The sequence below is a fragment of the Herbaspirillum sp. WKF16 genome (genome assembly GCF_028993615.1).
In the GTDB taxonomy this organism is placed as follows: Bacteria; Pseudomonadota; Gammaproteobacteria; order Burkholderiales; family Burkholderiaceae_D; genus Herbaspirillum.
Genome location: NZ_CP118632.1, coordinates 4,593,538 through 4,648,916, shown reverse-complemented (window position 1 = coordinate 4,648,916; position 55,379 = coordinate 4,593,538). Strand labels below are relative to the sequence as shown.

The window sequence follows — 55,379 nt, the reverse complement described above, 5'->3', positions numbered from 1 at the left end:
GGCGCCCGGGCCATTGCGCAGCGCCGAGCCGGGGCCGGAGGCCTGGGCCAGCACGCGGCGGTCGGGGCGGGCCAGCCGCACCAGGGTCTTGGTGCCGCCGCCGTCCACGCCGATCAGGTAGTCGATGGATGCCATATGCGTGTGCGATCCGGTTGCGTTCAGTGCCGCCGCGACGATTGCAGGTTGCCCGGCTTCAGGCGGGGCAGCGCCTGGCCGTCGGCGGCGAACACGTGGAAGGCGTGGCTGTCGGCCGAGAGCGCCAGGCGCTGGCCGATCTCCACGTTGCGGTTGCCGTCGCCGCGCACCACGATGTCTTGCCCGCCGTCCAGCGTCAGGTAGATGAAGTTGGCCTCGCCCAGGTGCTCGACCAGGTTCACCGTGCCGCCCAGGCGCTCCGGGCCGTCGCCGTTCTCGCGGATCTGCTCGGCGCGCAGGCCCAGCGTCACCTGGTCGCCGGCGCGCGTGGCGCCGGGCGCCACCTCGGCCCGCAGGCGCGCGCCGCCGGCGATCTCCAGCAACAATCCGTCGGCCGATGCTTCGGCCACGGTGGCCGGCAGGAAGTTCATTTTCGGCGAGCCGATGAAGCCGGCCACGAACAGGTTCTGCGGCTGCTGGTACAGCTCCAGCGGCGTGCCGGCCTGCTGGATGCGGCCCTCGTGCATCACCACGATCTTGTCGCCCAGCGTCATCGCCTCGACCTGGTCGTGGGTGACGTAGACGATGGTGGCCCCCAGCTGCTTGTGCAGCTTGGCGATCTCCAGCCGGGTCTGCACGCGCAGCGCGGCGTCGAGGTTGGAGAGAGGCTCGTCGAACAGGAACAGGCGCGGCTTGCGCACGATGGCGCGGCCGATCGCCACGCGCTGGCGCTGGCCGCCGGAGAGTTCGCGCGGCAGCCGCTGCAGCAGGTGGTCGATCTTCAGGATGCCGGCGGCGTGGCGGATGCGCTCGTCGATCTCGCTCTTGCTGCTGCCGGCCACCTTCAGGCCGAAGGCCATGTTCTTGTACACCGTCATGTGCGGATACAGCGCATAGCTCTGGAACACCATGGCGATGCCGCGTTCGGCCGGCGGCAAGTGGTTGACCACCTTGCCGCCGATGGCCAGCTGGCCGCCGCTGATGTCTTCCAGGCCGCACAGCATGCGCAGCAGCGTCGACTTGCCGCAGCCCGAGGGCCCGACCAGCACGCAGAATTCGCCGTCGCGGATGTCGAGGTTCAGTCCGGCCAGGACATCGGCGCGGCCGTCGTAGGTCTTGCGCAGGTTTTCTATGCTTACGTTTGCCATATCGGTTCCAATGGTTTTACTTCACGGCGCCGGACGTCAGGCCGCGGATCAGCTGGCGCGAGAACGCCACGTACAGCAGCAGGATCGGGATCACCGCCATCGACAGCGCGGCCAGCACCGAATTCCAGTCGGTGGCGTACTGGCCGATGAACTGTTGCACGCCCAGGGTGACGGTGCGGGTGTCTTCGCCGGGCGCCAGGATCAGCGGGAACCACAGGTCGTTCCACGCCGGGATCATGGTGAACACCGCCACGGTGGCGATGGCCGGGCGGATCAGCGGCAGGATCACCTGGAAGAAGATGGCGATCTCGCCCACGCCGTCGCAGCGCGCGGCGTCCTTCAGCTCGGTCGGGATCTGGCGGATGAATTCGGACAGGATCATCACCGCCAGCGGCAGGCCCTGGGCGGTGTAGACCAGGATCAGCGCGGTCCGCGTGTTGATCAGGTCCAGCGCCACGATCAACTGCAGGATGGAAACCGTGCCCAGCCGGATCGGGATCATGATGCCGATGGCCAGGAAGAAGTTGAGCACGCGGTTACCGGGGAATTTATATTCCGACAGCGCCCATCCGGCCATCGCGCCGAACAGCACGATGAGTACCAGCGAACCCAGCGTGACCACCAGGCTGTTGCCGAAGTAGAGCAGGAAGTGGGTGCCCGAGAGCACTTTCTGGAAGCCCACCAGGGTCAGGGTCTCGGCGGTGGGCAGCGCCATCGGGCCGTCGAAGATGGCGCTGCGGGTCTTGACCGAGTTGATCAGGATCAGCGCGATCGGGAACAGCGCGATCACCGCGTAGATGCACAGCACGAAGTGCACCCAGAGGTGGCCGGCCGCGCCGAAGCTGCGCTGCGCCAGCGTCGGCGGCGCGGCCGGCGAGGCTTGTCCGGTGTAGGGTGTGGAAGAAGTAGGCATCGGTTCGTCCTTGCGCTTATAGCGCGTAGCGGGTCAGGCGCCGCTGCACCATGACGAAGTAGGCGCCCACGCCGGCCAGGATCACCAGGAACATCAGCGTTGCCACGGCCGCGCCCATGGTCGGGCTGCCGATCTGCGCCTGGTAGCCGAAGAAGGTGCGGTAGAAGTAGGTGCCCAGCAGGTCGGCCGAATAGTTGGGGCCGGCCAGCGCGCCCTTGACCGAGTAGATCAGGTCGAAGGCGTTGAAGTTGGCCACGAAGGTCAGGATGGTCACCAGCCCCAGCGTCGGGTAGATCAGCGGCAGCTTGATCTGCCAGAAGATGCGCAGGCCGCTCGCGCCTTCGGCGTGCGCCGCCTCCAGCACCTCATCTGGCACCGCCAGCAGCGCCGCGTAGATCAGCATCATCGGGATGCCGATGTATTGCCACACCGAGATCAGCGACAGCGTCAGGAGCGCGGTCGATTCCTGTCCCAGCCAGGGGCCGAACCAGTCGGCCAGGCCGACCAGTCCCATCAGTTTCTCGCCCACGCCCCACAGCGGCGAGAGGATCAGCTGCCAGATGAAGCCGATGATCACCACCGACAGCAAGGTCGGCAGGAAGATCAGCGTGCGGTAGGTGCGCGCGCCGCGCAGGCCCTTGAGGCTGAACAGCGTCGCCAGCAGCAGGCCGATCGGGTTTTGCAGCGCCATGTGGATGCAGAAGAACTTGATGTTGTTCCACATCGCGTTCCAGAAGGCGGCCGACCAGTCGGGATCGAACAGGATGGTGCGGTAGTTGTCGAGGCCGACGAAGCTGCGCACACCGGCGTCGTTGCTGGTGTAGAAGCCCAGGCGCAGCGTATCGGCCAGGGGCAGGGCGCTGAACATGGAGTAGATGATGACGGCAGGCGCGAGAAATACCAGCAGCTGCCATGCGCGGACTTTTTTCACTGCGTCTCCTGAGGGTGCGGCGAGGGAAAAAAGGCCGGCGTCTTGGCGCGCCGTTGCCCGGTCTCCTCTTGTTATCCGACTGCGGCGCCCCGCCGATGGCGAGGCGCCGCGCCGCTTATGTTGTTACTGTTGCGGCTTGTACCACTTGGCGAATCCGGCCTGGATCTTGGCGGCCGCATCCTTGGGAGTGAGCTTGCCGTTCAGGACCTGGGCGTTGACGTTCCACATCTCGTTTTCCATGCTCGGGGTGCCGCGGTTGAGGATCTGCGAGTTCACGCGGATGGTCGAGGCGCAACCCTTGCGCCAGCCGATCATCTGCTTGGCGATCGGATCCTTCACCGAGATCAGGTGGTTGGACAGCGAGAAGAAGCCGGTGACCTTGTTGGTGTAGAGGTCGGCGAACTCCTGCGAACCCAGCCAGGCCAGGAACTTGTAGGCGTCTTCCTTGTTCTTGGATTTCTTGTTCACGCCCATGCCGATGTCGTTGTGGTCCGAGATGTAGCAGGCGTCGCCGGCCTTGGGCACCGGCGGCGGGAAGGCGCCCATGTCCAGCTTGCCGTTGAAGTAGGCGATGTCCCAGGAGCCGGCCGGGTAGACCGCGCCGCGGCCCAGCGCGAACATGTTCTGGCTGTCGCTGTAGGTCTGCGCCGAGGCGCCCTTGGGCAGGTACTGCGCCAGCTTGGCTTCATATTCCCAGGCCGCCACGAATTGCGGATCGGTGAACTTGGCCTTGCCCGAGATCAGCGCCTTGCGGCCTTCCTCGCCCTTCCAGTAGTTGGGGCCGATGCCGGTGAACAGCACCTGGTGCGATTCCCATTGCTCGGAGGTGCCCATCACCAGCGGCGTGTACTTGCCGTTGGCCTTGACGGCGTCGAGCAGCTTGAAGAATTCCGCCTCGGTCTTGGGCGGCTCCAGGTTCAGTTCCTTGAAGATCTTGGTGTTGTAGAAGAAGCCATGGATCACGGAGGCGATCGGCATGCAGAAGGTGTCCTTGCCGTCGTCGCTCTGCCAGGCGGTCTTGGCTGCCGGCGCGAAGAATTCCATGCCGGACTTGCCGTCCAGCTTTTCCAGGTGGCCCTTGTTGTACAGCGACAGCGAGACGTCGAACGGGCGGCAGGCCACCAGGTCGCCGGCGGTGCCGCCGGCCAGGCGCGCGGCCAGGCTGGAGTCGTATTCGGTGGGCGCGGTGGGCGAGAACTTCACGGTGATGCCGGGGTTCTTTTTCTGGAATGCCGGGATCAGCACGTCCTGCCACAGCTGCAGGTCGTCCACCCGCCAGCTTTCGATGGTCAGGTTGCCGGCTTGGGCATGGCCGCCGGCCATCGCCATGGCCAGCGCGCCGGCGCAGGTGGCCGAGGCCATCAGTTTTTTCACGAACGGGAACCCGCCCGCCTTCTTGGTGTTGTGCATCAAGGTCTCCTTGCTTATCGTTGGTATGCCTGCTTGATGGTTGCTGCAGCAGCCGCGGGTGCTCGGACAATGGGCAACTGCAGAGACAGCGGGCTGACGTTAGCACCGGGGGACGTGTGATGCGAGCATTGGCGGGGCGTCGCCGCGCAATGTCTAACTGTTTGATTTGAAAGGATTAAAATCCTGAGGGCGCGGGCGCGGGATTACATATCCTTACATGGGCCGCAACATGCGCCGCGGCCGGGACGGCCTGCAAGCCGCGTGCGCCGCCGCACAGGCGCGCCGCGCCGAAACAAGATAAGAAAAAACAAGATTACATTTCTTTACATGGCCTGAAGCGACTTAATGCTTCTTCAGGCGTCCAAGCGCACTGAAGAGCTTATATCTGAAATTGCGCAATGGCAGGCGCCCGGCTATAGTCTGTTCCGGTTTGGAGACACACATCATAATGATAAAAAGGAAACGGTCCGTCGTCGCGCGCATCGGTCCGGCCCTCTCGCGAGGCGCCGCCGCATGCCTGCTCGCGGCGCTTGCAGCGCTGCCGATGCAGGGGCGGGCGCTGGCGCAGACCGTGGCGGCGCCGCCGGCGCCGGCCCCCGCTCCGGCGCGTTCGCTGCAGGTGCTGCACTGGTGGACCTCGGCCGGGGAACGGCGCGCGCTCGATGTGGTCATGAACCAGTTGGCCAGGCAGGATATCCAATGGCGCGACATCTCCATTCCCGGCGGCGCCGGCATGGGCGCCGGCAAGGTACTGAAGAGCATGGTGCTGGCCAACCGCGCGCCCGAGGTCACGCAATTGAACGGCGTGATCTTCGGCGAATGGGCCGACCTCGGCCTGCTGCTGGAGCTGGACAATGTCGCCGTGCAGGGCAACTGGGAAAAGCAGATGTTTCCCACCGTGTGGCAGCTGCTTAACAACCGCGGCCATGTGGTGGCCGCGCCGCTGGGCATCCACCGCATCAATACGCTGTTCTACAACGTGGCGATCTTCAACCGGCTGGGGCTGACCCCGCCCCGGACCTGGGACGATTTCAACCGCGTGGCGCAGGCGCTGCGCAATGCCGGCATCACGCCGCTGGCGCAGAGCGCCGAGGCCTGGCAGGTCGCCACGCTGTTCGAGAACCTGGCGCTGGCCGAGAGCGGGCCGGGCTATTACCGCCAGCTGTTCGTCGAGATGCGGCCCAGCGCCTACGCCGACTCGCGCATGCTGCATATCCTCAGGCAGCTGCGCAAGCTGGGCGACGCCATGGCGCAGCCGGTGCGCGAGCGTCCCTGGACCGAGGTGGCGCGCAGCATGGTCAGCGGCGAGGCGGCGATGTTCATCATGGGCGACTGGGCCAAGGGCGAGTTCAGCGCCTGGGGCCTGACGGTGGACCAGCAGTTCGGCTGCGTCCCGGTGCCCGGCACCGGCGAGTACCATTTGTACAGCACCGACACGCTGGCCATGTTCGCCGGGAATTACGCGAACCAGTCCATGCAGGAGACGCTGGCGCAGATCGTGGGTTCGCCCGCGGTGCAGTCGGAATACAATAAATTCAAGGGATCCATCCCGGTCTGGCGCGCGCCGGACCCGCACATGGACCGCTGCGCGCGCGACTCGTGGCGCGCCTTCAGCCGCGGCCCGGCCTACCAGGCGCCCAGCCTGGTGCACCGCATGGCCACCGACGAGACGACCAAGGACGCCATCATCGCCGAGGTGCAGCGATTCTTCCTGGACCGCGGCGTGACGGAAGAACAGGCGCAGAAGCGACTGGCGGCGATCGCGCGAACGCTCTCGCGCCATCGCAACGACTGACAAGAATCAAGAACCGACATTGGATTTGGAGATGGAGCGGCAGCCATGACACGCAAGATATTGATTGTCGACGACGACCAGAAGACCCGCACGCTGCTGAAGGCCTATCTGGAAAAGAACCAGTACGAGGTGCGTCTGGCGCACGACGGCGCGGCCTTCCTGGCCGAGTTCACGCGCTTTGCCGATGAGCTCTCGCTGGTGATCCTGGACGTGATGTTGCCCGACACCGACGGCTTCGCGCTGTGCAAGACGGTACGGCGCAAGTCGAACGTGCCCATCATCATGCTCACCGCCAGCTCAGACGAGACCGACCGCGTGGTCGGCCTGGAGCTGGGCGCCGACGACTACATCGCCAAGCCCTACAGCCCGCGTGAACTGCTGGCGCGCATCAAGGCGATCCACCGCCGCATCGGCATCGACAGCGCCAACGCGCCGCGCTACTACCGCTTCGTCGGCTTCACGCTCGACACGGTCGAGCGCACCCTGCTCGACAGCGCCGGCGGCGTGGTGTCGCTGACCGGCATGGATTACCAGCTGCTGAAATACTTCGTCGAGCATCCCGGCGACGTGCTGGACCGCAATGTGCTGTGCGAGGAGACCCGCGGACGCGACGCCGGCCCGCTGGACCGCTCGCTGGACGTGCAGATCAGCAAGCTGCGCCTGCGCCTGAACGACGGCGGCCGCCAGCCGCACCTGATCAAGACCGTGCGCGGGGCCGGCTACGTGTTCTCGGCCGACGTCAGCGCCGCGGCCGCCTGAGCGCCCTCCCATCATGAACGACGCCACCCCGGCGGCAGCGGCCGAGCCCGTTGCCGCCTTCCCCGCATCGGCGCGGCCGGCCACGCTGCGCGGCCGGCTGGGCGCATTGCTGGACTGGATGTTGCCCAACTCGTTGCTGGGCCGCCTGTCGGTGGTGATGATCTTCGGCGTGTTGGTGACCCAGGTGGCCGGCGGCCTGATCTGGGCCGCGCAGCTGCGCAGCAAGTCCGAGGCCGAAACCCGGGTCGCGGCGCAGCACCTGGCGCACAGCGCCTCGGTGGCGATCCGCTACTTCCTGAGCCTGCCCGCCAACTACCGGCCGCTGATGATCCAGCAACTGCGCGAGATGGGCGGCACGCGCTTCTTCATCAACGCCAACAGTTCGGTGGTGCCGGTCACGCCCATCGGCGACAACCCGCTGGCGGCGGTAGCCATCGACGTCGCCGCCCAGACCTTGCGCGACGATCTCCCCTTCATGCCCGAGGCCAGGCTGGACTTCGCCTGGCCCGACAACCTGCAGGTCTCCAGCGACGGCCTCAAGGTCGGCGACCTGCCCGACAACTGGGTGCAGCACATCCTGCTGACCAAGCCCAATTCGGCGCCGGTGCTGGTGATCCAGATGCAGGTGGAGAACGGGCGCTGGCTGTACCTGGCCGCGTTGATGCCCAATCCCTACTTCCTCGACAGCGGCAACCCGCTGTGGCTGGACCGGCTGGTGCTGCAAGGCCTGTCGCTGGCGGCGATCCTGTTGCTGACCATCCTGGTGGTGCGCTGGACCACGCGTCCGCTGGCCGCGCTGGCCGACGCCGCCGAAGCCTTCGGCAAGGGCGAGACCGTGCCCCAGCTGCCCGGCACCGGCAGCCGCGAATACGTCAAGACGGCGCGCGCCTTCTCCGGCATGCGCGAGCGCATAAAGCGCTACCTGGAAGACCGCGAGCGGCTGTTCGTCTCGATCTCGCACGACCTGCGCACGCCCATCACGCGTCTGAAGCTGCGCACCGAGCTGATGGACGACGACGACATGCGCACCGAATTCCACGACGACCTCGACGAGCTCGACATGATGGTCAAGGGCGCGCTGCAATCGGTGAAGGACAGCGACATCCACGAAAACCGCACCGAGGTGCGGCTGGACGCGCTGGTGACGCGCATGATCCGCGACGCCAAGATGGCCGGCCACGAGATCGCGTTCACCCCTTCCGGCGTGAACGTGCACGCCAAGCCGCTGGCCCTGAAGCGCGCCATCGGCAACCTGTTCGATAACGCGTTGTTCTATGGCCAGAAGGTCGAGATCGCGATCCGGCCTTCGCAAGGCATCGGCGGGGAGCTGGTCGAGATCGAGATCCGCGACCACGGCCCGGGCGTGCCGGAAGACGCCATGGGCACCCTGTTCCAGCCCTATGTGCGGCTGGAGCACGGGCGCGCCCGCAACAGCGGCGGCATGGGCCTGGGCCTGGGCATCTCGCGCAACATCGTGCAGGCGCACGGCGGCGAACTGCTGCTGCGCAATCATCCGGAGGGTGGCCTGGTGGCCACCATCGTGCTGCCGGCGCGCTGAAGGGGCAATGATCGGGATCCATCTGCCGGACAGATCAATCGCATCGTTATATTCAATTTAAAAAACAAGAAATGACGGCGTAGACTTTGCCGGGCTTTCCCCTCCGATGGCGCGCCATCGCTTCCTACAAGAACCTTGAGCAATACAAGCAAAGGACACTCATGACCTATATCGCCGATCCGTCCCGCTACGATGGCCAGATGCCGTACCGCCGCACCGGCAGGAGCGGTCTGCTGCTGCCGGCCGTCTCGCTGGGACTGTGGCAGAACTTCGGCGGCGTCGACAATTTCGAGACCGGCCGCGCCGTGCTGCGCCGCGCCTTCGATCGCGGCGTCACCCACTTCGACCTGGCCAACAACTACGGTCCGCCGGCCGGCTCGGCCGAAGAGAATTTCGGCCGCTGGCTGGCCAAGGATTTTGCCCCGTATCGCGACGAGCTGGTGATCTCCAGCAAGGCCGGCTGGCAGATGTGGCCGGGGCCCTACGGCGGCCCCAGCGGCGCGCGCAAGCACCTGATCGCCAGCTGCGAGCAGAGCCTGCGTCGCATGGGCCTGGACTACGTCGACATCTTCTACTCGCACCGCGTCGACGCCGACACGCCGCTGGAAGAGACCATGGGCGCGCTGGCCCACCTGCACCGCCAGGGCAAGGCGCTGTATGTCGGCATCTCGTCCTACTCGCCGGAGCTCACCCGCCGCGCCGCGGCCATCCTCAAGAGCGAAGGCGTGCCGCTGCTGATCCACCAGCCCAACTACTCGATGCTCAACCGCAGCATCGAAGGAGGCCTGCTGCCGGCGCTGGAAGAACTGGGCGTGGGCTGCATCGGCTTCTCGCCGCTGGCGCAGGGGCTGCTGACCTCGAAGTACCTGGACGGCGTTCCCGAAGGCGCGCGCGTGACCCGCGCGCCTTCGCTGCCGCAGCGCATGCTGTCGCCGGAAAACCTGGCGCGCATCCGCGCCTTGAACGAAGTGGCAAACAAGCGCGGCCAGACCCTGGCCCAGATGGCGATCGCCTGGGTGCTGCGCGATGCGCGCGTGACCTCGGCGCTGATCGGCGCGCGCACCATCGAGCAGCTGGACGATTCGCTGGACGCGCTCAAGAAGCTGGACTTTACCGCCGAAGAGTTGAAGCAGATCGACAGCCACGCCACCGATGGCGACGTCGATTTGTGGAAGGTGTCGTCGTCAATCACCTGATGCGGAGGATGTAGAGAGATGAACGGGCCCGCGCCGTGTTGACGGCGCGGGCCTTTTTCATTGCGGGTGCAGCATGACGGACGACGCTGGGTCCTCACTTCAGCGTCAAGCCATCTCTCATCGCTTTCTTTAATCCGTCGTCCCCGCGAAAGCGGGGACCCAGTGACGTTTGTCATGCCTCGACGACCATAGAACGACGCTGGGTTCCTGCTTTCGCAGGAACGACTAAGGAAGAACTTGAACATGAGGAGGTGCTATCCATCTCCTCCCTGTCGTCCCGGTGTCGTCAAGCCGAGGTTGAGGCAAAAGAGAAGGCTTACTTCTCAGCGCCTTCTCCGGGTTTGCTGTCCTCCACCCGATCCGGCCGCGACCACATCCACGCCGCGCCGGCGGCCATGCCCAGCGCGGCCAGTACGATCACCCAGCGGTGCCGGACGGTGAACAGCATGATTACCAGGCACAGGCTCATCATCAGTGAGGCGCTGATCTTGGCGCGTCGCGCCACCACGCGGCCGTTGCGCCAGTTGTGGATCATCGGGCCGAACATCGGGTGGGCTTCCAGCCAGCGCTGCAGGCGGGGCGAGCCGCGGCCGGCGGCCCAGGCCGAGAGCAGGATGAATTCGGTGGTCGGGATGCCGGGGATGAAGATGGCGACGATGCCCATGCCCAGGCTGGCGTAGGCCAGCGCCAGCCACAGCCAGCGGGTGCGCGCCGGCGCCAGCCGCGCCCGGACTGGCGGCTCGGCCTTGGGAGGCTCGCCTGGAACGCGGGTATCCATGACGCGTGCTGCAGGCCTGCTCAATCCAGCGCGAAATGCCGCTTGAGCAAGTCGCCGAAGCGCCCGAAGGCGGCCGCCGCGCCGGCCAGCACGGCATCGTGTTCGGCCGGCGCCAGCGCGGGGCGGTCGAGGAAACCGACGAAGCGGCGCCAGACCAGGGCGCGCCCTTCCGGATAGGCCGCCAGGTTGCGCGCGCCGAAGGTCTCCGTCAGGCCCAGCTTGTCCTTGGCCTCCTTGAGCAGGAAGGCCGCGCCCAGCGTCGAACCTTCCGATACATACAGCCACCCAAGCGCCGCCGGCATGGCCACGCCTCGGCTGGCGAGCGCTTCCTCGCCGGGCGCCGCCCCCAGGTCCGCCAGGTCGGCCAGCGCCGCGGCCTCGCGCCCGCGCACCTGGAGGTCGGGCACGGCGGCCTGGATGGCGGGATCGTCGAACAGGTGTTCGACGTCGCGCTGGAAGTGGTACTGCGCGGCCACGAAGCGCGCGTAGTGCGCGCGATCGGCGAAGGGCCGCGCGCGCTCCATGAGCGCGTGCATCTGTTCATGCAGCGTCGCGGTCTCGTGCTTGAGGCGCGCGGAAAGCAGGGCGGGGCGTTCGATAACGGTATTCATCGCAATGGAATGGAGCAGCGTGGTTCGGTTGGCGGCAAGGCCGCTGCTGGCGCGCCGGGCTCGCCAGGACATGACCTCGTCATGGGATCCGCGGCCGCGCGCATGGTTCAAGCATAAGCCGGATCGGGCCTGGCTGCATTGGGCGGGGGCGGAAAGACGAGGGCGGCTGGCAGGCCCGTCGGGTACATGGCGCGCGAGCGCGGGAAGCTCGGGCCTTGGCGCGGGTGTCTGGCTGACTGATGGCGGGATTCTACCTCATCGGCCGCATGACGCATGCGGGTGAACCCTTGTGCAGGATTTCGCATCCCGCCGGGAAAGATTTCACCCTTGTAACACGTAAGTAAAAATTGCCACGTATAGTCCGCTGCGTGCTGAAACTGACAAATGGCTGACAAGCAGTCGACTGAACGATGACGCACACCCGGCACGCGCGCACCAGCATGCGCGGCCGTTTCAACGGACCAGAGAGTCCTGTACGCAACGCGGCGCGGGGATGACGGCGCCGCCAACAAAAACGCCATCGGATTCCGGCTTTGATGAATGCGCGATCCAGCGCAGGGGCGATCTCGTCCCCTCATTTCTGCCGGAGGTGCAGGGTCCTCGGAAAAGGGCCCGGGGTCGACTCGACCTTTTATTTCAAACTTTCAGGGATATTCATGAAAAAGACAGCATTTGCATTGGCCGCTCTCGGGCTGATCGCCTCGACCGCCGCGCAAGCGCAAAGCAGCGTCACCATCTACGGTCTCATCGACACCGGCGTGACCTACATGTCCAACGTCAAAAAGGCCGGCGTGAACGAAAACGGATCGCGCTTCGGCGTCGATTCGGGCACCGCGTCGAGCTCGCGCATCGGCTTTCGCGGCACGGAAGACCTGGGCGGCGGCCTGAAGGCGATCTTCGTGCTGGAGAACGGCTTCAACGGCGACAACGGCGGCATGAACTCGGCCGGCGTGATCTTCGACCGCAAGTCGGTGGTCGGCCTGTCCGGTTCCTTCGGCACCGTGACCGTCGGCCGCCAGGCGGACTACCTGGATGACATCGGCTCCAAGTACACCTCGGCGCAGACCTTCGGCTCCAACGGCCAGAAGGGCGCGCACGCCAACAACATCGACCGCACCTCCACCGGCCGCAACGACAACTCGGTGCGCTTCGACACCGCCAACCTGAGCGGCTTCACCGGTAGCCTGTACTACGCGTTCGGCGAAGTCGCCGGCCAGACCTCCGCCGGCCAGGGCTTCGGCATCGGCGGCAACTATGCCAACGGCCCGTTCGGCATCGGCGCGGCGTATTTCCAGACCAAGCTGTCTGCGGCGCAGACCACGCCGCCGGCCGCCGCCGGCGACACCAACCTGAAGACCTTCACCATCGGCTCCAGCTATCAGTTCGGCCCGGCCAAGCTGTACGGCGCATGGTCGCAAGGCAAGCGCCCGACCGCCGCCAACCAGGCAACCCGCCTGTCGTCGGTGGGCGCCGCGCGCAAGGCCAACATCTTCGACATCGGCGTGGACTATACGCTGAACCAGAACCTGCACCTGCTGGGCAGCGTGATCCACAGCCGCATGGACTTCAACCGCGCCGCCAACAGCACCTTCTCCGGCAAGGGCAAGACCACCCAGTTCAACCTGGGCGTGGATTACTTCCTGTCCAAGCGCACCGACGTGTACGCGATGTGGAGCAACCTGCGCGCGCAGGACGTGGTCAACCCGGGCGTGATCAACAACGCCGCCGATTTCGGCGCGTATGACGATTCGACCCAGAACGTGTTGCGCGTGGGCCTGCGTCACAAGTTCTGAGCGTGATGCCTGAATAGTCTTGAGATGAGCAGTATTTGATACGGTGTTGCCTTCACGGGTAACACCGTTTTTTTACGGTGACGGGCGTGTTGCGCGCGCCGATGCTGCAACGGAAGAAGTGGCGGATGGAGAGCGATCCGATTCAAACAAAAGAGGCCTTGCAACGCAAGGCCTCTTGTCGTTCCTGTCGACGCCGTATCGGAGCGGCGCCGTCCGGCATGTGTCGGTCAGAACTTGTGACGGATACCCAGAGCCACGACAGTCTGGCTGGCATCGCTGCCGGTGGTGTCGCCGAGCACGCCCGCGTTGGCCATGCTCGTGGCACGCATGTTCGCCAGCAGCGCGTACAGGTCGGTACGCTTGGACAGCCAGTAGTCGGCACCCAGGCTGATCTGCGTCAACTTGCCCTTGGACGAGCTGTTGAAATCGGCACGGGTTTGGGTGACTGCGCCCAGCAGCTTCAGGCTGGGAGTGATCGAGTAGGCGGTGCCGATCTCGTACACATCTGCCTTGCGGGCCGTCGCCAGAGTCGCGGCGGCCAGGGTCGCCGGAGTGCCGATGTTCAGGTCTTGCTTGACGCGCGAGTAGTTGGCGTATACGCGGGCCGGGCCGAACTGGTAGCTGCCGACCACGTTCAGAACCTTGGCCGCGCTCTTGCCGGCGGCAGTGGTGTCGCCCAAGCCGGTGGAGCCCACCAGCAGCGAGGTGTCGGACGGGGTCGAACCCTGTTTGGACTGATAGTAGTTGATGCCCAGGCCCAGCGGACCGTTTTCATACTTCGCGCCCGCGCCGAAGGCCTGGCCGGCGGAGGTCTGGCCGGCTTGTTCGCCGAAACCGTAGATCAGGTTGCCGGTGAAGCCGTTCAGGTTGTTGGTGGTATAGGAAATGGAATTGTTGGAACGGGTGCCTTCCAGGCGATCCAGGTTGTGGCCTACGGCGCCGGTGAAACCGCTGAAGTCGGCCACGGAAGTCATGGAAGAGATGGTGTCTGCGAAGTCGGTTTGGCGGCCCAGCAGCACGGTGCCGAAGCCACCGGCCAAGCCGACCACCGACTTGCGGCGGAACAGGGTGTTGCTGGTCTTGGAATCATCCAGCGCGCCGGTGTCGTTCTTGAAGCCGGTCTCCAGGTTGAACACCGCACTCAGGCCGCCGCCCAGGTCTTCCACGCCCTTGAAGCCGATGCGGGAACCCTGGATCACGCCGGAGTTTATGCTGAACTTGCTGCCGGTGCCGGTTGCGTTGACGGCCTTGCTGGTGTAGACGACGCCAGTGTCGATGATGCCATAGATGATGACGGAGCTTTGCGCTTGGGCAGTGCCGGCGAATGCGCCGAGGACGGTCAGTGTGAGCACAGATTTTTTCATGTGACTTCCTTCTAAAATTGGTCTTTGAGATCCGCTTGAGACGGATTGCTGAACCTTACGTGTTCCTTTTCTTCGTGACTTGACGTTTGTAAATAAAAGAAAAACTTTCGGTGTCGACGGGTAAATGAGCTGAAGTTCTGTTGTATTTGGCCGCCTTCAGGATGTTGAATTCCGGCTGTTAAGCGGTGGGTTCGACATCCGCTTGCAGCGGCTGGGAAAGTGCGCAGGCCAGCGCCGTCAGGACCGTGTTCAGGCGATACTGGCGCTGGCGGTAGTTGCCCTCCGGTCCCTGGAAACCGGCGTCAATGTCGCTGAAAAGGCGCGAAATGAGATCCAGCACGCGGCGTTGTTCGCATGTCTGGATCAGGATGAGGCGTCGCCTGCTCCGGGCATGGTATTTGCCGATGTCGACCGCCATGCAGTGGCCGTGGTCTGCCTCCCTGACATCCACAAGCAGGGCTTCGGCGCGCGTCAGGCCGAAGGCGGCAGCAAGGTCCAGCCGTGTGCACAGAAACGGATGCGCATTGCGTAATTTCGATGAAAGCGCCGCGCAGATCGGCGCAGCCCAAGTCAGGCTTGCGTCCGGTGCGGAAAAGCCGAGAATTGCCTCCTGCGCCGCCGGCAATCCCTGGTCGGCCGCCCTCTTCCACCAGTAGAGAGCACGTACGTCATGCCGGGAGCCTTCCCGCCTGTTGCGCCAGATGTGTTTGGCATTCTGGAATTGCGCGATGGCCAATCCCATTTCTGCGCTGCGTTCGAGGCAGAGGCGTGAGGCCGCAAGGTCGCGTTGAGAGAATTCGGCCTTGGAGTGGACGACGGAGAGCGCGTACCACGCCGCCGCGAGACCGCCTTCGGCGGCAGCCGACAGCCATGGGACGGCGGCAATGTAGTTGGCCAGCCCGTATCCGGGGAAAGCGCGTTCACCCTGTTCATCCAGGCGGGCATGAAGCAGTCCGAGCCGGTACCGGGCCTGCTGGTCGCCGGCTGCGGCCGCCGGTTCCAGCAATCTCTGGGCATGGACGATATCCGGCTCGGCATCGCGCAGGAGGAGTTCCGCGTATCGCGCAAGCAGGCGGGCATCCCGTAGCGCCAGCGGGGATTCGGCGCCGGTTGCCGAAGGGGCGCGGCCGGTACGGGTTTTTCGTGCGCAATCGTCCAATATCCGCTGCGCCAGCGGTGCGGCCGTCGCGCGGAACGCGGCAAAGTCGGACGCGGCCCAGTTTCCCTCCAGCATGGCATGGCTCGCTTCCGCGATGCCGGCCTGCGCCGCTTGGGAAATCCAGTACTGCCTGGATCCGGCCAGCGCATCATCGATGCCGGCAGGCGGCTGTCCGTTAGATGCGCCTGCTCTTTCAATCGCAGCCATGTGTTGCGCCAGGAGCCATTGCGCGTCGTGATCGTCGTGGTCGGCGAGTTGTTTGAGGATCGCCAGCGCCCGCTTCTTTTCGTCGCACCCGGGATGGCCGGGATGCTCCATCACCAGGCGCGCAAATATCCGGCCCGCCTCGGCTACGCCAGATTCATATGCGTATTCGTACCAGCCTGCCGCGTCGCGGGGATGCGGCAGCGTGCAGATCAGATCGTAGGAAATGCTTTTTCCTATCATTTCCCACGCATCCTTCAGTCCTTGCCTGGCCGCCCGTTCGAGCCAGTAAAGCGCCGTCTCCTGGCTGCGTGGCAGGCTGCCGTTGCCCAGGCAATAGCGGATGCCGAGCGCCAGCTGTGCTTGGGCGTCACCGGCGCGGGCGGCCTTGAGTACGGCCAGGTCTTTGCGCGCAGCCATGTCAGCAGCCGGTACGGTCGGCGGCCGTGAGGGAAAGGGGAATGAGGTTCGAAGCAAGCATCGTGGCTCTCCGTGCAGGACGATAGGGAAGGCGGGCGGAGAGGCGTTCTTGCGGATTGGCGACGGCGATTGCGGGGATGAATGCCGACCTGGGCCAGGGGCGGATCAAGCGCTCTCAGGCCACTGATCGATGCGCATGGTAGTGATGGCGATGCCTGATGAACATCGAACAAGAACTAGATTTGTTGACTAAATTTTGTTGGGGCCTGGCGGTACGGGTGGCCTATTTTTTCGCATGCGCCGCATGCATGTGAACGGTGGAAAATCTCGTTTGAGCGGCCGGCGCGCCGATGCTCCAATGCGTATGTCAACTTACGCCAGGAGAAGGCCATGTCGTCATCCGCAATAGTCCGCGCCCCGCGTCACGCGGCCGCCGGCGTCACCGCCGCATTGAGCTACCTCGCCGCCGACGCGCGCGAACCCGTCAGCTACGCTTTCCAGCCGCCGCCGGGACAACCCTGGGAAAGCGCGGCCTACGAGTCGCGCGCCTGCTTCATCGCCGATGCGCGCGGGACAAGCGGCCACTCGCTGGATGGCAACGGTTTCCTGCTGGTCGATGCGCCGACGGCGGTGCGCGACTTTGGCGACGAAGAGGAGATCGTCTCGACCTACTACGAGGAGGCCATCGCGCTGGCCCTGCAGGCCACCGGCGGCACGCACGCCTATGTGTTCGACCACCTGGTGCGGCGACGCGAGGCCGGCCGCACGCCGCTCGGCTTCGGCCGCAAGGAGCCGGGCGGCCCGCCGGCGGCCAACGGCCGCATCCACAACGACTACACCGAGCAGTCGGGACGGCGCCGGCTGGCGCTTGTGTTGAGCGCGTCCGACCTGATGCCGTTCGTGCAGCATTTCTCCATCATCAACATCTGGCGCTCCATCAAGGGGCCGGTGCAGGATACGCCGCTGGCCGTGTGCGACGCGCGCAGCGTGCGCCGCGAGGAACTGGTGCGCGGCGAGGTGCGCTATCCCCGGCGCACCGGCGAGATCTACCAGCTGCATCACGGGGCGCATCACCGGTGGTCGTATTTTTCGTGGATGGACCGACACGAGGCCCTGCTGTTCAAGCAGTACGATTCACGCACCGAGGGGGTGGCGCGCTTCACCCCGCATGCCGCTTTCGACCTGCCTGAGATTCCGGCCGGGGCGCCGCTGCGCGAGAGCATCGAACTGCGCTGCCTGGTGGTGCACGCATGAGTGCGCCGGTCATCGAGTTCTGGTTCGACTTCGGCAGCAGCTACAGCTACCTCAGCGCGATGCGCATCGAGGAAGCCGCCGCCGGGGCGGGCGTGGCCGTGCAGTGGAAGCCCTTCCTGCTGGGGCCGGTGTTCCAGGCGCTGGGCTGGAGCACGTCGCCGTTCGTGCTGCAAAAGGAGAAGGGCGACTACGCCTGGATCGACCTGCGCCGCCAGTGCCGCAAATACGGCCTGCCCTGGCGCCAGCCCAGCGTCTTCCCGCGCGCGGCGGTGCCGCCCACGCGGGTGGCGCTGGCCAATGCGCAGCTGCCGTGGGTGGGGGAGTTCTGTCGCCGCGTGATGCAGAGGAATTTCGTCGATGACCGCGATATCGCCACGCCAGAGGTTACGCTCGCCGTGCTGCGCGAGATGGGCCTGCCTGCGCACGCGCTGTGGGCCGAGGCCCAGTCCGAGGAATGGCGCGCCAGGTTGCGCGCGCAGACGGCGGCGGCGCGCTGGCGCGGCATCTTCGGGGCGCCGACCTTCTTCGTCGGGCGCGAGATGTTCTGGGGTGACGACCGCCTGGACGACGCGCTGGCGCATTGCCGCGCCTTGCGTTAGCCGCCGGCGGCCGCCTCGCCGCAGATCCATTCGGCCACCTGCAGCACCTCGCGTCGCGGTTCGGCCTCGGCCTGGATCAGCCAGTAGGCATGGCCGTCCGGCGCCTGCGCGCGCGGCTCGGTCAGCACGACCAACTGGCCGCTTTCCAGCAGGGGCCGGATCAGTTCGATGCGCCCCAGCGCCACGCCCTGGCCGGCCAGCGCCGCGCGGATCACCATGTCGTACTGGTTGAAGCGCAGCATGCCGCGCTTGCCGCCGCCGTCCCCCGGATGCGCTTGCTGCGACTGCCATGGTTCCCATTGCTCCCATTTCAGCCAGGGGCTGGGATGGTCGAACTCCAGCAGCGGCGCGTCCGCCGGCAGGGTGCGCGCGCCGTCCAGCAGCAGGGGATGCGCCACCGGCGCCACCGATTCGCCGAACAGCCGGCGCGCCCCGGCCGGCACGCCGGCGGGCGTGGTGTAGCGGATCGCCAGGTCGATGCCCTCATGGCGCAGGTCGGCCACGCTGTCGCTGGCCGCCACCCGGACATCGATGCCGGGCAGGCGCTGCCGCAGGCCGGACAGGCGCGGCAGCAGCCATAGTCCGGTCACGCCGATGCTGGCGGTGACCGTGACCGGTCGCGCGGCCTGGGTGGCGCGCAACTCCCCCAGCACATCCTGCAACTGTTGCAGCACCGCGTCGGCGCTGCGAAACAGCCGCTCGCCCTCGGGTGTGAAGGAGATCGCGCGGTGGCCGCGCACCAGCAGGCGCAGGCCGATGAATTCCTCCAGCGCATGGATTTGTCGGCTCACTGCGGATTGCGTCAGGCACAGGTCCTGCGCCGCCAGGGTAATGCTCATGCGGCGTCCGGCGGCGACGAAGCCGCGCAGCAGGTCCAGGGAGGGGAGTTTGAGCAGGGGGAGTGACATTCCGTCGGCGCATGCGTTGGTAGAGCTGTCATTGAAACACAGGCGGCGCTTCAAGGCATTGGCATGCTGGCAATGTCAATCGAAGTAAAGGTAAAAATGCCCTCTTTTCCCACGGGCCGGGCGAGACGATACGGTTCACAATAGACCCTCTCGCTGGTCAGGCCTTCAGACCGGCCCCTCGCCTTTTCGGGAAAACAAGATGATCAGCGCAATCACGCAAACCGGGCAGCCTTCCTATTCCGGCGGCGCCGGCACCGCGGCCAACGGCTCGCTCTCGGTGTTCCAGCAGATCCTGCAGAACGCCTCGCAAACCTCGGCCGCCGCCGCAGGCGTCAGCGACACGCTGGCCGCCGACCTCAATGCCGCGTTGCAGGCGGCCGGCATCTCGGCGCCGCCGGCCATGCGCATCGTGGCCGGGACCAACGGCCCGCAACTGGCCGACGATCCGCGCGACGCCACCTTCCAGGCGGTGATGGCGGCCAACCCGACGTTGTCGGCGCGCATCGGCGCCCGCCTGTCGGCCGCCGAGATCGAGCGCAAGGCGGCGCTGGGCAGCGCCGTGACGCAATTCGCCGGCGACCATCCGACCAATGCGATGGCCGACTTCCTGCTGCAGTTCGCGCAGCAGAGCAAGCCGCAGGCCTACAGCATCAGCTTCAACGGCAGCGGGATGGAGGTGCAGGAGCTGGGCGCGCAGGGATGGACGCCGCTCAAGAACGGCGACGACATCAACAAGGATCTGCTGGCCGCCTACACCGGCTACATGGTGACCCACGCGGTGACCGTGGAAAAGCGCAAGGACGGCGACGACCAGCCGGCGGTCGATTTCAAGGTCAAGCTGGCGCGCGTGCTGGACGGCCTGCAGGGCGCCTGAGCAAGTCGGGCGCCTCGCTTCACGGCAGACTTTACAGCAGCACTTCGATCACGCCCGGAAAGGCGATCCGCACCAGCAGCCCGCCACCCTCGCGCGGGCGGTCCAACGTGACGGCGGCATGGTGCAGGGCGGCGATCTCGCGCACGATGGCCAGGCCCAGTCCGGTGCCGGAGGGATTGGCCAGTTGCGCCGCCCCGGCCCGGTAAAACGGTTCGAACACCCGCTCGCGCTCGGCCTCGGCGATGCCGGGGCCGTTGTCCTCCACTTCCAGCAAGGCTCCCGTCGCCTGTCCCGGCCCGCTGGCCGTGCGCACCCGCAGCGTGATGCGCCCGCCCGCGGGCGTGTAGCGGATGGCGTTGTCCAACAGGTTGACCATCAGCTCGTGCAGCAGCAGCGCGTTGCCGTTGATGCGGATCTGGGTCTCGCCCTCGAAGGCCAGTTCGATGCCGCGCGCCACCGCCTGCTGCGACAGTTCGAGCGCCACCTGGCGCACCGCCTCGGTCAGCGACACCGGCGCCGTGCCTCCTTCGGCCGCGCCATGCTCGGCGCGCGCCAGCGTGAGCAGGCGGTTGGCCAGGTGCACCGTGGAGTCGGTGGTGCGGGCCATGCCCGTCACCAGCTCCCTGAGCTCGGCCGCGTCGAGATGCTCGCGCCGCAGCTCGCGCAGCGTCAGCTCGGCCTGGGTCTTCAGCACCGTCAGCGGCGTGCGCAGCTGGTGCGAGGCGTCGGCGATGAAGCGGCGCTGGCCGCTGATCAGGGCCTGCAGCCGGTCCATGTAGCCGTTCATGGCCAGCACCAGCGGCCGCATCTCCTTGTGCACCAGCGCCGGGTCGAATCCGGAGAGGTCGGTCGGCGCGCGCGACTCGACTTCGCCGCGCAGCTGCATCACCGGACGCAGCACGAAGCGCACCGCAAACCACACCAGCAGCGCCGCCACCGACACCAGCGTGCCCTGGCGCCACAGCGTATCGAACAGGATCTTGCGCGTCATGCCGTTGCGCGTGTCCATGGTCTCGCCGACCTGGATCAGCGCGATGCCGCGCATGCTGTCGTCGTACACCGGCTGCAGCAGCGCGGCGATGCGGATCGGCTGGTCGTGGTAGTCGGCCTGGTAGAAGCGCACCAGCGCCGGATAGGCCTCCGAGCGCTGCACCTCGGGCGGCACCGGCGGCAGGTCGCCGTAGCCCGAGACCAGTTCGCCCTGCAGCCCGGTGACCTTGTAGTAGATGCGGCCCAGGGTATCGGTCTCGAAGCTGTCCAGCGCCACATAGGGGACGTCGGCCGTGACATGGCCGTCGCTGATGGAGACCCGCTCGGCCAGCGCGCGGGTGGAGGCCAGCAGCGAGCGGTCGTAGGCCAGGTCGGCCACTTCCAGCGCGTTGTAGTAGACCGAGACCGCATCCACCGCGACCAGCAGCATCAGCGGGATCAGCAGCCAGCGCACCAGCTGGCTGCGCAGGCTGCCCAGCCTGGCGGGCGGCGCCATCAGGCCGCCTGCAGCAGGTAGCCCAGGCCGCGCAGGGTGGTGATGGAGACGCGGCCGTCGCCGGCGTGCTCGAGCTTCTTGCGCAGGCGGTGGATGTAGATCTCGATGGCGTCGACGCTGGCGTTGTCGTCCAGCGAGAACACCTGGCGGAACAATTTCTCCTTCGGCACCGTGTGGCCGTGGCGCGTGAGCAGCGCCTCCAGCACCGCATGCTCGCGCGGCGTCAGCGCCAGCAATTCGCCGCCGTAGCTGAAGGTGCGCGAGACCGTGTCGAAGGATAGCGCGCCGCAGCTCACCGTGACCGCCTCGTTGTTCTGCGTGCGCCGCAGCAGCGCCTTCACGCGCGCCTCCAGCTCTTCCAGTTCGAAGGGCTTGGCCAGGTAGTCGTCGGCGCCCAGGTTGAGGCCGTTGACGCGGTCGGCCAGGCCGCCGCGCGCCGTCAGGATCAGCACCGGCGTGCGGCTGCCGCGCGCGCGCATGCGCTTGAGGACGTCCAGCCCATCCATCCTGGGCAGCGTCAGGTCGAGGATCACCAGCGCATATTCCTGCGTCAGCAGAAGGCTGTCGGCGTCGGCGCCGTTGGCCGCGCATTCCACGGTGAGATGGGAATCCTGCAGGGCCTTGGACAGCCAGCGGGAAAGTTCTACATGGTCTTCAACCAGCAAGATGCGCATGATGCCGCCTTGTTCGAATAGTGTTGATGCCTGGCCGGCGCGCGTTGCGCGTGCGGCTTGTCTCCAGCGCGGATGCTAACAGATGGGCTGCGCGCTTTGGAATGCCCGGATGGCAATTGCGGAAACTGCGTATGCCGAAAATGTGAAGAGGGCAGCGTCACTGAAAGCCGGCTGAAAGACTTTTCTTGTAGCATGCGCCAACATTAAAAAAGAACACGCAGGAGACCAGACCATGACGCACCGCCTTTCCCCCGCATTCCATTTCCGTCGCGCCTGACCGGCCCGCCATGAGGGCCGTGACGCTGCGCGCGATGTTGGCCGCGTGCCTGTTGGCATGCGCGGCGCCGTGCGCGATCGCGGTGGAGTGCATCGTGCCGGCCAAGCCGGGCGGCGGCATGGACGCCGCCTGCAAGATGCTGCGCCGGGTGCTCAAGGAGGAGGGCTCGCAGGCGCCGGTCAAGCTGAGCTACCTGCCCGGCGGCATCGGCGCGGTGGCCTGGAGTTCGGTGGTGTCGCAGCGCCGCGGCGGCCCCGACACGCTGGTGACCTTCTCCGGCGGTTCGCTGCTCAACCTGGCGCAGGGCAAGTACGGCAAGGCCGCCGTGGGCGATGTGCGCTGGGTGGCCGGCGTGGGCATCGACTACGGCATGGTGGCGGTGCGCGCCGATGCCCCCTGGCGCAACCTGCGCGAGCTGCTGCAGGCGATCCGCAAGGATCCCGCCGGGACCACGGTCGGCCTGTCGGGCACCGTGGGCAGCCAGGACTGGTTGAAGATGGCGATGCTGGCCGGGCGCGCCGGCATCGAGCCGCGCCGGGTCCGCTTCGTGGCGCTGGAAGGTGGCGGCGATTCCGTCGCCGCGCTGCAGGCCGGCCACGTGCAGGTGATCTCGGGCGACGCCTCGGAAGCGGCGCACTTCATCGCCGAAGGCAAGATCAGGATCCTCGCGGTGCTGTCCGAGCAGCGCCTGCCGGGTCGGCTGCACGCGGTGCCGACCGCGCGCGAGCAGGGCTATGACGTGGTGTGGCCCATCATCCGCGGCTTCTACATGAGCCCGCATGCGCCGGAGGCGGACTACCGGCGCTGGGTGGAGATCTTCGACAAGGCGATGGCCGATCCCGCCTTCGATCGACAGCGCAGCGCCGGCGGCCTGTATCCCTTCGCCATGACGGGGCAGGCGCTGACCGATTACATCGCGCAGACGGTTGCGCAATACCGCAAGCAGTCCCAGGAGCTAGGCCTGGTGCGCTGACGGATCGACGATGACGCCGTCAGGCGTTGCCTTCGGAGATCCGGGCGCCGGCCGCATTTCATCATCAAGGAGAACCCATGTTGCACAAACGTCGTCTGAGCGTCGCGCTCGGTCTCGCCCTCGCTTTGCCTGTCGCTTTCATCAACCCGGCCGCGGCGCAGGCGCCGGCCGGCTATCCGAGCGATTATGCCCGGGTGGTCGACGGCGCCAAGAAGGAAGGCAAGGTCGTGATCTACAGCACCACCGACTCCAAGGCCGCCGAATCGCTGATCAGGGATTTCAGCGCGCTCTATCCGGGCGTGAAGGTCGAGTACAACGACATGAATTCCACCGAGGTCTACAACCGCTTCATCTCCGAGGCCGCGGCCGGCGGCGCCACCGCCGACGTGATGTGGTCGTCCTCGATGGACCTGCAGGTCAAGCTGGCCTCCGAAGGCTACGGCCTGGCCTACCGCTCGCCGGAAGCGGGCGCCCTGCCGGGCTGGGCCAACTGGAAGGACACCGCCTACGGCACCACCTTCGAGCCGGCCGCGATCGTCTACAACAAGCGCCTGGTGCCCGAGGCCGAGGTGCCTTCCACCCACGCCGAATTCACCAGGCTGCTGACGGCCAAGGCCGACAAGTACAGGAACAAGGTCACCACCTACGACATCGAGAAATCCGGTGTCGGCTTCTCGCTGATCACCTACGACCTCAAGCTCAACCCGCAATTCTGGGACTTCGCCCGCGCCATGGGCGGCGTCGCGGCGCGCGTGCAGTCGTCCACAGGCACCATGCTGGAACGCATCTCCTCGGGCGAGAACCTGATCGGCTACAACATCCTCGGCCCCTACGCGCTGGTGCGCGCCAAGAAGGATCCCTCCATCGGCGTGGCCTTCACCAAGGACTACAACCTGGTGCTCTCGCGCGTGATCTTCATCAACAAGTCGGCCAGGAACACCAACGCCGCCAAGCTGTGGCTGGACTACATCCTCTCCAGGCGCGGCCAGACCATCATCGCCAATGACGCCCAGCTGTTCGCCATCCGCGACGACGTCAGCGGCGCCACCACCTCGGCCGAACTGACCCGGCAGCTGGGCGCGGCCCTGAAACCGATGCCGGTCTCCGCAGAACTGCTGGAATACCTGGACCAGAAGAAGCGCCTGGACTTCCTCAAGCAATGGAAGGACGCCACCAGGAAGTAAGGCGCCATTCCCGTCCGGCCGCGCAGGTCCTGCGCGGCCATCCTCAATCAAGGAACTCGCATGGAGCGCGGCTGGCCGCGTCTCCGCAGCCGCCGCTTTGCCCATCGCAGGGCGGATGGCGCGGGTTCCGGTTTCACGAGCGCAACCATGCAAACATCCACATCGCTGCCGCGCGGCGACGCAACCCCGGCCAGGCGGCGCCTGCGCCTGAACTGGCCGCGCGGCCTGGTGGTCGCCGTCGCGGCGCTGGCCATCTTCGTGCCGCTGCTGCTGATCTTCTACCAGAGCTTCCTGTCGGCGCCGTTCTTTGCGCCGGTCAAGGAACTCACGCTGGATTCCTACCGCTTCATCTTCGACGACCCGGACTTCCGCCAGGCCTTCATCAACGGCCTCATGCTGGCCGCCGGCCTGACCGTGATCGCCGTGCCGCTGGGCGGCATGCTGGCCTTCCTGATGGTGCGCACCGACCTGCCCGGACGCGCCTGGATCGCGCCGGCGCTGATGGTGCCGATCTTCGTCTCGCCGATGGTGATCGGCTTCGGCTACGTGGTGGCGATGGGGCCGGTCGGCTTCTATTCCGTCTGGGCCAAGCACTTGCTGGCGCTGGTCGGCTTCGAGGGCGACCCCTGGAACATCTACGCCTTCCCCAGCATCGTCCTCATCGCCGGCCTGACCCACGTGCCGCACGTCTACCTGTACGCCTCGGCCGCCCTGAAGAGCCTGGGCTCGGATGTCGAGGAAGCCGCCCGCGTGGCCGGCGGCTCGCCGCTGCAGGTGGCGCTGAACGTGTCGCTGCCGATGATCACGCCGGCGCTGGCCTATTCCGGCGTGCTGGTGTTCTTCCTCGGCTTCGAGGTGTTCGGCCTGGTGCTGGTGCTGGGCGATCCCGAAGGCCACCTGGTGCTGCCGACCTATCTCTACAAGCTGACCAACAAGCTGGGCACGCCGTCCTACCACCTGATGGCGGCCGTCGCGGTCTGCCTGGTGGCGGTGACCATGCCGCTGGTGATGCTGCAGCGCTGGCTGCTGCGCTCGGCCAGCAAGTACGTGGCGATCAAGGGCAAGGGCGCGCGCCAGAAGGCGCTGCCGCTGGGCAAGTGGCGCTGGGTGGCGTTCGCGCTGATCGCCGCCTGGCTGATGTTTACCGTGGTGATCCCGCTCTCGGGCATCGCGCTGCGCACCTTCGTGTCGCACTGGGGCGACGGCGTGAACCTGCTCGAGGTGCTGACGCTGCAGAACTTCCGCGACGTCTGGGAGCAGCCCTCGCTGGTGCGCGGCATCGTCAACACCGTGCTGATCGGCGTGATCGGCGGCGCCCTGGCCGTGGCCTGCTACACCGCCATCGCGCTGGCCATGCACCGCAAGCAGGACGGCATCACCCGCTTCCTCGACTACAGCGTGCTGGTGCCGCGCGCGGTGCCGGGCCTGCTGGCCGGCCTGTCCTTCCTGTGGGTGTTCCTGTTCGTGCCATCGCTGCTGGAGTCCGCGCTCAAGGGCATGGACAACCTCGCCGCGCAGTGGCTGGTGGAGAGCTTCATCCCGGCGCTGCGCGGCTTGCGCTCGACCATCTTCTCGGTCTGGCTGGCGTACTCGGTGGTGTGGCTGGCCTATGGCCTGCGCCTGATCAACACCGCGCTGCTGCAGGTCGGCCCGGAGCTGGAAGAGGCCGCGCGCGCGGTCGGCGCGCCGCGCGCCCGGGTCACCCGCGACGTCACCATCCCGCTGGTGCGCTACGGCCTGATCGGCGCCTGGCTGATGGTGTTCCTGATCTTCGAGCGCGAGTACTCCACCGGCGTCTACTTGCTCTCGCCCGGCACCGAGGTGATCGGCTCGATGATCGTCTCGATGTGGGCCGCCGGCGCCGTCGAGCTGGTGGCGGCGCTCTCCTTCATCAACATCACGCTGGTGGCCGTGGGCCTCGGCATCGCATTGCGCTTCGGCGTGAAGCTGCACGATTAATCCGCATAGAAAGACAACAACCATGACCGAACTTTCCGTCAACGACCTGCACCTGGACTACGGCAGCGGCGCCCACGCCAACCCCATCCTCAAGGGCGTCTCGATGCAGTTGCAGCGCGGCGAAGTGGTGGCGCTGCTGGGCCCCTCCGGCAGCGGCAAGACCACGCTGCTGCGCGCCGTGGCCGGGCTGGAGTCGCCCAAGGCCGGCGACATCGACATCGGCGCGCGCCGCGTGTTCGACGGCGCGCGCAAGGTCGAGATTCCGGCCGAGGAGCGCAACCTGGGCCTGGTGTTCCAGTCCTACGCGCTGTGGCCGCACAAGACCGTGGCCGACAACGTCGCCTATGGCCTGAAGCTGCGCAAGACGCCTTCCGCCGACATCGCCGCGCGCGTCAAGGCCGTGCTCTCGCAGCTGGGCCTGGGCCACCTGGGCGAGCGCTATCCGCACCAGCTCTCCGGCGGCCAGCAGCAGCGCGTGGCGATCGCCCGCGCGCTGGTCTACAACCCGCAGGTGATCCTGCTGGACGAACCGCTCTCCAACCTCGACGCCAAGCTGCGCGAGGAGGCGCGCGCCTTCCTGCGCGAGCTGATCGTGCGCCTGGGCCTGTCGGCGCTGATGGTTACGCACGACCAGGGCGAGGCGATGGCGATCTCGGATCGCATCCTGCTGTTGAACAACGGCCGCATCGAACAGCAGGGCACGCCGCAGAGCATGTACCAGACCCCCGACACCCTGTTCACCGCCGAATTCATGGGCAGCAACAACAAGCTCGCCGCGCAGGTAGTGCGGCGCGAGGGCGCGCGCGTCACCTTGAAGCTGGACGGCGGCGCCGCCGTGGCCACGCTGCGCGGCGGCGAGGCGCAACCGGGCCAGGCCGTCACCGGGATCATCCGCGTCGAGCAGGTGCGCATCTCGGACCAGCCGGCCGACAACGCCATCCGCCTGCCGCTCTCCACCTGCATGTACCTGGGCGACCGCTGGGAATGCCTGTTCAAGGCGGGCGGCGCGGATGCCTCGGCCGCCGGCTTGCGCGCCTACGCGCCGCAGCGGCTGGAGCCTGGCGAGTACTGGCTTTGCCTGCCGGAACAGGCGCTCTGGGCTTTCTGAGGCATCACCGGACGGAGGAAAGGGCGGGCGCGCAGCCACCAGCCGCGCATCCGCCGCAACGGGTCGGGACAAGGCCCGCGACGACAACGGCATCAAGCAACACCACACAGCTTTCAACCAAGGAGACCAAAGTGAAGAAGAAACATCTCGCCGCCGCAGCGGCAGCGGCCGCGGCATTCGGCGCCACCGGCGCCGTCCAGGCGCAAAGCAGCGTCACCATCTACGGCCTGATCGATTCCGGCGTGGAGTACCTCACCAATGCCAACGCCAACGGCGCCAGCGTGGCGCGCCTGTCCTCGGGCACCATGAACACCTCGCGCATCGGCTTTCGCGGCAGCGAGGACCTGGGCGGCGGGCTGAAGGCCATCTTCCAGTTGGAGAACGGCTTCAAGCTCGACAACGGCGGCTTCGACGGCGAGGCCAACCAGATCTTCAACCGCCAGTCCAACGTCGGCCTGGAGGGCAGCTTCGGCCGCGTGGTGACGGGGCGTTCGTTCTCCACCACCTACGACTTCATCCTGCCTTTCGATCCCATGGGCTACTCGGCCAACTATTCGTGGGTGACCTCGGCCGGCGCCACCGGCGGCCGCAAGGATGGCATGCCTACCGGCGTGTCCAACCTGGTGAAATACCAGGGCGAGTTCGGCGGCGTGAAGATCGGCGCCATGTACGGTTTCGGCGAAGTCGCCGGCAACGCGCGCGACAGCGCCAAGTACGGCGTCGGCCTGGGCTGGGGCAGCGGCCCGTTCAGCGTGGCGGCAACGTACGACCGCGTCAACAGCGCCGCGGTGACCGCCGGCGCAGCGTTCGACAAGGCCACCACCGCCCACCTGGCGGCGGGCTACCAGCTCAGCGACGCCTGGAAGTTCAACCTGGGCTATCGCTACTACAAGAAGGGCCTGGCCAACGGCACGGCCGCCCTGCGCAGCGATTTCTTCTGGGGCGGCGCGACCTACAAGTTCACGCCGGCGCTGTCGCTGATCGGCACGGTCTACTACCAGAACATCAAGGACGTACAGAAGGACGCCGACCCCATCATGTACTCGATGCGCCTGAAATACGCGATGTCCAAGCGCACCGACCTGTACCTGAGCACGGCCTACGCCAAGGCCAAGAACGGCCTGCTGGTCGGCCTGTCGCGCGACGATGCCGGTTTCGGCAACAGCCAGTTCGGCATGACGCTGGGCATGCAGCACCGCTTCTGAGGAGTGGGAACACCCCGGGCGCAGGCCCGGGTTTGAGCAGTCTTGAGGCGCAATCTTGATGCCGGCGCAGGGAAAACATGGCGTTTCCCCTGTGCCGGTTTTTTTATTTGCCCAGCAGCAGGTAGAAGGTGGGATCGTCTTCGCAGGCGCCGGCCCCGCATTCGAGTACGGTCGAGGCCAGGTTGGCCGCCACCAGCAAGATGAACAGGATGCCGGCCAGCTTGCCGCCCGGCGATTTCCAGGCCGGGCTGCTGGCGGGCGGCTCCGCGCTCTTGAGCATCAGCAGCAGCGCGATGCCGGCCACCGCCGCCAGCGAGGAGAGCGCGGCCAGCGTATAGAAATGCAGGCCGAGGAAGGTCGAGCCGTAGCCGGCGTCGCCCGGCGCGATGTGCAGCAGCGCCTGGCGCAGCGCCACGGCGCCGGTGGCCAGCGCGCCGCACAGCGCCACGCCGTAGTGCGCCGCGCGCACGCCGAAACGCACGTTCATCATCAGGCCGATCCCGGTCAGGATCAGGCCGGCGCGCTGCAGCAGGCACAGCGGACAGGGCAGCTCCCTGAGCGCCAGCTGGTAGTAGAAGGCGATGCCCAGCGACGCGCACACCGCCAGCAGGGCCAGCACGTTGAGCACGTTGCCGGCCGAACTGTCGCGGTGGCGCAGGGACGAAAGATGGGAGGGGTTCATGGCTCGCGCGTCGGAAGTCAGAAGGAAAGATTGAGGGCGCTGGTCGCGTGGAAGCTGAACCACCACAGCGTCACACCAAGCGCGCCCAGCCACATGGCGTAGCTGAATGCCTTCCAGCCGATGGCGATGCCCAGGACGGCGAGCAGCGCCAGCAGGAACGGTAGATACATGAACATGGGGATGCCTTTGTCTTGATCCGGGTCCGCATTGGCGGTCTTGTTTGTGCGCGATGATAACGTATAGCAAGTGCTAAGCTGCCGTGTTTTCGATGAAGACGGCGATTTTCCGCCGCCTGGGCGACACGCTCTTGTCGCCGCGACAAGGCGGCCGGCCGGCGCATTGGCAGAACCATAACGACGCGGCGCGAACCATGTCGCACCGCAACCAACGAGGAGAAACACATGCAGCAACAACAGGCCGGCGCGCCAGCCGGCGCCCCCGCAATCCAGCGCATCGCCGTGGTCGGCACCGGCGTCATCGGCGCCAGCTGGGTCGCTTATTTCCTGGCGCGCGGTCTTGACGTGGCCGCCACCGACCCGATGCCGGACGCCGAACGCAAGCTGCGCGAAGCGGTGGCGCGCCATTGGCCCAGCCTGGAGGCGCTGGGGCTGGCGCCGGGCGCGTCCATCGACCGCCTGCGCTTTTGCGAGCGGCTGGAAGATGCCCTGGAGGGCGCCGACTTCGTGCAGGAGAACGGCCCCGAGCGCGAGGACCTGAAGATAGATTTGTTCCGCCGCATGGACGCGGCGCTGCCGGCGCACGTGATCCTGGCGTCGAGCTCGTCGGGCCTGCTGATGAGCAAGGTGCAAGAGGCTTGCCGGCATCCTGAACGGGTGGTGCTGGGGCATCCCTTCAATCCGCCGCACCTGATCCCGTTGGTGGAGGTGATCGGCGGCCAACTGAGCTCGGATGTTGCGGTGCAGTCGGCGCTGGCGTTCTATGCCGCGGTGGGCAAGAAGCCCATCCACGTGCGCAAGGAGGTCAAGGGGCATATCGCCAATCGCCTGCAGGCGGCCTTGTGGCGCGAGGCGTTCCACCTGGTGGAGCAGGGCGTGGCGACCACCGAGGACATCGACACCGCGATCGCCTACGGCCCGGGTCTGCGCTGGGCGCTCATGGGGCCGTACCTGAACCTGCACCTGGCCGGCGGCGAGGGCGGGGCGCGCCATGCGCTGGATCACCTGGGGCCGCCGATCGAGAGCTGGTGGGCGGATCTCGGCACGCCGGCCATCACAGAGTCGCTCAAGGAGACGATCCGGGCGGGCGTGGAGGCGCAGATGGAGGGCAAGACCTCGGCGGACCTGGCGGCGGAGCGGGATCGCTTGCTGGTGCAGTTGCTGGCGGCCAAGGCGCTGGCCAGGACGATTCCCTGAGTTGACTACCCGTCGTCCCCGCGAAAGCGGGGACCCAGCGGCGTTCGTCGCATACCAACAAACTCGTTCGCAGTGACGTTCGTCACACGCCAATAACCTCCGTTCGGGCTGAGTAGCCGCGCAGCGGCGTATCGAAGCGGGCGCGCCGATGCATGCATCTCCAATCAATGACGTTCGACCGCCATCGATGCGCGGAGAAAGCCGCTGGGTTCCTGCTTTCGCAGGAACGACGAGTAGTGAGGATCTTGAGCATGGGGAGGTGTTGGCTATCTCTTCCATGTCGTCCCGACGAAGGCCGGGACCCAGCGTCGTTTGTCGCGCCTCACCAGACTCCCTTGTCGTTCGCCGCGCCTCAGCAGATTCCGTTCGGACTGAGTAGCCGCTTTGGTGGCGTATCGAAGTCAGCGTGGATGCCGTCGCTGTTTGGGTAGTCTGCTCTTGCTGCGTGCAGGTGTACCGGCTTTAGTCTTGTCTTTCTCCGGTCGAGAGGGAGCGCCGGGGGCGGCCCGGCAGCCGCTCACTTTCTTTGGCCCGCCAAAGAAAGTAAGCAAAGAAACCGGCCCCTAAGTGCCAGCCCCTTCGGGGTACCCGTCGGAGCGTCGCAAAAAGTGGGGTCGTCAGAGTCGCTGCGCTCCGACTGACGCCCTGATCCACTTTTTGCGACGCTCCGACGGCTGGCCCACAAGGGGAAAGCGCATCCGGCTCGCCTGCGGCCTCGCGCTGTCTCCGACTCGCCTGCGGCATCGATTTCTTGGCTCGCTATCTCAATTAATCCGTCGTCCCCGCGAAGGCGGGGATCCAGCGACTTTCGTTGCGCCCCTTGGATTCCGTTCGGGCTGAGTAGCCGCTTTGGCGGCGTATCGAAGTCAGCGTGGATGCCGTCGCTGTTTGGGTAGTCTGCTCTTGCTGCGTGCAGATGTACCGGCTTTAGTCTTATCTTTCTCCGGTCGGAGGTGAGCGCCGGGGGCGGCCCGGCAGCCGCTCACTTTCTTTGGCCCGCCAAAGAAAGTAAGCAAAGAAACCGGCCCCTAAGTGCCAGCCCCTTCGGGGTACCCGTCGGAGCGTCGCAAAAAGTGGGGTCGTCAGAGTCGCTGCGCTCCGACTGACGCCCTGATCCACTTTTTACGACGCTCCGACGGCTGGCCCACAAGGGGGAAGCGTGACCGGCTCGCCTGCGGCCTCGCGGGGTCTCCGACTCGCCTGCGGCATCGATTCCTTCGCTTGCTATCTCAATTAATCCGTCGTCCCCGCGAAAGCGGGGATCCAGCGTCGTTGTCGCACCTTACCGGACTCCGTTCGGACTGAGTAGCCGCTTTGGCGGCGTATCGAAGTCGGCGTGGGTGCCGTCACTCGCCTGCGGCATCGATTCCTTGGCTCGCTATCTCAATTGATCCGTCGTCCCTGCGAAAGCAGGGACCCAGCGGCGTTCGTCGCGTACCAATAAACTCCGTTCGGGCCGGGTAGCCGCGCAGCGGCGTATCGAAGCCGGCGCCGTCGGTCATGCCTGCGCGCCCAACCGCGCAACGCGCGCTAACTCCGCTTCCTCCTGCTCGGCGCCATCTCGCGCATCAATGCGATGAAGCGCTGCGCTCCCAGTCCCAGCGGACGATCCTTGCTCCACACCACATCCACCCACAGGCGCAGCGCATTGCTGATGTTGTCGAAATCGATGGCCATGAGCAGGCCGCCGTCGATCTGCTGCTGCACCAGGCTGTGCGGCAGGTAGGCCCAGCCCAGGCCTTCGCGCACCAGGGACAGCGTGGCCAGGTGGTTGTCGGTGCGCCAGATCTGTCGAGCCAGGAAGAAGCGCGGGTCGGAGATGCTGGCGTCGCGGCTGGCGACGGCGATCTGGCGGATGCCGTACAGGTCCTCGTAGCGCAACTTGCGCTTCTTGCCCTTGAGCGCCGGATGCTGCGGCGAGATCACCGCCACCAGCATCTCGCTGCTGAATTCCTGGAAGGCCTCGCGGTCGTTGCCGGCGTGGCGCTCGAACACCAGCGCCAACTGCGCGGTGTTGTCGTAGAGCATGCGCATGGCGTCGGCCTGGGGCGAGGACAGCACCTCCACTTCCAGCGAGGGGAACTCCTCGGCCAGCACCGCCAGCGGCTTGGCCCAGGGCGCCGACAGCAGCTCCGGCGCGACCGCCAGCGTCAGCTTGCGCTCCAGGCCCTGGTGCATGGCCAGCGCGTGGGCGTCGAGCTGGCGCAGGGTGCTGGCCAGCAAGCGGGCGTCCGGCTCCAGCGCGCGCGCCATGTCGGTGGGGCGCGCGTCGCGCGCGGTGCGGTCGAACAGTTGCAGGTCCAGCTCGGCCTCCAGCTGGCTGATGGTCATGCTCACCGACGACGGCACGCGGCCCAAAAGGCGCGCGGCGGCGGAGAAGGAGCCGCTGTCCAATACCGCGAGGAAGACCCGCACGTTGTCGCTGGAGAAAGCCATGTTGTCTTTTTGGTTATCAATAAAATTGAAAGAAGCCGATTTCTTCTTTCAAAAATTAAACCATAAAATCCTCCCCGTACCCAAGGCCCGCGTCGTCGGCCTTCGGTCTTCGCGCCGCCACGCCATCCCGCGTTGCACGGCCGGCAATCCAGGAGAGTTCCATGCAAGGTTTCAAACGCAAATTCGTCTACGCCTGCCTGTTCGAGGCGCTGGCGATCGTCTTCACCACCTTCGGCCTGGCCGTGATCGCCGGCCATGACGCCGGGCATTCGAGCGCCGCCGCGGTGGCCTCGTCGACCATCGCCTTCCTTTGGAACTTCGTCTTCAACGGCCTGTTCGAGCGCTGGGAGGCGCGCCAGGCCAAGCGCGGCCGCGGCTTCGCGCGCCGGGCGGCGCATGCGCTGGGCTTCGAGGGTGGGTTGGTGCTGATGCTGGTGCCGCTGTTCGCCTGGTGGCTGGGCATCGGCCTGTGGGACGCCTTCGTGCTCGACCTGGGGCTGATCGTCTTCTTCATGGTCTATACCTACCTGTTCAACCTGCTGTTCGACCGCGTGTTCGGCCTGCCCAGCTCGGCCATGCCGGTCGCCGAGCCGGCCCGCTAGGGAAAACCCTGATGGGGAAACGCCTGATGCTTGCGGCCGAGCTTTCAGGAATGCCCCGATGCCGATGAGCCGGGCAAAAAACTAAAGTGTCTCCATACCCGCTGCATACAGAAGTTCTCGCACAGGGCGAGGACAGCGCAGGGATCCACAGGAGAATCAACATGTTTTTTGCCAAGAAAAATCGCTTCGTCTGCGCATCCATCGCCGCTGTCATGCTGGCTTCCTCGGCCCCGTCGCACGCGGCCACGGCCAGCGCCTCGCTGACCATCAGCGCCTCGGTGGTCGCCGCCTGCACGGTGGTCGGTTCGGCGATCGCCTTCGGCGCCTACACCCAGGCGCTGGTGAACCAGACCGGCAGCATCACGGTGCTGTGCACCAACGGCACCAGCTACAACGTCGGCCTTGACGCCGGCACCGGCACCGGCTCGACGGTCAACAGCCGCAAGATGAGCGCCACCGGCGGCGGCACGCTGAACTACGCGCTGTACCGCGACTCGGGCCGCACCAACAACTGGGGCTCGACCATCGGCACCGACACCCAGACCGGCACCGGTTCGGGCCTGGTGCAAACGCTGACGGTGTACGGCCAGATCGCGGCCGCGCAGACGCCGCTGGCCGGCGCCTATTCGGATACCGTGACCGTTACCCTGACTTACTGATCGCCGGTTTCGCGCATCAAGAAAAAGCCCGCTCGCTGCGGGCTTTTTGCTTTGCCCCTGCTGCAGGCAGGGATAAGCCATATCGATTTCCTACTAGAATTGAATCTTTCGTCTTCCGGACTTCTTTCCGGAAGGCCGGACCAGCGTCCACCCGCCACCCAACCGGCAGCCTCCGAACGGCCCTCGCGGCCGCGATTTCCATCACCCCCATCGGAGAAATGCCATGCCTTATACCTTGCCAGCCTTGCCTTACGCCTACGATGCGCTCGAGCCTCACATCGACGCGCAGACCATGGAAATCCACTACAGCAAGCACCACCAGACCTACATCAACAACCTCAACGCCGCGGTGGCCGGCACCGAGTGGGAAAAGCTGCCGGTCGAGGAGCTGGTGGCGCGCGTCAAGGAAGTGCCTGATAACCTGCGCGCCGCCGTGATCAACCAGGGCGGCGGCCACGCCAACCATGGGCTGTTCTGGACGGTGATGGCGCCCAACGGCGGCGGCAAGCCCGACGGCAAGCTGGCCGCGGCCATCGACAGCGAGCTCGGCGGTTTCGACGCCTTCAGGGAAGCCTTCACCAAGGCCGCCGTGTCGCGCTTCGGCAGCGGCTGGGCCTGGCTGTCGGTGACGCCGCAGAAGAAACTGGTGGTCGAGAGCAGCGGCAACCAGGACAGCCCGCTGATGAACGGCAACACGCCCATCCTCGGGCTGGACGTGTGGGAGCACGCCTACTACCTGCGCTACCAGAACCGCCGGCCGGAATACATCGGCGCCTTCTACAACGTGGTGAACTGGCCGGAAGTGGCGCGCCGCTACGCCGCCGCCCTGGGCTGACGCCACCCGCGCCGCAGCCCGGTCCGCCGCATCATCGCCTGCCGCCTGGCGGCTGGCGTTCGCCGGCCATCGCCCGTATCACCCGCGCCAGCTTGCGCGCCGCCTGCTCCATCTGCTCCCCGCTGAAGCCGCCGAAGCCCAGCACCAGGCCGGGCCTTGCGCCGCCCGGTGCGAACATCGGCGACACCGCGCGCACCGCCACGCCGGCGGCCGCCGCCTGGCGCGCGACTTGCGTATCGTCCAGTCCTTCCTTCAGCCACAGCAGCAAGTGCATGCCCTGGTCGCTGGGCTGCAGCCATGCCAGCTCCGCCGGCAGCAACCGCGCCAGCGTATGCATCAGCTGGCGCCGGTGTTCGGCGTAGATACCGCGCACGCGGCGGATGTGGCGCTCCAGGTGGCCCTCGGCCATGAAGGCGGCCAGCACATGCTGGTCGGCGCCCGGCGGGCTGCGATCCATCAGCACCCGCGCGCCGGTGAAGGCCGGCGCCAGTTCCGGCGGCGCGATCAGGTAGCCCAGCCGCAGCGAGGGATAGAGCACCTTGCTGAAGGTGCCGAGGTAGACCACGCGCTGCGCGGCGATGCCCTGCAGCGCGGGGAAGGGATGGCCGGCGTAGCGCAGCTCGCTGTCGTAGTCGTCTTCCACGATCCAGGCCCCGGCGCGTTGCGCCCAGTCCAGCAGCGCGCGGCGCCGGGCCATGCTCATCGGCATCCCCAGCGGATACTGGTGCGAGGGCGTCACGAAGGCGGCGCGCGCATCCGGCGCCAGCCGCAGGCCGGCCTCCACGTCCAGCCCTTCCTCGTCGACCGGCACCCGCACGGCGGCGCCGCGCGCCCCGTGTTCCAGGATGGAGGTGATGCCGGAATAGGCCGGATCTTCCACCCATGCCCGTTCGCCCGCGCCCAGCAGCACCTGGCAGCACAGGTAGAGCCCCTGCTGGGTGCCGCTGGTGACGATCACCTGTTGCGCCTCGCAGCGCACCGAGCGTGAGCGGCGCACGTAGTCGGCGATGGCCTGGCGCAGCGGCAGCGCGCCTTGCGGGTCGCCATAGCCGGACGGCGCGGCCTCGCCGCGCGCGCGCAGCCGGTTGCCCAGCCGGCGCCAGGCTTCGCCGGGCACGGTCGCGCCCAGCGGCACCGAGATCGCGAAGGGCACATGCGGCAACGTGCTGAACTGCTGCGCCACGCGCGCGAAGGCGGCGGCCGGCGCCGGCAAGGCCGCGGGCTGCGCACGCGCGGTCTTGCGCGCGGCGGTCGCCGGCTCCGCTTCGGTCGCCGCCACCCGCGTGCCGGCGCCCGGGCGCGAGGCCAGGAAGCCCTCGGCCACCAGCTGCTCGAATGCCTCCACCACCGTGCCGCGCGAGAGCTGCAGCGACTGCGCCAGCAGCCGCGTCGAGGGCAGCAACTCGCCGGGTTTGAGCTCGCCGCGCCGGATCGCCTCGCGCAGCGTCTGCGCCAGCTGCCGGCCCAGCGCGCCGGCGGCGCGGTCCAGCGTGCCGAGGGCGGGCAGGTCGATGGCGTTGGCTTTCCTTGGCATGATTCCGGTCTACTGAAATATGTTGAAACTGGATCTGAATATTAATCCAGTTTAGCGGCACAATCGCTGCATCATCCATGCCATCCGCCAGGAGCCCCTCATGTACATCCCCGCCCATTTCAACGAAGCCGACACCGAGGTCCTGCATCGCCTGATCGCATCGCACCCGTTCGGCGTCTTGGTCTCGCACGGCGCCGACGGGCTCGACGCCAATCACATTCCCTTCCACCTCGATGCGACGCAGGGCCCGCTGGGCACGCTGCACGCCCACGTGGCGCGCGCCAATCCGCTGTGGCGGCAGCTGGCCGAGGGCGACCGGGTGCTGGCGATATTCTCGGCCGGCGACGCCTACGTCTCGCCCAGTTGGTACCCGAGCAAGCACGAGGCGCACCGCCAGGTGCCGACCTGGAACTACATGGTGGCGCACGCCCACGGCCGCGTCATCGTGCGCGACGACGAGCGCTACGTGCGCGGCGTGGTGGCTCGCCTGACGCGCACGCACGAGGCCGCCGAGGAGAAACCGTGGAAGATGTCGGACGCGCCGGCCGATTTCACCGATACCCTGCTCAAGGCCATCGTCGGCATCGAGATCGAGATCACGCGCCTGGAAGGCAAGCGCAAGTTGAGCCAGAACAAGGAAGTGCGCGACATCCGCGGCGCCGGCGATGCGCTCAAGGCGCGCGGGCGCGACGCGGTGGCCGACGCCATGCTCGGGGAGGCGGCGCGCAAGGAGGGATGATCCCGTTTTTGGTGCAAGTGCACACAGGCAGAGCGGCGCACGGGGATGCGCCGTTTTTTATTGCCGGGAGCCTGATGCCTGCTGGAAAGGCCGGGCCTGCGCCGGATATGCGTAAGGCATCTTATGGCGCCGCGGATGCAACAAAAATTGTGCTGGGCACAAATCCTGCAGTCTCTGTAAAATTGGTCATACAACTAGGGGCTGCCGACGGGCGGCTCCCGGTGCGACAGCGCCGCTGTATTGTTGCCGGCACCGTTTCAAGACTGACGAGCATCCGCGTTCCATTGTTCTCCCATGAGGTCCCTGTCCATGTCTGCATCGACTTCCCCGGTTCTTTCCGCCGATACCGCCGCGCGGCCGCCCGGCGTCGACTCGCTTGGCTGCGCCAGCCGCCATCTGCACCAGAGCCAGGAGCTGTGTCGTCCAGAACTGAGCTTCTACCGCAAGCGGGTGGATGCCGACGAGGTGTCGCAGGTGCGCACCGACGCTTCCGACCGCGGCTTCCTGGTCGGCATCTCGATGCTGCCGCAGCATCGTCGCAGCATTTTCCGCGGCCGCCACGGCGCGCATCACGACTTCGCCAGGGGCGGGATCTACATCCGCGACTTCGCCGACGACTATCGCGCCGACATCCACGGCGCTTTCGATTTCCTGCTGGTGGAGTTGCCGCCCAGCTTCTTCGGGCAGGCCGCCGACTACTGCGGCGTGCGCAGCGTCGGCGGCCTGGCCACCGTCACCGGCCAGCACGATCCGGTGCTGGAACACCTGGCCCACGCGTTGGCGCCGGCGCTGGCGCGGCCGGATGAAGCCAGCATGCTGTTCGTCGACCAGGTCGGCATGGCGCTGGGCACCTACATGCTGCGGCGCTACGGCGGCGCCGCGGCGCCGGCCATGCGCAACGCCGGGCTGTCGCGCCTCCATGAGCAACGCGCCAAGCAGATGCTGCTGGAGAAGGTGAAGGGGGCGGTCTCGATCCCGGAGATCGCGCGCGAATGCAACATGTCGGCCAGCTACTTCCTGCGGGCCTTCAAGGAGAGCACCGGCCAGACGCCGCACCAGTGGCTGATGGCGCAGCGCGTGCAGCGCGCGCGGGAGTACCTGCGCGACACCGAGCTGCCGCTGGCCGAGGTCGCGGTGGCCTGCAATTTCTACGACCAGAGCCATTTCAGCCGGGTGTTCTCCCAGGCGGTCGGCACCTCGCCCGGCAACTGGCGCCGCAACAGCCGCGGCTGACGCCGGCGGCGTTCAGCCTGCTCAGGGCACGCGCGGCAGGTCGAAGCGCATCGCCATGCCGTGCGGATGGACGGCCGCCGCCTTGAGCCGGCCGCGGTGATGCTCGACGATGGAGCGACAGATCGCCAGTCCCATGCCCATACCGTCTTCCTTGGTGGTGTAGAAGGCCTCGAAGATGCGCGAGAGCGCATCCGGAGGTACGCCTTCGCCGGTATCCTGCACCGTCACCTCCAGGCGCTGGTCGCCGGCGCCGGCCGAGCTGACGCTGAGCACGCGCGGCCGCTCCCGCACCTGCGCCATCGCCTCGATGGCGTTGACCACCAGGTTCAGCAGCACCTGCTGGATCTGCACCATGTCGCCCAGCACCCAGGCTTCGCCCGGCAGCAGCGCCAGGCTCAGCGACACCTCGCGCCGCTCCAGTTCGCTTCTCGAGATGGCCATGATGTGGCGGATCGCCGCATTCACGTCGATGCGCTCGAACACCGGCTCGGTATTGCGCGCCAGCCCGCGCAGGCCGGCGATCATGCCGCCGGCGCGCTGGCCTTCGGCCACGATGTCGCGCAGTCCGGCGCGCGCGTTCTCCAGGTTGGGCGGATCGCGGTCCAGCCAGCGCAGGCTGGCGCCGGCGTTGGAGACGATCGACATCAGCGGCTGGTTGACCTCGTGCGCGATGGAGGCCGTCAGCTGCCCCACCGTATTGGCGCGCGCCACGCGTTCCAGGTCGGCCTGCGCCACGCGCATGGCGAAGTCGGCCTGGCGCCGCACGGTGATGTCGGTGGCGGTGCCGACGTACTCGACGAAGGTGCCGTCCAGCCAGACCGGCTTGCCGATGCCGGAGATGTAGCGCACCTCGCCGGTGTCGCGCCGACAGATGCGGTGTTCCACGCGTATCGTGCCGCCCATGGCCACCGCGGTGTTGACGGTGTCGATCACTTCCTGGCGGTCGTCGGGATGCATCAGCGCGGCGAACTCGTCGTAGGTGATGCAGTTGCGTCCCTCTTCCAGCCCATAGATGCGGCACAGTTCGTCGGAGCAGAACATCAGGTCTTCGCGCACCAGGTAGCGCATGCTGCCGGTATGGTTGAAGCGCTCGCCCTGCTTGAGCAGCTCCTGGCTGGTGCGCAGTTCCCGCTCGGTGCGCGCCAGGTGCTCGTTCTCGCGGCGCAGCCTGGCGTAGGCGGCGGCGATGCGCTCCAGCGCCGGCGAGGCGGCGTCGCCGAGCTCGCCTCCGAGTTCGCGCAGGGCGTCGGTGAAGGCCTCATTGCTGTCGGCGGCTTCGGTGCGGCGTTGATCGGCGGGAGCGGGGGAGGGAGGCACGGGGTGTTCCTGGTGGCGGGCGTCAAGACCGCATTGTGCCCGATCCCGGCGCCGCCAGGATGGCGCGCAATCGCGCCAGCAGCGTCTCGGCGTCGAAGGGCTTGTGCAGCAGCGCCGCCGCATCCAATTCCGCCGCGCGCTGCCGCTGGGCCGCGCCGTCCCGGGCCGACATCAGGATCACCGGCAAGCCGGGCCGCAGCCGGGCCAGCCGTTCGGCCAGCTCGAAGCCGCTCATGCAGCTCAGCCCGAGATCGACGATCGCGCAAGCGGCCTCATGCAGGCAAGCGGCGGCCAGGAATTCCTCGCCGGCGGCGAAGCCGCAGCTGCGGTAGCCGGCCGAATCCAACAGGTTGCACAGGGCGGTGCGCACGCCGTGGTCGTCGTCGATCACCGCGACAGGGCAAGGGGGCGCCCCGTCATTGTCCGTTCTCGTCATCGTAGTCAGCCATGGAACGGCGCCGCGCGGATCCTGCCGGCGCGGCGTCGGTGGGTGGGCCGCCGCGACCGGCGGCCGCAGGCGTTGCTTCTTACTGGCGATCTTCCGGCGGCGGCGCGCCGGTGATCTTGGGCACGCATTCGCGGCGGAACCAGGCCGCCGTCAGCGGCTCGCCCGCGAGCTTGCGGCGCACGATGGGCACCAGCTGCTCGCCGATCAGCATGCCCAGCAGGCCGAGCAGCGCGATGATGGGCGGCGCCGGCGACTGCACTTGCAAGGCGTAGTAGAGGGCGCCGGCGACGGCGCCCATCAGCAGGGAAATCAGGTAAGGCTTCATGGCGTGCTCCGTGGTTGCCGCTCAGCCGGCCAGCAGGTGGCTGAGCACGGGGATCAATCGTTCGCCCAGCACCATGCCGAGCAGGCCGATCAGGGCGATGCCCGGGGGCGCCGGCGAGCGCACCTTGAACAGCGCGTAGAAGACGCCGATCAGGATGCCGGCGCAAAGCGAGATGAGATAGCTGGTCATGTTGTTGGCCGTCGTGTCGTCGGAACGCGGCGCGGCCCGCCCCGTCGTCCGGGGAGGGCCGCGCCGGCGGTGGCTGCTGCGGGCCTCTTTACTTGGCCGGCACCGGCGCCAGGGTCTTCTGGTTGCCGTGCGGGCGCTGCTCGGCCTTGTGCACCATGGTGTAGGCGTAGTCCACGCCCATGCCGTAGGCGCCCGAGTGTTCGCGCACGATGTCCATGACGGCGTTGTAGGTGCCCTTGCGCGCCCAGTCGCGCTGCCATTCCAGCATCACCTGCTGCCAGGTCACCGGGATCACGCCGGCCTGGATCATGCGCTGCATGGCGTAGTCGTGGGCTTCCTTGGAGGTGCCGCCGGAGGCGTCGGCCACCATGTAGATTTCATAGCCGCCTTCGGCCATCGCACACAGGGCGAAGCTGTTGTTGCAGACCTCGGTCCAGAGGCCGGCCACCACGATCTTCTTCTTGCCGGTGGCGGCCAGGGCGTCGCGCACCTTCTGGTCGTCCCAGGAATTCATCGAGGTGCGTTCCAGGATGTTGTGCTCGGGGAATACCGACAGCAGTTCCGGATAGGTGTAGCCGGAGAAGCCTTCGGTCTCGACGGTGGTGATCACGGTCGGGATGTTGAATACCTTGGCGGCCTTGGCCAGCGCCACGGTGTTGTTCTTGAGGACCTGGCGGTCGATCGATTGCACGCCGAACGCCATCTGCGGCTGGTGGTCGATGATGATCAACTGGCAATTGTCGGGGGTGAGCACTTCGAGTTTGGTGTTGGTGGTCATGATCGGATCCGTAGAGGGTGGAGGAGGTGGGCGAGCGCCGGGGAGAGCGGCGGCTGCCGGAGGCGATCATAGGCAAGGGGGGACGGCGCTGCCATTATCTGTTCGTATAGCTAGACGCCCGCGCGGCGTTTTTGCACACTGCGGTCACTGACAAACAGATCAAGATCCGTACGGGATCGCCCGGCCGCGACGGGCGTCGATGCGACGGACTACACGCCAACACCCTTTGCCCGGAGCCAACATGACGACTGCAGCAAGCACCACGCCCGACCTGATCCTGATCAACGGCAAGTTCCACACCGTGGACAAGCAAAACCCGATCGCCGACGCGGTCGCCATCGGCGGCGGCAAGTTCATCGAGGTGGGCGACGCGGCGTCGGTCATGCGCCTCAAGCAAGCGAACACCAAGGTGATCGACCTGGGCGGGCGCACCGCCATCCCCGGCCTGAACGACTCGCACCTGCACCTGATCCGCGGCGGCCTGAACTACAACCTGGAGCTGCGCTGGGAAGGCGTGCCCTCGCTGGCCGACGCGCTGCGCATGCTCAAGGACCAGGCCGCGCGCACCCCGCACCCGCAATGGGTGCGCGTGGTCGGCGGCTGGACCGAATTCCAGTTCGCCGAAAAGCGCATGCCGACGCTGGAAGAATTGAACGCCGCCGCGCCCGACACGCCGGTGTTCGTGCTGCACCTGTACGACCGCGCGCTGCTCAACCGCGCCGCGCTGGCGGCGGTGGGCTACACCAAGGACACGCCCAACCCGCCGGGCGGCGAGATCGTGCGCGACGCCGCGGGCAACCCCACCGGCATGCTGATCGCCCGTCCCAACGCCATGATCCTGTACGCCACGCTGGCCAAGGGACCGACCCTGCCGCTGGAATACCAGGTCAACTCCACCCGCCAGTTCATGCGCGAATTGAACCGCCTGGGCGTGACCAGCGCCATCGACGCCGGCGGCGGCTTCCAGAACTACCCGGAGGACTACCAGATCATCAACAAGCTGGCCGACGAAGGCCAGCTGACCATCCGCATCGCCTACAACCTGTTCACCCAGAACAAGGGCGGCGAGCTGGCCGACTTCCAGAAGTGGACCGGCATGGTCAAGCCCGGCGACGGCAGCGACTTCTTCCGCCACAACGGCGCCGGCGAGATGCTGGTGTTCTCGGCGGCCGACTTCGAGGACTTCCTGGAGCCGCGCCCCGACCTGGCCGCCGGCATGGAGGATGAACTGGAACGCGTGGTGCGCCACCTGGTCTCGAACCGCTGGCCGTTCCGCCTGCACGCCACCTACGACGAGTCGATCTCGCGCATGCTGGACGTGTTCGAGAAGGTCAACCGCGAGATTCCCTTCGACGGCCTGCACTGGATGTTCGACCACGCCGAGACCATCACCGAGCGCAACATCGAGCGCGTCAAGGCGCTGGGCGGCGGCATCGCGATCCAGCACCGCATGGCCTTCCAGGGCGAATACTTCATCGACCGCTACGGCGTGGAAGCCGCCGAGCACACCCCGCCGATCGCCAAGATGCTGGAGATGGGCGTGCCCGTCGGCGCCGGCACCGACGCCACCCGCGTGGCCAGCTACAACCCCTGGACCGCGCTGTACTGGCTGGTCTCGGGCCGCACCGTGGGCGGCGCCAGGCTGTATGGCGCGGCCGGCCGCCTGCCGCGCGAGACCGCGCTGGAACTGTGGACCGCCGGCAGCGCCTGGTTCTCCAGCGAGCAGAACAAGAAGGGCCGCATCCAGGCCGGCCAGCTGGCCGACCTGGCGGTGCTCTCGGCCGACTTCTTCAGCGTGCATGAAGACGAGATCAAGTCCATCGAATCGGTGATGACGGTGGTCGACGGTCGCGTGGTCTACGGCGCCGGCGCCTTCTCCTCCCACGGCCCGGGCGAGATCCCGGTGCTGCCCGAATGGTCGCCGGTGGCCAAGGTCCCGGGCCACTACCGCGCCGTCGCCGCCAAGCAGGCGCAGCAGAAGAAAGCGACGCTGCCGCACGCCTGCGCGGGTTCCTGCGGCGTGCACGGCCACTCGCACGACACGGCGCGCAAGTCCACCGTCCCTGTATCCAACTTCGCCGGCTTCTGGGGCGCGTTGGGCTGCAGCTGCTTCGCGTTCTGATCATGCAAGCGCGCAAACCTGCCCGGCTGTCGGCGCTGCCGACGCCCCCCCTGGATCTAGGCCTGCTGTTCCTGCGCGTTGCCGGCAGCTTCATGCTGTTCTACGTGCATGGCTTGCCCAAGCTGCTGCACTACGCCCATGAGCTGACCGTCATCGAGGATCCTTTCGGCCTGGGTCCGGCGCTCTCGCTGTGGGCCGCGATCTTCGCCGAGGCCTTGTGCCCGCTGCTGATCGCCGTCGGCGTCTTCACGCGGCTGGCCTGCCTGCCCGTCATCGGCGTGCTGCTCATCGCCATGCTGGCGGTGCACCCGGACTGGAGCATCGCCGAGGGCCAGTTCGGCTGGCTGCTGCTGGTGATCTTCACCGCGATCGCGCTGTGCGGTCCGGGCCGCTGGCGCCTGGGCGCTGCCCGCCGCCACGCCTGATCCCACGGCCGTTCCCGTTCGACCCGTCCGCTCCCGGCGATGCGCCGGGAGCGCGGCCACTTGCCGCCGTTTTCCAGGTCCGTCCGCCGCACGAGGGCGGGCGGACGCCACTTCCCACTATCCGCCACTTACAAGGAGCGCAAGCATGAGCACCATCACCACCCGCGACGGCACCGAGATCTACTACAAGGACTGGGGCAGCGGCCAACCGGTCGTCTTCAGCCACGGCTGGCCGCTGGACGGCGACATGTGGGAATACCAGATGAACTTCCTGGCCGAGCGCGGCTACCGTGTCATCGCCTACGACCGTCGCGGCTTCGGCCGTTCCGGCCAGCCGTGGAGCGGTTACGACTACGACACCTTCGCCGACGACCTGCACCAGCTGATCGAAACCCTGGACCTGCGCGAGGCCGTGCTGGTCGGCTTCTCGATGGGGGGCGGCGACGTCGCCCGCTACATCGGTCGCCATGGCACCGGGCGCGTCGCCAAGGCGGCGCTGCTGGGCGCGGTCACGCCGATCTTCGGCAAGGCCGAGGGCCATGAGCAAGGCGTGCCCAAGGATGTGTTCGACGGCATCAAGGCCGGCCTGCGCGCCGACCGCGCGCAATTCCTCTCGGACTTCTCCACCGTGTTCTTCGGCACCAACCGCCCCGGCCACAAGGTGTCGCCGGGCGTGCTGGCGCAAACCTTCAACATCGCCATGCTGGCCTCGCTCAAGGGCACGCTGGACTGCGTCACCGCCTTCTCGGAAACCGACTTCCGCGCCGACATGAAGAAGTTCGACATCCCCACCCTGGTGATCCACGGCGACGACGACCAGGTGGTGCCGGCCGAAGTGACCGGCAAGCTGGCCGCCGCCATGGTGCCGGGCGCGCAGTTCAAGCTCTACGGTGGCGCCCCGCACGCGCTGTGCTTCACCCACAAGGACCAGCTCAACGAAGACCTGCTGGCCTTCCTCAAGGCATGAAGGGAAACCACATGGACGCCACCAAACGCCAGGAACTCGAGCAGCGCCGCCTGGCGCAGCTCGCCACCCCCAGCCTGCTGGACGAACAGGCCCGCCGCGACCTCTCCGGCGGCCTGAACATGCTGCTGGCCGACATCTTCGCGCTGTACCTGAAGACCAAGAATTTCCACTGGCACATGTCGGGACCGCACTTCCGCGACTATCACCTGCTGCTGGACGACCAGTCCCAGCAGATCATCGCCATCACCGATGCGGTGGCCGAGCGGGTGCGCAAGATCGGCGGCACCACGCTGCGCTCCACCGGCCATATCGGCGAGCTGCAGCGCCTGTCGGACAACGACAGCGACTACGTGACGCCGGCCGACATGCTGGCCGAGCTGCGCGAGGACAACCTGCGCCTGGTCGGCTTCATGCTGGCCACCCACGAGTTGTGCGGCGAGCACGGCGACGTCGCCACCGCCAGCCTGCTGGAAAACTGGATCGACGAGGCCGAGCAGCGCGCCTGGTTCCTGTTCGAGTCGGGCCGCGGCGTGGGCTGAGCGAGATGGAGTTTGCGGGCGCGACGGAACTTCCGTATATTGCCTGCAGGGGACGGTGGCGGCGCGGGTCGCGGCCGTCCCTTTTTCATTCGCATTGCCTGTTTGCCAATCCTCCGGAGCCGATGATGCCCACCTTGCCATCCGCGCCAATTCCGCCATCTCCGATCCTGCGCAGCAGCGCGCCGTCGCGCTCAGGTATCGGCGTCTTCCGCGCCACGCTGGCGCAGCCGTTGCCGGCGCCGCCGGTGATCGACATCCCGTGCGACGACGCCTTCTCGGTGATCGTGCAGCTGGAGGATTTTCGCCACCACAAGTTGTGGCGCGGCAAGCGCCTGGTGCACGCCGGTTCGCACCGGCGCGGCGAAATGGCCATCACCGACCTGCGCGACGAGTGGCGCTGCCAGCATCTCTCGGCGTACGACAACCTGCGCTTCCACTTGCCGCGCAGCACGCTCAATGAGTTGAGCCGCGAACACGGGCTGCGGATCTCGGCGCTGAACCCGGTGCAGGCCGCGCGCGACCCGGTGGTGTTCCACCTGGCGCAGGCGGCCGTGCCGATGCTGGAGGAGCCGGTCGCCGACAGCCTGTTCATCGATGGCCTGACGCTGGCGCTGCACGCCCACCTGTGCAGCCGCTACGGCAAGCAGGAGGCGCAACCGGCGCCCGGCCGCCTGGCCGCATGGCAACAGTCGCGCGTGCGCGACTACATGCTGGAGAACCTGGCGCGCCGCCTCACGCTGGCCGAGGTGGCGGCGCAATGCGGCCTGTCGCGCGCGCATTTCGCGCGCGCCTTCAAGAATACCTTCGGGATGCCGGTGCATGCATGGCTGCAGGCGCAGCGCATCGACAAGGCGCAGCGCCTGCTGGCGCCGCAAGACAAGAGCATGATCCAGGTCGCGCTGGAATGCGGCTTCGCCGACCAGAGCCATTTCAGCCGCGTGTTCAAGCGCGTGCTGGGCGTGGCGCCGGCGGCCTGGCTGCGGGCGCAGTAGGCCGTCCGGCGACGGCGCGCGACCTTAGGCCGCGCGCCGCTCCAGCCGGCCCAGCGCCAGGCGCACCGCGCCGTGCTGGATGGTCAGCTCGGGCGAATCGTGCAGGGCGGCCAGGTATTTCTCGCGGAATTCGGGCCGGCTGGCCGGCGCCGGTCCGATCAGTTGCTCCAGCGTCGCCTTGAAGGCGCCCAGTTCCTGGTCGGTGGGCGCGGCTTCTTCGTCCAGGCGCTCGTCGACCTCCACCATGAATTCGGACAACATGCGCAGCCAGGCGAAGTCGGGATGGTTGGTCACCAGCTGCAGGTGATCGAAGGGCGTGCCGACGGCGCCGAAGACGCGCGACTGGCACTCGATAAGCAGCTTGTGCAGCTTGCGCAGGTCGGAAGAGAGTTGGCGCAGGTCGGCGCGGTTGGTGTCGCTCATGGCATGTCCTTTCGTATCGTGTCCGCGGCGCGGTCAGCGGTTCCTGGCGCTGTTGATCTGCAGTCGCTCGGCTGCGCGCACCAGGTCCGCCAGGGTCTTGGTCTGCATCTTATCCATCACGCGCCGCTTGTGCACCTTCACCGTGATCTCGCTGATGCCGAGCTCGGTGGCGATCTGCTTGTTGAGCAGGCCGCCGATGGCCAGCTCCAGCACTTCGCGCTCGCGCGGCGTGAGCGTTTCCAGGCGCAGCGTCGAGGCGGCCTGTTCGGTGCGCGCGACGAGCTGGCGGCCGGCGATTTCCAGCGCCTCGCCGACCGACTCCAGCAAGCGATCGCCGTGGATGGGTTTGGTCAGGAATTCGTGGGCGCCGGCCTTCATGGCCTGCACCGTCACCGGGATGGTGCCGTAGCCGGAGATGAAGATCACCGGAATGCGGTCGCCGCGCCGCTCCAGCCGGCGCACTACGTCGAAGCCGTCGGCGCCCGGCATCTTCATGTCCAGGATCAGGCAGCAGGGCGCGCCCGGCAGGCGTTCCTTCAGGAACTCGTCGGCCGAGGCGAAGCCGCGCGCGGCATGGCCGGCCGAAGCCAGCAGCCGCAGCAGCGCCTCCCTGACCATGCCATCGTCGTCGACGACAAATACTGTTCTTTCCATGTGGTGTCCATCGTGCCGGTTGCTGGAGTCGTCGCCGCAGGAGCATGGCGGGCGCGAAACGCCCGGCCGATGCCGCATCCCGCTGTCGCCGCCCGGACGCCGGGCCGCATGGAAGGTGCGCCGCGGTCGCCCACATGATGTGCATTCGCAATCGTTTTGGATTGTATGAATGTGCTGTTTTTTGTACAAAACGCGCTCGGCTCGACAGCGCGGGATGGCCTGCTTGCATGAATGACAACGTCGCCGTCACCTATCCCCACAGGTAATGGGCATGCGGCCGCCGCGGTGATATCGTCGGCCACCGACGCGCGCACCCATCGCGCGCCCTGCCACCTTCATCACAGCGAGTCTCCATGAATCCCGCCCAACGCAACCGCCTCCAGGCTTCCAGCCTGGCCTTCCTCGCCGGCTATGTCGATACGCTCGGCTTCATCGCCCTGTTCGGCCTGTTCACCGCCCACGTCACCGGCAACTTCATCCTGATCGGCGCGGCGCTGGCCGACAGCTCGCAGATGTCCATCCTGCTCAAGTTCCTGGCCTTCCCGGCATTCGTCGCCGGCGTCGCCGGCGCGCGCCTGTTCATCGTCGCCATCCAGCGCCGCAACGGGCCGGCGCTGGCCTGGTCCTTCCTGTTGCAGATGGTGTTGCTGGTGGGATTCATGGCCTGCGGCATGGCCGCCGAGCCGGTGCAGTCGCCGACCTCGGGCTGGGTGATGGCCGCGGGCCTGCTGGGCACCGTCGCCATGGGCGTGCACAGCGCCATCAGCCGCCTGCTGCTGGCGCACCTGGCGCCGACCTCGCTGATGACGGGCAACGTCACGCAGGTGGTGATCGATACGGTGGATGTGTTGCGCGGCGGCGCCGACGGCGCCACCACCGAACGCTGCATGAAGTTCCTGTGGCCGGTGCTGTCCTTCGGCATCGGCGCCATTGCCGCCGCCTTCGCCTATCATGCGTTCGGCTTCGCCGGCCTGCTGGCGCCGGTGGCGATCCTGGCGGTGATGGTGTGGAATGAATTTGGCCGGGCCGGCGCCCCCGCGGCGGCCGCCAAATGAACAAGTCGCGCCTGGAGGCTTTCAGCGACGGCGTGATCGCGGTCGCCATCACCATCATGGTGCTGGGCCTGCAGACGCCGCGCGGCGCCACGCTGGACGATCTGCTGGAGCTGATGCCGCAGTTGCTGAACTATGTGCTCAGCTTCGTCTATGTCGGCATCTATTGGGTCAACCATCACCACCTGCTGCAGGCCGCGACCCAGGTCGACCGCCGTGTGCTGTGGACCAACCTGCACCTGCTGTTCTGGTTGTCGCTGATTCCCTTCGTCACCGGCTGGATCGCCAGCCACCATCGCGACGCGGTGCCGGTGGCCTGCTACGGCCTGGTGCTGCTGATGTGCTCGCTGTCCTTCCTGCTGCTCAAGCGCGCGCTGCGCCACAGCGAACAGGGCCATCCCTCGCTGGCGGCGGTGATCGGCCACGGCCGCAAGAACACCCTCTCCATCCTGCTCTACGCGCTGGCCATCCCGCTGTCATGGTGGAGCCCGCCGGGCGCCAACGCCATCTACGTGCTGCTGGCCGGGTTGTGGTTCCTGCCCGACCATCGCTTCGAGGAACTCGGCCGCCGCGGCTGAGGCCGGCGGCCGGGTTCAGGCGCGGCGGGTCATGAGGTCGGTGTTCATCGACACCAGTTCCCAGTCGCTCAATTCTTCCTGCAGGTCGCCGATCTTGCGGCGTACGTTGTCCAGCGCGGCGCTGCCCAGCAGCAACCTGCGCGGCGGGCGGCGCGTGGCGGCCACCAGCAGCACCGCCTGCGCGGCGCGCTCGGGGTCGCCCAGGCTGGACGAGTCCGGCGCCGGACGCGCCATCTGCCGGTGATAGTCGGCAATGCGGCGCCGCGCGCGGCCGCCGTCGTGGATTTCCTGGCGACCGCTGGCGTCGGCGAAGCAGCCCGGCGTCACCGCCGTGGCGTGGATGCCGAACGGCGCCACCTCGCGCGCCAGCGCATCGGTCATGCCCTCCAGCGCCGACTTGCTGCCGTGGTAGACGCCGGCGCCCAGCGCTTCTTCCTGGCAAGCCACCGGCAGGATGTTGAAGATACGTCCGGCGCGGCGCTGGCGCATGTACGGCAGCGCCGCCTGGATCACCGCGATGGCGCCGAACACATTGGCCTCGAAGTGCGCGCGCATCTCGTGCAGCGTCACTTCCTCGATCATGCCGCGGTAACCGCCGCCGTCGTTGTTGACCACCACCGAGATGCCGCCGGTCACGGCCTCGATCTCGTCGACCGTGGCGCGCACGGCGTCGCTGTCGGTGACGTCCAGCACGTAGCACAGCGGGCGCGCCGCGAAGCGCAGTTCATAGGCGCGCCGCTCGCTCTCGCTGCGCACGGTGGCGGCCACCGCATGCCCGCGCGCGAGCAGCTCCGCGGTGAGTTCCAGCCCGAAACTGCTGTTGGCGTTGGTGATCAGCCAGGTATCCATGTTGCTCTCCGATAATCGATGGTGGTACGGCATGGCGATACTGCATTCGATGTTGCATCCGATTGTGCGAGCTTCCCGGCGGCCCCGCATCTATACCAAGGTATGAGGCTGTGGCGCGCGCATCACAGCCGGCCGCGCGCGATGCGCTGCGCCGCGAACCTGCGCGCCGCGTCGATCGCCTGGTCGCGGCTGAAGGACGGCGTATCGGTGTCGACCTGCTGGCGCTGCATCACGCAGATGCTCTGGTACGAGGCGGAGCGGCCGCGATAGATGGTGACGAAGGGCGTCCATGCCGTATTGCTCAGGTTGCGGAAGGCTTCCAGCACGATCTCGTATTGCCCCATGACTTCGATATGCACGTTGATTTCCCGGTATGGCTTGTTTGTTCCCAGCATAGGAAGGCGCGCGCCGCGGCGCCATCCCCCCATGGTCTGTATCCCCCATACCTTGGTCTGATCTGTACCGCATCGGCGCCGGCACGGCCGCGGCCGCGCCGGAACTGTGTTCCTCGCGCGTGGCCGGCTGTGTGCGCCCCGGCCGGGCTGGCGCAAATCTAGACTTCGTTCCAACAGCTATCAAAGGCTTCCAGGCGGTCTGTCCAGATCCGCATCCACCGGTGTGGGCGCGGCGGGGGAGCTTTTTTCTTGAAAAAAGGGGATCGACATGGGCGGTGCTGCAAATCTTTCCATCGGGGCGCGCCTGGGCGGCGCATTTGCCATCGTGCTGGCGGCGATGGCGGTATTGATCGGGGTAGCCATCGTCCAGGTGGCGCGCATCGCCGACATCGAGGAACGCGTCATGGACCAGGACTGGACCAAGCTGGAGGCCGCGCGCACCATCGACGCCCTGACGCGTTCCAACGCGGCGCGCCTGCTGTCGTTGTTCATCATCGACGACAAGGCCGAGGAGCGCCGTACGCTGGCGCGGGTGGACGAGAACATCGCCACCATCAAGGGATCGCTGGAGACGCTGGACCGCCTGGTGGCGAGCGAACGCGGCAAGCAGCTGGTGGGCGAGGTGCGCGAGGCGCGCCGGGTGTTCGCGGAGTCGTTCAACCGCGTGCGCATCCTGCTGGAACGCGACCAGGACAAGGAAGCCGCGCAACTGGTGCGCGCCCACATCATTCCCAATATCGAGAAGCTGCAAAACACGATCCAGCAACTGGTGCAATACCAGGACCAGATCGTGCGCGACAGCCGCAGCGAATCGCGCCGCATCGTGAGCTCGGCGCGCGAGCTGATGATCGCCCTGGGCGTGGCGGCAATGCTGGTCGCCGCGCTGCTGGCATGGTGGATCAGCCGCAGCATCACGCGTCCGCTGGCGCGGGCGGTGGGCTTCGCGCAGACGGTCGCAGAGGGGGACCTGCGCCAGCATGTCGATGCCGCGGGCACCGACGAGACCGCGCGCCTGCTGCAGGCGCTGGAGCAGATGAACGGCGCGCTGGTGGGCATCATCTCCGAGGTGGCCGAGGGTTCGGCTTCCATGCTGCAGGCTTCGCGTGAGATCGCCCAGGGCAGCATGGAGTTGTCGGCCCGCACCGAATCGCAGGCCTCGTCGCTGGAAGAGACCGCCTCTTCGCTGGAGCAATTGACCGTCGCCGTGCACCAGAACGCCGACCGCGCGCGCGACGTCAGCCGGCTGGTCACGTCTGCGGCCGACGCCGCCGGCGACGGGGGCGCAGCGGTGGAACGCGTGATCGGCACCATGGCCGCCATCGACCGCACCGCGCGCGAGGTGGTGGGCATCACCGCCATCATCGACGCCATCGCCTTCCAGACCAATATCCTTGCGCTCAACGCCGCCGTCGAGGCGGCCCGCGCCGGCGAGTCCGGCCGCGGCTTCGCCGTGGTGGCGGGCGAGGTGCGGGTGCTGGCGCAGCGCGCGGCGAAGTCGGCGCACGAGATCAAGAGCCTGGTCGATGAATCGATCCGGCAGGTGGAAGAGGGCGGCCGCCAGGTGCAGGACGCCGGTCGCACCATCGCCCGGGTGGTGACCCAGGTGCGCGGCGTGGCCGACACCATGTCCGAGATCGCGCTGGCCAGCAATGAACAGAGCGGCGGCATCGAACAGATCAACAGCGCCGTGACGCAAATGGATCATGTGACCCAGCAGAACGCCGCGCTGGTCGAGGAGACCGCTGCCGCCGCCGCCGCGCTGAGCCGGCAGGCCCAGCAGCTGGAACGCACCGCCGCGCGCTTCCGCCTGCCCGGCCAGGAGCACGCCCATGTCGCCCCGGCGCTCGCCGCGCCGGCGCCAATCGCCCGCTCGCCCGCGCCGCCGTTACGGCTGATCGCCGGCGGCGGCGCCTGAACCGGAGTCCATCATGTACAGGGAATCGCTTGAACAGCCCGGCTTCAGCCGCACCGTCATCGAATGGAGCGCCTATGTGGCGGTGCTGGTCTTCACTGCGCTGCTGATCGCCAACTTCGTCTGGTCGGAACGGCGCCTGATCAAGGCCTCGGAGACCTCGCGCATGCAGCTGCAGGCGCGCATCATCGAAGAGAACCTGGCGCACCAGTTCCAGGGTGTGCGCAACGCGCTGGAGGCCGCGCGCAATGCCGCCGCCGATGACCGGCGCTGCAACGCCGACTGCGAACGCCTGCTGCTGCGCTCGCTCAAGAGCGCCATGCCGGGCGTGCGCGCCATCGTGCTGCTGGACGCCGAAGGGCGCATCACCCGTTCGGCCGACGATATCGACGACCGCCACCTGGACGACCGCGATTTCCTCTCCCAGATCGCGCGCATGTATTCGCGCAAGGTCGTGTATGTCTCGCAGCCCTACGAGAACACGCCCGGCGTGTTCAACATCAAGCTGTCCATGCCCATCATCGGCGCCGACGGCCGCATCGAGGGCGCGGTCAGCGCCATCCTCAATCCCGAATACTTCGACGCCGTGATGCGTTCGGCGCTGTACGCCGACGACATGAACAGCGCCATCACCGGCGAGGACGGCCGGCGCCTGCTGTTCGTGCCGGCCAACGCGGCCGAGATGCGGCGCAATGCCGACGACGAGGATTTCCTGCGGCTGCACCTGCGCAGCGGCAACGTCAGCAGCGTACTGACCGGGACGGCCGCCGACGGCGAGCGGCGCATGGTGGTGCAGCGCACGGTGACCCAGGGCGAGCTGGGCCTGGACAAGACCTTCGTCATCAGCCTCTCGCGCAGCGTCGAGCGCATCAACGCCGGCTGGCACGAGCTGGCGCAATCCTACCTGGTCATGTGGTGCGTGTTCGGCCTGCTGGGCGCGCTGGCGCTGGCGGTGATGCAGCGCCGCCGCCGCGCCGCGGCGGAACTGGCCTACCAGCGCGAGGCCCGCCACGAAGAGATGAACGAGCGCATGGACCTGGCGCTGTCGGGCGCCAACCTGGGCCTGTGGGACTGGCATATCCCCAGCGACGTGCGGCGCGTCGACGCCCGCGCCAACGCCATGCTGGGCTACGCGCCCGACTGCCAGTTCGACGCGCCGGCCGAATGGCGCGGCATGATCAATCCCGAGCAGATGGATGCGCTGGACCATGCCCTGCGGCTGCACCTGGCCGACAGCACGCATTTGTTCGAAGCCGAATACCAGATGCGCCACAAGGACGGCCATTGGATCTGGATCCAGTGCCGCGGCAAGGTGGTGCAACGCGACGCCACAGGCCGGCCGCTGCGCATGGTGGGCACCCGCATGGACATCAGCGCGCGCAAGGAGGCCGAAGAAGAGATCGCCCGCCTGGCCTATTTCGACGGCCTCACCAACCTGCCCAACCGGCGCATGCTGCTGGACCGCCTGGGCCACGCGGTGGCGCGCTGCGGCCGCGCCGGCTACCACGGCGCGGTGATCTTCGTCGACCTCGACAATTTCAAGTCCCTCAACGACACCATGGGCCACGACATCGGCGACCGGCTGCTGGAGCTGGTGGCGCTGCGCCTGAAGCAGGTCACGCGCGAGGTCGATACGGTGGCGCGCCTGGGCGGCGACGAGTTCGTGGTGCTGCTGGAAGACCTGGGCGCCGGCCTGGAGGAAGCCGAGGGCAACGCCGAGTTCGTGTGCCGCAAGATCCTGGCCTCGCTCAACGCCGGTTATACGATGGACGGCTACGAGGTGCGCAGCACGCCCAGCCTGGGCGTGGTGCTGTTCGGCGCCGGCCGCCATACCGTCAACGACCTGCTGCGCCAGGCCGACATGGCGATGTACGAGGCCAAGGCCGCCGGGCGCAACACCTATCGCTTCTTCACGCCCGACATGCAGGACGTGCTGGACCAGATCGCCATGCTGGAAACCGACCTGCGCCACGCGCTGGTGCGGCGCGAGCTGCTGCTGCACTACCAGCCCATCGTGGGCAGCGACGGCAGCCTGTCCGGGGTCGAGGCGCTGATGCGCTGGAACCATCCGCGACGCGGCCTGGTGTATCCGGGCGCCTTCATCAGCCAGGCCGAGAAGTCGGGCCTGATCGTCGAGTTCGGCGAATGGGCGCTGGCGACCGCCTGCGAACAGCTGGTGGAATGGGCCGCCGATCCGGCCACCGAAGCGCTGACCATCGCCGTCAACGTCAGCGCGCGCCAGTTCCGCCAGCCCGACTTCACGCAAGGCGTGCTGGACATCCTCAACCGCACCGGCGCCAATCCGCGCCGGCTCAAGCTGGAGCTGACCGAGAGCATGCTGCTCACCGACGTCGACGACCTGATCCGCAAGATGAGCGTGTTGAAGGAGATCGGGGTGGGCTTCTCGCTGGACGATTTCGGCACCGGCTACTCGTCGCTGAGCTATCTCAAGAAGTTGCCGCTGGACCAGCTCAAGATCGACCGCTCCTTCGTGCAGGACATGCTGCTCACGCCGCACGCCTCGTCGATCGTGCGCACCATCGTCAGCCTGGCGCACAGCATGGGCCTGAACGTGGTGGCGGAGGGGGTGGAGACGGCGGAGCAATGGGCGGCGCTGCGCAAGATAGGCTGCGCCACCTTCCAGGG

The 55,379-nt window shown here is 67.1% G+C and carries 54 protein-coding genes (2 of these 54 only partly in view); 28 read left to right on the top strand and 26 right to left on the bottom strand.

Annotated elements, in window-relative coordinates:
* From Herbaro_RS20975 to Herbaro_RS20955, 5 genes are all read right to left on the bottom strand, one after another.
* On the bottom strand, positions 1–135 hold the beginning of the coding sequence (locus Herbaro_RS20975; protein ID WP_275011535.1) for a glucosamine kinase nucleotide-binding domain-containing protein. It extends 777 nt beyond the left edge of the window; only the first 135 of its 912 coding nucleotides appear in the window; its start codon is at positions 133–135; its stop codon lies off the left edge, out of view.
* A gap of 23 nt (positions 136–158) precedes the next feature.
* Positions 159–1,283, bottom strand: a complete 1,125-nt coding sequence (locus Herbaro_RS20970) for an ABC transporter ATP-binding protein (protein WP_275011534.1) — start codon at positions 1,281–1,283, stop codon at positions 159–161.
* 16 nt (positions 1,284–1,299) lie between these two features.
* Positions 1,300–2,196, bottom strand: coding sequence for a carbohydrate ABC transporter permease (locus Herbaro_RS20965; RefSeq protein ID WP_275011533.1), 897 nt, complete (start codon positions 2,194–2,196; stop codon positions 1,300–1,302).
* Positions 2,197–2,212: 16 nt separating this feature from the next.
* Positions 2,213–3,127, bottom strand: a complete 915-nt coding sequence (locus Herbaro_RS20960) for a carbohydrate ABC transporter permease (protein ID WP_275011532.1) — start codon at positions 3,125–3,127, stop codon at positions 2,213–2,215.
* Between the two features lie 123 nt (positions 3,128–3,250).
* Positions 3,251–4,537 (bottom strand): ABC transporter substrate-binding protein, encoded by a 1,287-nt coding sequence (locus Herbaro_RS20955; RefSeq protein WP_446719289.1) that lies wholly within the window; start codon positions 4,535–4,537, stop codon positions 3,251–3,253.
* 544 nt (positions 4,538–5,081) lie between these two features.
* Here Herbaro_RS20955 and Herbaro_RS20950 point away from each other — a divergent pair.
* The 4 genes from Herbaro_RS20950 (at position 5,082) to mgrA (ending at position 9,845) form a co-directional block, all read left to right on the top strand.
* Positions 5,082–6,332, top strand: coding sequence for an ABC transporter substrate-binding protein (locus tag Herbaro_RS20950; RefSeq protein WP_275011531.1), 1,251 nt, complete (start codon positions 5,082–5,084; stop codon positions 6,330–6,332).
* Positions 6,333–6,377: 45 nt separating this feature from the next.
* Positions 6,378–7,091 carry a response regulator gene (locus tag Herbaro_RS20945; protein ID WP_275011530.1) on the top strand — a complete coding sequence of 238 codons (714 nt, stop codon included), beginning with the start codon at positions 6,378–6,380 and terminating at the stop codon, positions 7,089–7,091.
* A 13-nt stretch (positions 7,092–7,104) separates the two neighbouring features.
* On the top strand, positions 7,105–8,649 hold the full coding sequence (locus tag Herbaro_RS20940; RefSeq protein WP_446719288.1) for an ATP-binding protein: 1,545 nt from the start codon (positions 7,105–7,107) through the stop codon (positions 8,647–8,649).
* Between the two features lie 161 nt (positions 8,650–8,810).
* Entirely contained in the window at positions 8,811–9,845 is a 1,035-nt protein-coding gene (mgrA, locus tag Herbaro_RS20935) for an L-glyceraldehyde 3-phosphate reductase (protein ID WP_275011529.1), read from the top strand.
* A 316-nt stretch (positions 9,846–10,161) separates the two neighbouring features.
* On the opposite strand, the gene Herbaro_RS20930 is transcribed toward mgrA, so the two are convergent.
* Both Herbaro_RS20930 and Herbaro_RS20925 read right to left on the bottom strand, forming a co-directional pair.
* Positions 10,162–10,623, bottom strand: a complete 462-nt coding sequence (locus Herbaro_RS20930) for a YbaN family protein (protein ID WP_275011528.1) — start codon at positions 10,621–10,623, stop codon at positions 10,162–10,164.
* 20 nt (positions 10,624–10,643) lie between these two features.
* Positions 10,644–11,234 carry a biliverdin-producing heme oxygenase gene (locus tag Herbaro_RS20925; protein WP_275014067.1) on the bottom strand — a complete coding sequence of 197 codons (591 nt, stop codon included), beginning with the start codon at positions 11,232–11,234 and terminating at the stop codon, positions 10,644–10,646.
* A 656-nt stretch (positions 11,235–11,890) separates the two neighbouring features.
* Here Herbaro_RS20925 and Herbaro_RS20920 point away from each other — a divergent pair.
* The gene (locus tag Herbaro_RS20920; protein WP_275011527.1) at positions 11,891–13,027 is read left to right on the top strand and encodes a porin; all 1,137 of its coding nucleotides are present in this window, start codon (positions 11,891–11,893) and stop codon (positions 13,025–13,027) included.
* Between the two features lie 227 nt (positions 13,028–13,254).
* Here the strand turns inward: Herbaro_RS20920 and Herbaro_RS20915 are convergent, their stop codons facing one another.
* Together Herbaro_RS20915 and Herbaro_RS20910 are read right to left on the bottom strand one after the other, a co-directional pair.
* Positions 13,255–14,391, bottom strand: coding sequence for a porin (locus tag Herbaro_RS20915; RefSeq protein ID WP_275011526.1), 1,137 nt, complete (start codon positions 14,389–14,391; stop codon positions 13,255–13,257).
* 178 nt (positions 14,392–14,569) lie between these two features.
* Entirely contained in the window at positions 14,570–16,174 is a 1,605-nt protein-coding gene (locus Herbaro_RS20910; protein WP_275011525.1) for an SEL1-like repeat protein, read from the bottom strand.
* A 390-nt stretch (positions 16,175–16,564) separates the two neighbouring features.
* Between Herbaro_RS20910 and Herbaro_RS20905 the strand changes: the two genes are divergently transcribed.
* Positions 16,565–17,428, top strand: a complete 864-nt coding sequence (locus Herbaro_RS20905; RefSeq protein WP_275011524.1) for a CmcJ/NvfI family oxidoreductase — start codon at positions 16,565–16,567, stop codon at positions 17,426–17,428.
* Positions 17,425–18,027: a 2-hydroxychromene-2-carboxylate isomerase gene (locus Herbaro_RS20900; RefSeq protein WP_275011523.1), complete on the top strand. Its 603-nt coding sequence runs from the start codon at positions 17,425–17,427 to the stop codon at positions 18,025–18,027. Before Herbaro_RS20905 ends, Herbaro_RS20900 begins: the two co-directional genes overlap by 4 nt.
* On the opposite strand, the gene Herbaro_RS20895 is transcribed toward Herbaro_RS20900, so the two are convergent.
* Positions 18,024–18,935, bottom strand: a complete 912-nt coding sequence (locus Herbaro_RS20895) for a LysR substrate-binding domain-containing protein (protein WP_275011522.1) — start codon at positions 18,933–18,935, stop codon at positions 18,024–18,026. The genes Herbaro_RS20900 and Herbaro_RS20895 overlap by 4 nt on opposite strands.
* A 199-nt stretch (positions 18,936–19,134) precedes the next feature.
* Here Herbaro_RS20895 and Herbaro_RS20890 point away from each other — a divergent pair, with 199 nt between their 5' ends.
* Positions 19,135–19,809, top strand: coding sequence for a hypothetical protein (locus Herbaro_RS20890; RefSeq protein ID WP_275011521.1), 675 nt, complete (start codon positions 19,135–19,137; stop codon positions 19,807–19,809).
* A gap of 31 nt (positions 19,810–19,840) precedes the next feature.
* Here the strand turns inward: Herbaro_RS20890 and Herbaro_RS20885 are convergent, their stop codons facing one another.
* The 3 genes from Herbaro_RS20885 to Herbaro_RS20875 form a co-directional block, all read right to left on the bottom strand.
* Entirely contained in the window at positions 19,841–21,295 is a 1,455-nt protein-coding gene (locus tag Herbaro_RS20885; protein ID WP_275011520.1) for a sensor histidine kinase, read from the bottom strand.
* Positions 21,295–21,969 carry a response regulator gene (locus Herbaro_RS20880; RefSeq protein WP_275011519.1) on the bottom strand — a complete coding sequence of 225 codons (675 nt, stop codon included), beginning with the start codon at positions 21,967–21,969 and terminating at the stop codon, positions 21,295–21,297. Before Herbaro_RS20880 ends, Herbaro_RS20885 begins: the two co-directional genes overlap by 1 nt.
* 157 nt (positions 21,970–22,126) lie before the next feature.
* Positions 22,127–22,366: a hypothetical protein gene (locus Herbaro_RS20875; RefSeq protein ID WP_275014086.1), complete on the bottom strand. Its 240-nt coding sequence runs from the start codon at positions 22,364–22,366 to the stop codon at positions 22,127–22,129.
* Here Herbaro_RS20875 and Herbaro_RS20870 point away from each other — a divergent pair.
* The 5 genes from Herbaro_RS20870 (at position 22,257) to Herbaro_RS20850 (ending at position 28,675) form a co-directional block, all read left to right on the top strand.
* Positions 22,257–23,219, top strand: a complete 963-nt coding sequence (locus Herbaro_RS20870; RefSeq protein WP_275011518.1) for a tripartite tricarboxylate transporter substrate binding protein — start codon at positions 22,257–22,259, stop codon at positions 23,217–23,219. The genes Herbaro_RS20875 and Herbaro_RS20870 overlap by 110 nt on opposite strands.
* A gap of 77 nt (positions 23,220–23,296) precedes the next feature.
* Positions 23,297–24,403, top strand: coding sequence for an ABC transporter substrate-binding protein (locus Herbaro_RS20865; RefSeq protein ID WP_275011517.1), 1,107 nt, complete (start codon positions 23,297–23,299; stop codon positions 24,401–24,403).
* A gap of 147 nt (positions 24,404–24,550) precedes the next feature.
* A complete protein-coding gene (locus Herbaro_RS20860; RefSeq protein WP_275011516.1) occupies positions 24,551–26,362 on the top strand; it encodes an ABC transporter permease in 1,812 nt (603 codons plus the stop codon).
* Positions 26,363–26,384: 22 nt separating this feature from the next.
* Positions 26,385–27,470, top strand: a complete 1,086-nt coding sequence (locus tag Herbaro_RS20855) for an ABC transporter ATP-binding protein (protein WP_275011515.1) — start codon at positions 26,385–26,387, stop codon at positions 27,468–27,470.
* Between the two features lie 131 nt (positions 27,471–27,601).
* A complete protein-coding gene (locus Herbaro_RS20850) occupies positions 27,602–28,675 on the top strand; it encodes a porin (RefSeq protein WP_275011514.1) in 1,074 nt (357 codons plus the stop codon).
* Between the two features lie 103 nt (positions 28,676–28,778).
* Here the strand turns inward: Herbaro_RS20850 and Herbaro_RS20845 are convergent, their stop codons facing one another.
* On the bottom strand, positions 28,779–29,357 hold the full coding sequence (locus Herbaro_RS20845; protein ID WP_275011513.1) for a disulfide bond formation protein B: 579 nt from the start codon (positions 29,355–29,357) through the stop codon (positions 28,779–28,781).
* A gap of 17 nt (positions 29,358–29,374) precedes the next feature.
* Entirely contained in the window at positions 29,375–29,533 is a 159-nt protein-coding gene (locus Herbaro_RS20840; protein ID WP_275011512.1) for a DUF5993 family protein, read from the bottom strand.
* Positions 29,534–29,758: 225 nt separating this feature from the next.
* Between Herbaro_RS20840 and Herbaro_RS20835 the strand changes: the two genes are divergently transcribed.
* Entirely contained in the window at positions 29,759–30,730 is a 972-nt protein-coding gene (locus Herbaro_RS20835) for a 3-hydroxyacyl-CoA dehydrogenase NAD-binding domain-containing protein (protein ID WP_275011511.1), read from the top strand.
* A 1,530-nt stretch (positions 30,731–32,260) separates the two neighbouring features.
* Here Herbaro_RS20835 and Herbaro_RS20830 read toward each other — a convergent pair.
* Positions 32,261–33,166: a LysR family transcriptional regulator gene (locus Herbaro_RS20830; protein WP_275011510.1), complete on the bottom strand. Its 906-nt coding sequence runs from the start codon at positions 33,164–33,166 to the stop codon at positions 32,261–32,263.
* Positions 33,167–33,327: 161 nt separating this feature from the next.
* On the opposite strand from Herbaro_RS20830, the gene Herbaro_RS20825 reads away from it, so the two are divergent.
* The 3 genes from Herbaro_RS20825 to Herbaro_RS20815 all read left to right on the top strand — a co-directional run bounded on the left by Herbaro_RS20825 (position 33,328) and on the right by Herbaro_RS20815 (position 35,262).
* Entirely contained in the window at positions 33,328–33,768 is a 441-nt protein-coding gene (locus Herbaro_RS20825; protein WP_275011509.1) for a PACE efflux transporter, read from the top strand.
* 161 nt (positions 33,769–33,929) lie between these two features.
* Positions 33,930–34,427: a Csu type fimbrial protein gene (locus tag Herbaro_RS20820; protein ID WP_275011508.1), complete on the top strand. Its 498-nt coding sequence runs from the start codon at positions 33,930–33,932 to the stop codon at positions 34,425–34,427.
* A 223-nt stretch (positions 34,428–34,650) separates the two neighbouring features.
* Positions 34,651–35,262 (top strand): superoxide dismutase, encoded by a 612-nt coding sequence (locus Herbaro_RS20815; RefSeq protein WP_275011507.1) that lies wholly within the window; start codon positions 34,651–34,653, stop codon positions 35,260–35,262.
* 31 nt (positions 35,263–35,293) lie between these two features.
* Here the strand turns inward: Herbaro_RS20815 and pdxR are convergent, their stop codons facing one another.
* Complete coding sequence (gene pdxR / locus Herbaro_RS20810) at positions 35,294–36,796, bottom strand: MocR-like pyridoxine biosynthesis transcription factor PdxR (protein ID WP_275011506.1); 1,503 nt, start codon at positions 36,794–36,796, stop codon at positions 35,294–35,296.
* A gap of 100 nt (positions 36,797–36,896) precedes the next feature.
* Here pdxR and Herbaro_RS20805 point away from each other — a divergent pair, with 100 nt between their 5' ends.
* Both Herbaro_RS20805 and Herbaro_RS20800 read left to right on the top strand, forming a co-directional pair.
* Positions 36,897–37,535, top strand: a complete 639-nt coding sequence (locus Herbaro_RS20805; RefSeq protein ID WP_275011505.1) for an FMN-binding negative transcriptional regulator — start codon at positions 36,897–36,899, stop codon at positions 37,533–37,535.
* Positions 37,536–37,844: 309 nt separating this feature from the next.
* A complete protein-coding gene (locus tag Herbaro_RS20800) occupies positions 37,845–38,768 on the top strand; it encodes a helix-turn-helix domain-containing protein (protein WP_275011504.1) in 924 nt (307 codons plus the stop codon).
* 21 nt (positions 38,769–38,789) lie between these two features.
* On the opposite strand, the gene Herbaro_RS20795 is transcribed toward Herbaro_RS20800, so the two are convergent.
* The 5 genes from Herbaro_RS20795 to Herbaro_RS20775 form a co-directional block, all read right to left on the bottom strand.
* On the bottom strand, positions 38,790–40,085 hold the full coding sequence (locus Herbaro_RS20795; RefSeq protein WP_275011503.1) for a sensor histidine kinase: 1,296 nt from the start codon (positions 40,083–40,085) through the stop codon (positions 38,790–38,792).
* 22 nt (positions 40,086–40,107) lie between these two features.
* A complete protein-coding gene (locus Herbaro_RS20790) occupies positions 40,108–40,521 on the bottom strand; it encodes a response regulator transcription factor (RefSeq protein WP_275011502.1) in 414 nt (137 codons plus the stop codon).
* Between the two features lie 91 nt (positions 40,522–40,612).
* Positions 40,613–40,858: a DUF1427 family protein gene (locus Herbaro_RS20785; protein WP_275011501.1), complete on the bottom strand. Its 246-nt coding sequence runs from the start codon at positions 40,856–40,858 to the stop codon at positions 40,613–40,615.
* A gap of 21 nt (positions 40,859–40,879) precedes the next feature.
* Positions 40,880–41,047 (bottom strand): DUF1427 family protein, encoded by a 168-nt coding sequence (locus Herbaro_RS20780; RefSeq protein WP_446719287.1) that lies wholly within the window; start codon positions 41,045–41,047, stop codon positions 40,880–40,882.
* Positions 41,048–41,135: 88 nt separating this feature from the next.
* Positions 41,136–41,825, bottom strand: coding sequence for a hydrolase (locus tag Herbaro_RS20775; RefSeq protein WP_079217732.1), 690 nt, complete (start codon positions 41,823–41,825; stop codon positions 41,136–41,138).
* Between the two features lie 241 nt (positions 41,826–42,066).
* Between Herbaro_RS20775 and Herbaro_RS20770 the strand changes: the two genes are divergently transcribed.
* From Herbaro_RS20770 to Herbaro_RS20750, 5 genes are all read left to right on the top strand, one after another.
* Positions 42,067–43,947, top strand: a complete 1,881-nt coding sequence (locus Herbaro_RS20770) for an amidohydrolase (RefSeq protein WP_275011500.1) — start codon at positions 42,067–42,069, stop codon at positions 43,945–43,947.
* A gap of 2 nt (positions 43,948–43,949) precedes the next feature.
* Entirely contained in the window at positions 43,950–44,372 is a 423-nt protein-coding gene (locus tag Herbaro_RS20765; protein WP_275011499.1) for a DoxX family protein, read from the top strand.
* Between the two features lie 145 nt (positions 44,373–44,517).
* Positions 44,518–45,339: an alpha/beta fold hydrolase gene (locus tag Herbaro_RS20760; protein WP_275011498.1), complete on the top strand. Its 822-nt coding sequence runs from the start codon at positions 44,518–44,520 to the stop codon at positions 45,337–45,339.
* Between the two features lie 11 nt (positions 45,340–45,350).
* Positions 45,351–45,878 carry a Dps family protein gene (locus tag Herbaro_RS20755; RefSeq protein WP_275011497.1) on the top strand — a complete coding sequence of 176 codons (528 nt, stop codon included), beginning with the start codon at positions 45,351–45,353 and terminating at the stop codon, positions 45,876–45,878.
* 125 nt (positions 45,879–46,003) lie between these two features.
* Entirely contained in the window at positions 46,004–46,870 is an 867-nt protein-coding gene (locus Herbaro_RS20750) for an AraC family transcriptional regulator (protein WP_275011496.1), read from the top strand.
* A gap of 24 nt (positions 46,871–46,894) precedes the next feature.
* On the opposite strand, the gene Herbaro_RS20745 is transcribed toward Herbaro_RS20750, so the two are convergent.
* Positions 46,895–47,293, bottom strand: a complete 399-nt coding sequence (locus Herbaro_RS20745; RefSeq protein WP_275011495.1) for a hypothetical protein — start codon at positions 47,291–47,293, stop codon at positions 46,895–46,897.
* A 33-nt stretch (positions 47,294–47,326) separates the two neighbouring features.
* Positions 47,327–47,947 carry a response regulator transcription factor gene (locus tag Herbaro_RS20740; protein ID WP_275011494.1) on the bottom strand — a complete coding sequence of 207 codons (621 nt, stop codon included), beginning with the start codon at positions 47,945–47,947 and terminating at the stop codon, positions 47,327–47,329.
* A 353-nt stretch (positions 47,948–48,300) separates the two neighbouring features.
* Here Herbaro_RS20740 and Herbaro_RS20735 point away from each other — a divergent pair, with 353 nt between their 5' ends.
* Positions 48,301–49,002: a YoaK family protein gene (locus tag Herbaro_RS20735; protein ID WP_275011493.1), complete on the top strand. Its 702-nt coding sequence runs from the start codon at positions 48,301–48,303 to the stop codon at positions 49,000–49,002.
* Positions 48,999–49,577 (top strand): TMEM175 family protein, encoded by a 579-nt coding sequence (locus Herbaro_RS20730; protein ID WP_275011492.1) that lies wholly within the window; start codon positions 48,999–49,001, stop codon positions 49,575–49,577. The genes Herbaro_RS20735 and Herbaro_RS20730 overlap by 4 nt, the downstream gene beginning before the upstream one ends.
* A 15-nt stretch (positions 49,578–49,592) precedes the next feature.
* Here Herbaro_RS20730 and Herbaro_RS20725 read toward each other — a convergent pair whose 3' ends face one another.
* Together Herbaro_RS20725 and Herbaro_RS20720 are read right to left on the bottom strand one after the other, a co-directional pair.
* Positions 49,593–50,426, bottom strand: a complete 834-nt coding sequence (locus Herbaro_RS20725) for an SDR family NAD(P)-dependent oxidoreductase (RefSeq protein ID WP_275011491.1) — start codon at positions 50,424–50,426, stop codon at positions 49,593–49,595.
* A 122-nt stretch (positions 50,427–50,548) separates the two neighbouring features.
* Positions 50,549–50,785 carry a hypothetical protein gene (locus Herbaro_RS20720; RefSeq protein WP_275011489.1) on the bottom strand — a complete coding sequence of 79 codons (237 nt, stop codon included), beginning with the start codon at positions 50,783–50,785 and terminating at the stop codon, positions 50,549–50,551.
* Positions 50,786–51,089: 304 nt separating this feature from the next.
* Between Herbaro_RS20720 and Herbaro_RS20715 the strand changes: the two genes are divergently transcribed.
* Positions 51,090–52,736, top strand: coding sequence for a methyl-accepting chemotaxis protein (locus Herbaro_RS20715; RefSeq protein ID WP_275011488.1), 1,647 nt, complete (start codon positions 51,090–51,092; stop codon positions 52,734–52,736).
* Positions 52,737–52,749: 13 nt separating this feature from the next.
* Positions 52,750–55,379, top strand: the 5' portion of a protein-coding gene (locus Herbaro_RS20710; protein WP_275011487.1) for a bifunctional diguanylate cyclase/phosphodiesterase. The gene runs 127 nt beyond the window's last position; 2,630 of the gene's 2,757 nt are visible here — the first part of the coding sequence; the start codon lies at positions 52,750–52,752; the stop codon falls past the right edge of the window.

Bases quoted from the DNA above. Each gene is read 5' to 3' on its own strand.
- Herbaro_RS20910 (WP_275011525.1), bottom strand. From the start codon at position 16,174: ATGGCTGCGCGCAAAGACCTGGCCGTACTCAAGGCCGCCCGCGCCGGT.
- Herbaro_RS20970 (WP_275011534.1), bottom strand. From the start codon at position 1,283: ATGGCAAACGTAAGCATAGAAAACCTGCGCAAGACCTACGACGGCCGC.
- Herbaro_RS20800 (WP_275011504.1), top strand. From the start codon at position 37,845: ATGTCTGCATCGACTTCCCCGGTTCTTTCCGCCGATACCGCCGCGCGG.
- Herbaro_RS20900 (WP_275011523.1), top strand. From the start codon at position 17,425: ATGAGTGCGCCGGTCATCGAGTTCTGGTTCGACTTCGGCAGCAGCTAC.
- Herbaro_RS20875 (WP_275014086.1), bottom strand. From the start codon at position 22,366: ATGCCGCCGCCCGGCTTGGCCGGCACGATGCACTCCACCGCGATCGCG.
- Herbaro_RS20785 (WP_275011501.1), bottom strand. From the start codon at position 40,858: ATGAAGCCTTACCTGATTTCCCTGCTGATGGGCGCCGTCGCCGGCGCC.
- Herbaro_RS20885 (WP_275011520.1), bottom strand. From the start codon at position 21,295: ATGGCGCCGCCCGCCAGGCTGGGCAGCCTGCGCAGCCAGCTGGTGCGC.
- Herbaro_RS20865 (WP_275011517.1), top strand. From the start codon at position 23,297: ATGTTGCACAAACGTCGTCTGAGCGTCGCGCTCGGTCTCGCCCTCGCT.
- Herbaro_RS20740 (WP_275011494.1), bottom strand. From the start codon at position 47,947: ATGGAAAGAACAGTATTTGTCGTCGACGACGATGGCATGGTCAGGGAG.
- Herbaro_RS20735 (WP_275011493.1), top strand. From the start codon at position 48,301: ATGAATCCCGCCCAACGCAACCGCCTCCAGGCTTCCAGCCTGGCCTTC.
- Herbaro_RS20815 (WP_275011507.1), top strand. From the start codon at position 34,651: ATGCCTTATACCTTGCCAGCCTTGCCTTACGCCTACGATGCGCTCGAG.
- Herbaro_RS20760 (WP_275011498.1), top strand. From the start codon at position 44,518: ATGAGCACCATCACCACCCGCGACGGCACCGAGATCTACTACAAGGAC.
- Herbaro_RS20920 (WP_275011527.1), top strand. From the start codon at position 11,891: ATGAAAAAGACAGCATTTGCATTGGCCGCTCTCGGGCTGATCGCCTCG.
- Herbaro_RS20940 (WP_446719288.1), top strand. From the start codon at position 7,105: ATGAACGACGCCACCCCGGCGGCAGCGGCCGAGCCCGTTGCCGCCTTC.
- Herbaro_RS20770 (WP_275011500.1), top strand. From the start codon at position 42,067: ATGACGACTGCAGCAAGCACCACGCCCGACCTGATCCTGATCAACGGC.
- Herbaro_RS20805 (WP_275011505.1), top strand. From the start codon at position 36,897: ATGTACATCCCCGCCCATTTCAACGAAGCCGACACCGAGGTCCTGCAT.
- Herbaro_RS20860 (WP_275011516.1), top strand. From the start codon at position 24,551: ATGCAAACATCCACATCGCTGCCGCGCGGCGACGCAACCCCGGCCAGG.
- Herbaro_RS20725 (WP_275011491.1), bottom strand. From the start codon at position 50,426: ATGGATACCTGGCTGATCACCAACGCCAACAGCAGTTTCGGGCTGGAA.
- Herbaro_RS20825 (WP_275011509.1), top strand. From the start codon at position 33,328: ATGCAAGGTTTCAAACGCAAATTCGTCTACGCCTGCCTGTTCGAGGCG.
- Herbaro_RS20895 (WP_275011522.1), bottom strand. From the start codon at position 18,935: ATGTCACTCCCCCTGCTCAAACTCCCCTCCCTGGACCTGCTGCGCGGC.
- pdxR (WP_275011506.1), bottom strand. From the start codon at position 36,796: ATGCCAAGGAAAGCCAACGCCATCGACCTGCCCGCCCTCGGCACGCTG.
- Herbaro_RS20870 (WP_275011518.1), top strand. From the start codon at position 22,257: ATGAGGGCCGTGACGCTGCGCGCGATGTTGGCCGCGTGCCTGTTGGCA.
- Herbaro_RS20835 (WP_275011511.1), top strand. From the start codon at position 29,759: ATGCAGCAACAACAGGCCGGCGCGCCAGCCGGCGCCCCCGCAATCCAG.
- Herbaro_RS20945 (WP_275011530.1), top strand. From the start codon at position 6,378: ATGACACGCAAGATATTGATTGTCGACGACGACCAGAAGACCCGCACG.
- Herbaro_RS20855 (WP_275011515.1), top strand. From the start codon at position 26,385: ATGACCGAACTTTCCGTCAACGACCTGCACCTGGACTACGGCAGCGGC.
- Herbaro_RS20820 (WP_275011508.1), top strand. From the start codon at position 33,930: ATGTTTTTTGCCAAGAAAAATCGCTTCGTCTGCGCATCCATCGCCGCT.
- mgrA (WP_275011529.1), top strand. From the start codon at position 8,811: ATGACCTATATCGCCGATCCGTCCCGCTACGATGGCCAGATGCCGTAC.
- Herbaro_RS20730 (WP_275011492.1), top strand. From the start codon at position 48,999: ATGAACAAGTCGCGCCTGGAGGCTTTCAGCGACGGCGTGATCGCGGTC.
- Herbaro_RS20765 (WP_275011499.1), top strand. From the start codon at position 43,950: ATGCAAGCGCGCAAACCTGCCCGGCTGTCGGCGCTGCCGACGCCCCCC.
- Herbaro_RS20775 (WP_079217732.1), bottom strand. From the start codon at position 41,825: ATGACCACCAACACCAAACTCGAAGTGCTCACCCCCGACAATTGCCAG.
- Herbaro_RS20830 (WP_275011510.1), bottom strand. From the start codon at position 33,166: ATGGCTTTCTCCAGCGACAACGTGCGGGTCTTCCTCGCGGTATTGGAC.
- Herbaro_RS20790 (WP_275011502.1), bottom strand. From the start codon at position 40,521: ATGACGAGAACGGACAATGACGGGGCGCCCCCTTGCCCTGTCGCGGTG.
- Herbaro_RS20905 (WP_275011524.1), top strand. From the start codon at position 16,565: ATGTCGTCATCCGCAATAGTCCGCGCCCCGCGTCACGCGGCCGCCGGC.
- Herbaro_RS20915 (WP_275011526.1), bottom strand. From the start codon at position 14,391: ATGAAAAAATCTGTGCTCACACTGACCGTCCTCGGCGCATTCGCCGGC.
- Herbaro_RS20745 (WP_275011495.1), bottom strand. From the start codon at position 47,293: ATGAGCGACACCAACCGCGCCGACCTGCGCCAACTCTCTTCCGACCTG.
- Herbaro_RS20845 (WP_275011513.1), bottom strand. From the start codon at position 29,357: ATGAACCCCTCCCATCTTTCGTCCCTGCGCCACCGCGACAGTTCGGCC.
- Herbaro_RS20715 (WP_275011488.1), top strand. From the start codon at position 51,090: ATGGGCGGTGCTGCAAATCTTTCCATCGGGGCGCGCCTGGGCGGCGCA.
- Herbaro_RS20840 (WP_275011512.1), bottom strand. From the start codon at position 29,533: ATGTTCATGTATCTACCGTTCCTGCTGGCGCTGCTCGCCGTCCTGGGC.
- Herbaro_RS20950 (WP_275011531.1), top strand. From the start codon at position 5,082: ATGCAGGGGCGGGCGCTGGCGCAGACCGTGGCGGCGCCGCCGGCGCCG.
- Herbaro_RS20955 (WP_446719289.1), bottom strand. From the start codon at position 4,537: ATGCACAACACCAAGAAGGCGGGCGGGTTCCCGTTCGTGAAAAAACTG.
- Herbaro_RS20750 (WP_275011496.1), top strand. From the start codon at position 46,004: ATGCCCACCTTGCCATCCGCGCCAATTCCGCCATCTCCGATCCTGCGC.
- Herbaro_RS20965 (WP_275011533.1), bottom strand. From the start codon at position 2,196: ATGCCTACTTCTTCCACACCCTACACCGGACAAGCCTCGCCGGCCGCG.
- Herbaro_RS20755 (WP_275011497.1), top strand. From the start codon at position 45,351: ATGGACGCCACCAAACGCCAGGAACTCGAGCAGCGCCGCCTGGCGCAG.
- Herbaro_RS20780 (WP_446719287.1), bottom strand. From the start codon at position 41,047: ATGACCAGCTATCTCATCTCGCTTTGCGCCGGCATCCTGATCGGCGTC.
- Herbaro_RS20880 (WP_275011519.1), bottom strand. From the start codon at position 21,969: ATGCGCATCTTGCTGGTTGAAGACCATGTAGAACTTTCCCGCTGGCTG.
- Herbaro_RS20890 (WP_275011521.1), top strand. From the start codon at position 19,135: ATGATCAGCGCAATCACGCAAACCGGGCAGCCTTCCTATTCCGGCGGC.
- Herbaro_RS20930 (WP_275011528.1), bottom strand. From the start codon at position 10,623: ATGGATACCCGCGTTCCAGGCGAGCCTCCCAAGGCCGAGCCGCCAGTC.
- Herbaro_RS20925 (WP_275014067.1), bottom strand. From the start codon at position 11,234: ATGAATACCGTTATCGAACGCCCCGCCCTGCTTTCCGCGCGCCTCAAG.